The sequence below is a fragment of the Kitasatospora sp. NPDC048239 genome (genome assembly GCF_043202015.1).
In the GTDB taxonomy this organism is placed as follows: Bacteria; Actinomycetota; Actinomycetes; order Streptomycetales; family Streptomycetaceae; genus Kitasatospora.
On the sequence record NZ_JBICZP010000004.1, the window covers coordinates 567,553 to 623,709 of the forward strand.

Consider the following 56,157-nt stretch of genomic DNA (forward strand, 5'->3'; position numbering starts at 1 on the left):
CCTTCGACAGCCTGGATCCCGGCAGCCCGGCCGCCGCAGTTGGCGGCCCCGACCGGCAGGAGAATCCGATGGGACCGCTCGACCTGATCACCACCACCTCGCCCCTGATGGCCCCGGCCTTCCTGGTGAGCGGGACCGCCGCGGTGCTGCGCGCCTGGATCGCGCACCGCACCGCCGTCCGACTGGCCGCCGAGCGGACCAGGCGGGTGGGACTGGCGCTGACCCGGGCGGGCCGGGGGAACTCGGCCGAGGTGGTGCGGGCCTGCGCCGAGTTGGAGGCGGCGGTCGGCCCCGACCCGGCACCCGCGCGTCCGGCCGGGCGCCGGCAGGGTGGGCGCGCCCGGTCCCGGCCCGGGGCGTGACCCCGCCCCGGGCCTCCCCGTCCCCCGACCCTGTCGGCGGCGGGCCTACACCGGGGAGAGGCGCAGGATGCGGTCGTCGCCGGGCTGCGGGTCGCCGCGGCCGTCGGTGTTGTTGGTGACCACCAGCAGGGTGCCGTCCCGGTCCGCGACGACGGTGCGCAGGCGGCCGTAGGCGCCGTTGAGGAACTCCTGTGGTGCGGAGGCCAGATGGTCGCCGTCGAGCGGGATGCGCCAGAGCCGGGTGCCGCGCAGGGCGGCCATCCAGATCGCGCCGTCGGCGTAGGCGATGCCGCTCGGGGAGGCGTCGGCGGTGCGCCACTGCGCCACCGGGTTGAGGTAGTCCGGGTTGGTGGCGATGCCTTCGACCACCGGCCAGCCGTAGTCGCCGCCGGGCTTGATCAGGTTCAGCTCGTCCCAGCTGTCCTGGCCGAACTCGGAGGCCCAGAGCCGGCCTTGGGGGTCCCAGGCGAGCCCCTGGACGTTGCGGTGACCGTAGGAGTAGACCGGCGAGTCGGGGAACGGGTTGCCGGGGGCGGGGGAGCCGTCCGGCGCCAGCCGCAGGATCTTGCCGCCGAGCGAGCCCTTGTCCTGGGCGAGCGCGCTGTTGCTGCTGTCGCCCGTGCCCGCGTAGAGCAGGCCGTCGGGGCCGAAGGCGATCCGGCCGCCGTTGTGCCGGGGTCCGTGTGGAATTCCGGTCAACAGCACCTCGGGAGTGCCGAGTTGCTGGCCGGAAGGCTGCGCCGGGTCGTAGCCGAAGCGGACGATCCGGTTGTCGGTGGCGGTGCTGAAGTACGCGTACACCAGGTGGTCGGTGGCGAACCCGGGCGACAGGGCGATCCCGAGCAGCCCGCCCTCGCCACCTGCGGTCACCCCCGGCACGGTGCCCGCCACGGTCTTGGCGCCGTCCTTCGCCGCGACCCGGACGATCTGTGCGCTGTCCCGCTCGGAGACCAGCAGGTCCCCGTCGGGCAGCACCGCCAGGCCCCAGGGCGCGGCCAGCCCGTCGGTGACGGTCGCCCGTACCGCGACCTCCGGTCCGGAGGCGGCCGACGCGCCTGCGGAGGGCCCGGTCGCAGCCGTCCCGGTGGCGGCCGTCCCGGTGGCGGCGGACGGCGCGGCGGAGGAGCAGCCCACGGCGGCGGCCGGTCCGAGGAGCAGGGCGAGTACGACGGCGGCGGAGCGGCGGAGCACCGGTGGACCCTCCAAGGGGCGACGGACGCGGGCGCGGCGCCCCCAGCAGACCACACCGGCCCGCCCACCGCGCCGCAACCCGCCGCCGACCGGCGATCTCGAGTTGCCGCGATCGAGGACCGCTCAGCCGACGGGGACCGTCTCGCGCAGGAAGCCGGTCAGCAGGTCCGCGACGGCCGCAGGCCGCTCAAGACCGGGGAGATGGCCGGCCCAGGGCAGTTCGAGGTGCCGGGCGTCGGCGAGGAGATTCGGCAGTCGGGCCGCGATCTGCCGGAAGTCCACCAGGTCGCGACCGCCCGAGACGGCGAGACAGGGCGCCTTGATCGCCGACAGGTCGATCTCCACCGCGATCCGCCCGGCGCCCTCAGGGGCGGCCAGTTGCACGTCGAAGGCGTGCCGCTGCATCCCGCGCAGCTCGTCCCGGACCGCCTCCTGCGCGTCCGGCCCCAGCCAGGTGTCCACGTTCAGCTCCACGGCGCCGGCGACATCGCCCGCCTCCAGCAAGGCGTCCTCCCGCTCGCCGAATGCGCGCAGCACATCGGTGGGCTCGTGCCCCGGCAGCCCGGCGCACAACAGGGCCATGGCGGACACCCGGTCCGGATGGCGGGCGGCGATCTCCAGGGCGACACGCCCGCCGAACGAGGAGCCGACCAGCGCCGCCCTGTCGATGCCGAGCGCGTCCATCAAGTCCAGCACGTCCTCGGCATCGTTGTGCCGCCGGTCCGGCAGAGGGGTTTCACCGAAGCCCCGGAAGTCACAACGCACCACCCGGTATCCGGCATCGGCCAGGGCCGACCACTGCGGATCCCACATCCTCCGGTCACACACCCCGGAGTGGAGGAGTACCAGCGCGGGACCGTCTCCGGTCGCATCGTAAGCGAGAGTCATACGCAGACCCTAGGCGGCAAACGATCAAGGCACCACGATTTTCCCTGGTCCGCGCACTGCCCACTCCGCCCCGGACGAGCGGAAGGGCTGCGACCCGGCGGGTTGCAGCCCTTCCGTCGAAGTCGGTGTCAGGGTTCGGGAAGGCGGCTACGGATCAGTTGTTCCCTCCGCCACCGTTGTTGCCGCCGCCGGTGCCGTTGCCGATTCCGACGAGGTTGACGCTGTTGCCGCAGATGTTGATCGGGATGCTGATCGGGATCTGGATCTGGTTGCCGGACAGGACACCGGGCGAGCCGGCGACCACGCCACTCGCATAGGCGCCGCCCTCGTTGATACAGGTGGTACCGCCGCCGCCGCTGAAGGCGTTGGGCATCCCCGAGGTGACGGGCGCGCGGTCGGGACCCTCGCAGCCCGCCAGGGCGGTGCCGGCGGAGGAGAGGGCCAGCACGACGCCGAGGCCTGCGGCTGCCACGAACTTTCTGGTGTTGGTCATGGGCTCATGGGTGCCCATTTGTCATATAAGCCGACTTCCAGACTCGCCAGAAGTCACCCGATCGCAGCCGGGAACCAACCCGACCGCAGCAGGACCCTGGGCCATCCGGGCGGCGGACGGCCGTGACCGCGACCGGGACCGCCCGCCGCCCTGCGGCCGCGCCGGTCAGCACCGGAGGTCGGGGCTGGACCGCCCTCGACCGCCCTGCACACAAGGCCTGCGCGGCCCGTCCCACCCGCTCAGGCGGTTCGCGTCCGCCGGCCCGCCGCTACGGACACGGAGGCCCGCGAGCCGTCCGCGCCGGCTAGCGCGGCACTCCGGCGGCGTCCAGGAAGGTGCGGAACTTCGCGCTGGTCTCGGCGAGTTCGGACTCCGGCCGGGACTCGGCGACCACGCCCGCACCCGCGTAGAGCCGCAGTGTTCGCTCGTCGGCCTCGGCGCAGCGGATGGTGACCACCCACTCGCCGTCGCCGTCCGCGTCACCCCAGCCGACCATGCCGGCGTACAGGCCGCGGTCGAAGGGCTCGATCTCGCCGATCACCGTGCGGGCGAGCGGCGTCGGCGCACCGCACACGGCGGGCGTCGGGTGCATCGCGGTGGCCAGCTCCAGCGCGGACACGGACGGGTCGACCAGCACGCCGGTGATGGTGGTGGCCAGGTGCCACATCGCGGCGGTACGGACCAGGGTCGGCCGCTCGGGCACGTCCAGGTCCCGGCAGTACGGGGCCAGCGCCGTACGAATGGCGTCCACCACGAAGGCGTGCTCGTTCAGGTCCTTGGGCGACTCCAGCAGGGCGGCGGCGCGGCGGACGTCCTCGCCGAGGTCCGCGCTGCGCGGGACCGAGCCGGCCAGCGGGTTGGCCAGCACGGCCGTGCCGTGGCGGGAGAGCAGCAGTTCGGGGCTGGCGCCGATCAGCGTCCGGCCGCCACCGGCGGGTACCGCGAAGGCGTAGCCGCCGGGGTCGCGGCGGGCCAGCCGCTGGAGGATCGCGGGCAGGTCGAGCGGGCCGGCGGCGGACAGCTCCAGCGTCCGGGAGAGCACCACCTTGCTCAACTCGCCGCCTTGGAGGCGCCGGACGGCCTCGGCGACACCGGCGCCGTACTCGGTCGGCTCGGGTATCGGGCGGACCTGCCAGTCCACCCGCTCGGCGGCCGGGGCGGGCAGCGCGATCAGCGGGTCGTCGCGCAGCGCGCCGCACCGGCGGACCTGTGCGGGTACGGCCAGTTCGGCGCGGCTGTCGTGGTCGAACGCCACCGCGCCGATCACCAGCGGGTGCTCGACCCCGTCGCGGCGGGCCCGGGCGAGCGTCTCGGCGACCCGGACCGGCAGCGGGCGGGCGTCCTGCGGGACCCTGGCGCGCACGCCCTCGGCGAGCAGCGTGCGGCTCGGGGAGGCGAAGAACGCCTCGTCGGACCCGGCCCGGTACTGACCCAGCAGCCCGCTGGCCGCGCCGATGACGGTGTGGTCCGTCCCGGCCGGGGCGTGGTGCGCCGTGGCGGGGGCATGGTGCGCCGTGGTCACCTGGATTCTCCCAGTCTGCGAGTGGCCGCCGGGCCGTGGTGGGGCCGGGCGGGGTGCGGGGCGTTGCGGGTGGAGCGGCGGGTGCCAGACGGCGGACGGCCCGGCCGTGCAGAAGCATTAGGCAAGCCTAACCTAACACAATTGTTCGGTTCGGCCGAGAGCCCGAGTGGCCGTCAACTCGTCGATCCGGGCCGCCACTCCGAGTCCGGGACCGGGAGCGCGCCGGATTCGACCCTCAAATGTAGACGCAACGTTGCGTCCAGTGTTACGGTGCGGGAGCTTCAGCCGCAACGCAACGTTGCGTCTATTTTCACCACCAGAGGAGCACCCCTATGCCCTCCGCCACCCGCCCCACACTGGTCGCCCGCGCAGCCGTCGCGCTCGCGCTCTGGGTCACCATGGCCGGCACCACCGTCCCGACCCCGCTCTACCCCCTCTACCAACACGCCTTCGGCTTCACCCCGTTCACCGTCACGGTGGTCTTCGCCGTCTACGCGCTCGGCGTCGTCGCCGGACTGCTCACCCTCGGCCGCCTCTCCGACCGGATCGGGCGCCGCCCGGTCCTGGCCGGTGCGCTACTGCTCGCCGCGGCCGCCGCCGGCCTCTTCGAGGCCGCCGACTCACTGCCCTGGCTGCTCACCGCCCGGGTGGTCTCCGGCCTCTCCGCCGCCCTGATCACCGGCAGCGCCACCGCCGCCCTGCTCGACCTCGCCGCGCCCGACCGCCGCCAACACGCCCAGACCCTCGCCCTCGCCGCGAACATGGGCGGCCTGGCCTGCGGCACCCTGATCGCCGGGGCGCTCGCCCAGTGGGCGGGCTCGCCCCTGCGGCTGCCCTGGACGGTGATGCTCGCCCTGACCGCCGCCGCGCTGCTCGGGCTGCTCGCCGTCCCCGAGACGGTGCCCCGCGGCGGATCCGGTCCGGAGGAGGCGGCCGCAGGGCAGGCGGGCTCCCGGTTCCGGCTGCGCCTCCAGCCGCTGCGCGTCCCCGCCGCCATCCGGCCCGCCTTCCTGCGTGCCGCACTGGCCGGCGGCTCCGGGTTCGCCGTCCTGGGTGTGCTCACCGCCGTCAGCGGACTCTTCCTGGCCACCGTCCTCGACATCCACAACCGCGCACTGACCGGCCTGGTCGTCTGCCTCGCCTTCGCCGCCACCGCCGTCGGCCAACTGCTGGCCCGCGTCCTGCCCGCGCCCCGGGCCCTGCCGACCGCCTGCGCCGGACTGGTCGCGGCCGCCGCCCTCATCGCGACCGCCCTGCTCACCGAGTCCCTGACCCCGCTCCTGCTCGGCGCCTGCGTCAACGGCCTGGCCACCGGCACCGCCGTCGGCACCGGCCTGGGAGCCATCAACACCGGCGTGGCACCACAGCAGCGCGGCGAGGCGGTGTCCACCTTCTTCGCCATCCTGTACACGATGCTCTCGGTGCCGGTGGTCGGCGTCGGCGTGCTGATCCAGCTCGCCGGATTGCGCACGGCCGGACTGGTCTTCAGCGCACTGGTCGCCGCCCTGGCCCTCGGCGCCGCGGCCGGCCTGGCCCGGCGCCCGGCCACCGCCCACCCCCGGGAGGCGTGAGAGGATGGCCCCGACCAGCAGCTCCGGCCGGACGGTCACCCGGCCCGCCCGTAAGGACCTCAGCACCATCGCCGCCCAGCAGCAGCGCCCCGCCCCGACCGGTGGCAGTAGCCGCCGCAGTGAGGCCGCGCGCCTGGCCGTGCTGAACGCGGCCGACGACCTGCTGGTGGAACACGGCTTCGAGGGCCTCACCATCGAGGGCATCGCCGCCGCGGCCGGGGTCGCCAAGCAGACCATCTACCGTTGGTGGAAGTCCAAGGTCGACATCCTCTTCGACAACCTGGCCCTGGACGCCGGACCGGCCCTCGCCTGGCCCGAGGACACCCAGCCCGGCGTGGACCAACTCCGCGCCTACGTCCACCTCTTCGCCCGATTCCTCGGCGAGGAGCCGGCCGGCCGTGTCCTGCTGGCTCTCCTCGGACACGCCCAACTCGACAGCCGTACCGCCGAGTTGCTGCACTCCGGATTCCTGGACGAGCTGCACGCCCGGGACGTCGAACAGACCGGCCGCTGCCTCTCGGTCTCCGCCGCCGAGGCCGAGGCCGTCCTCGACGCCCTGCTCGCCCCGCTCTACCACCGCGCCCTCGTACTGCGCCGCCCGCTCGACCGGGCCTTCGTCGACGCGCTGCTCGACCGGCAGCTCGACCGCTGACGCTTCGTCAGCCCCCCGTGCTGCCCACCCCTTCAGCACTCCCCGTTCCGCGCCCGTGAGTCCCCCGGGCCGCCTCCCTGGAGCCGCCATGTTCCGCCGACCCCGCCCGACCCACGACGTCCGCGTCACCGCGGTCACGCCGCTGACCTCGAACCTTGTCCGGCTCACCCTCTTCGGCCCCACCCTGACCGACCTCGGCATCGAACACCCAACCCAGTGGGTGAAGTTGGCGATTCCGGACGGCCACTCCCGGGCCTACACCATCCGCCACCACCGACCCGTGCACTCCGAGGCGGACATCGACGTCGTCCTGCACGGCAACGGCCCGGTCTCCCGCTGGGCCGCTGTCGCCCGCCCCGGCGACAGCGCCCGTCTCGGCGGCCCCCGCGGGCGGTTCCAAACCCTCGACAGCGCCACCCACGTCGTGCTCGCCGCCGACGAGAGCGCCCTCCCGGCGGCCCTCACCATCCTCGACCGACTCCCCTCCTCCGTCCGGGTGTCCGCCTACTTCGAGATCGCCGATGCCGCCGACACCCTCCCGCTCAACACTCGCGCCGACCTGACAACCAGCTGGCTCCCCCGGCCCGCCGGGCACCCCAAGGGCCGGCTGCTGACCGCCGCCGTCCTCGGCGCCGATCTCCCCTCCTCGGCCTCGGCGTGGCTCGCCGGCGAGGCCTCCTCCGTCACCACGATCCGCCGCCATCTGCTCACCGACCGCGGCTACTCCGGCGAGGACGTCCAGGCCAAGGGCTACTGGAAGCAGGGCGAGTCCGACCACAAGGGCTGAATGCAGGCGGGGCGATGGGCGGGCGGTCACGGCGGGTGCGGTGACCGCCCGCCCATCGCCCCGCAGACACTGACAGAAGGTGTCAGGGATTCTCGCGAGACTGGCAGTCGCGGTCCACACCAGGCCCGTTGACCGCCGGCCGCCGACTCCCGACGAGGATCCTTTGCGCACCAAGCCCGACCGCACCGCCCCCGCCACCGAGCGCCTGCTGATCCCCGCCGCGCTCATCACCGCGTTGGGCAACAACATCCAACTGATCGCGGCGGCGCTGCTGATGGTCGGGGCGGAGGGGACGATGCTCTCGGTCGGCTAGCTGTTCATCGCCGTGGCCGTCCCGCAGGCGGCGCTGTCACCGTTCCTCGGACGGGTGGCGGACCGGTTCGACCGGCGGCGGCTCTGGCTGGGGTGCGACCTGGCCAGCGCCGCCGCGGCGTTGGCGGTCCCGGTCTGGTCGGCCGTGGTCGGACCGGGCAGTGCCGCCGTCTACGCGGGCAACTTCGCACTCGCCGTCGTCAGCGCGCTCTTCGGCCCCGCCAGTGCGGGCCTGGTCAAGGAGCGGGTGCGGCCCGCCGAACTGCGCCGGTTCACCGCCGACTACGAGGTCGCCACCCAGGCCGGGATGCTGCTCTCGGCCTCGGTCGGCGGCTTCGCGCTCCAACTCTTCGGAGCCACCCCGCTCTTCGTGTTCAACGCGGCGACCTTCCTGGTGTCCGCGGTGTGCGTGGCCGCCCTGGGAGACCGCTCGACCGCGCCCTCCTCGGCTCCCTCGGCTCCCTCGACTCCTCCGCCTGCCCCGACCGCCCCGCCTGCCGCGCCCGCCTCGGGGAGTTCGCGGGGCCCGGTGGCGCGTCTGATCGTGCTGTACGCGCAGGGCAGCGTCGTCGTCACCGTCTTCAACGCGCTGCTTCCGGTCCTGGTGATCGGGGAACTGCACCGCGGGGCGGCCGTGTTCGGGGCGGCCGACGCCGCCGGGGGCGCGGGATTCCTCCTCGCCGCCGTGGCCTACCGGGCGCTCGGTCGGCGTATTCGCGATCTGCGGATCGCGGTGGTCGGCTTCCTCGCCGCCAGTCTGGTGATGGTGCTGCAACCACTCTTCGGGGTCACCGGGTTGGTGGTGTTCGTGGCGCTCGGGGCCTTCCTCTTCGGCCAGGCGCGGATCGCCTCGCGCACCCTGCTGATGACCTCGGTCGAGGAGCACCGGATCGGGCGGGTCTTCGGCGTCGCCCAGGCGAGCGGGCTGGCCGCCACGGTGGTGGTGATGCTGGCCGTCTCCGCGATCACCGACCACTCCGACAGCCGGTACGGGTTCGCCGTCCTCGCCTCGATCAGCGCCGTGGCAGCCGTCGCGGCGGCAGGCCGGCGGGCCCTGCGCCGCGAGCCGCTGCCCGCCGAGCTGCCCGCCGAGCCCGTCCACCCCGTCCAGCCGGTCCAGCCCGCCGGGTGCGGCGCGTCGGCGGTCGGCACCGGGTCGGGCTGACCGCACGGGGCAGGCTGGTCACCGGTACAGCCCGGCGAGCGCCCTGGCGGAGGCGGCCATCCGGTCGCGCAGTTCCACGGGCTCCAGGACCTCCAACTCCGCGCCGAGCTTCAGGAACTCGGTGTGCGCATGGTCGACCGACTCGATCGGGACGACCGCACGGCTCCAGCCGTCCCGGTCGGGCCGCACGCCCGCGGCCACGGCCTCGGCGCCTGCCCGGCCCAGCAGCCCGGGCAGGCGTTCGACACCACGTGGGGAGAGCCGGACGAGAGCCTGGTCCTGGTGCAGCCGCGCATGGAAGTCGGCGACGTACTCCCGCCAGTAGGCGCCCAGGTCGAATCCCTCCGCGCGCTCGAAATCCCCCTCCAGCAGCTCGACTTCGAGGATCTGGTCGACCCGGTAGGTGTGTACGGCGGGGCCGCCGCAGGCCACCAGGTACCAGCGGCCGGCCTTGAGCACGAGGCCGTACGGCGCGAGGTGCCGCTCGACCTCGGTCGGCGCCCGCCAGCGGCGGTAGCGGATCCTGATCGGCCGCCGGCTCCACACCGCGTCCGCGACGGCCGGCAGGTGCGGAACCTCCTCGCCCTCGCTGTACCAGCCGGGGGTGTCGAGGTGGAACCGCTCCTGGCTGCGCGCCATGTGCTCGCGGAGCTCCGCGGGCAACGCGGCCCGGACCTTCAGCTGGGCCGCCGCGGCCACCGCCCCGAGGCCGAGTTCGGCGGCTGGACCGGGCAGCGCACCGAGGAAGAGCGCCCGGGCCTCGTCGGCGCTGAGGCCGGTCAGCCGGGTGCGGTAGCCGTCGAGGAGCCGGTAGCCGCCGGCCGGGCCGGCGTCGCCGTACAGCGGGATGCCCGCCGCGTGCAGGGACTCCACATCCCGGTAGATGGTGCGGACCGACACCTCCAACTCCTCCGCCAGCTGCTGCGCGGTCATCCTGCCGCGGGTCTGGAGGAGCAGGAGTAGGGACACCAGTCGGCTCGCACGCATGGCTGCAGTATCCGCGCCCCCACTGACAGGTCCGCTGTCCACCGACCGGTCGCACGGTGCCGCCATGTCCTCGGATGGCGGCCGCGCACACCGCGGGAGGTGCGGGAGCGGCCGGGGGTACAGGAGGTGCGGCCGGTACAGGAGGTGCGGGCGGTCAGTGCGCGGCGGGGGCGGGGGCCAGGCCGGTGCAGCCCCGGAGGCCGTCTCGTCGCTTCAGGGCGGCCTCGGCGGCGGCGCCGCTCTGCGGGACGGGGACGCCCTGGTCGTCGACCGTCGCCGGGGTGAACGCCTCGCCGGTCACCTTGCCGGCGGCGTTCAGGGTGAGGGTGGTAACACCGGTCTCGTTGGAGAAGGCGTAGTTGGAGGTGCCGTACCAGAGGAAGTTGCCGAAGCCGTACCCGACGTAGGTGTTGCCGAGCATCCCCGAGCCGAGCATGGTGTGCGCGTGGGTGCCGACGACGGCCGTCGCCCCGACGCCCGCGAGCTTCTTCGCGATGGCGGTCTGGGCGCTGGTCGGACAGGCCTTGCCCTCGTCGCCCCAGTGCAGGTAGACGAGCACCACCGGCGCCTGCTGCTTGGCCGCCTCGACCGCCTTCACCAGCGCCGCCGCGTCCAGGGCCGACGCGATTCCCGGCTTGGTCGCGCTCGCGCGCCACTTCTGGTTGGTGAGGTCCTCGACCTGGCTCGCCGCCACCACCGCGACCTTCACCCCGCGCACCGTCGTGACGTACGGGGCGTACGCCTCCTTGGCGTTGCGGCCGAAGCCGACGATCGGGATCGGCGAGGAGTCCTTGGCGGCGAGGGAGTCGGCGAGGCCGTCGGCGCCGAAGTCCACGGCGTGGTTGTTGGCCATCGAGACGACGTCGACGCCGGAGTCGCGCAGCGCGGTGAGCGCCTTGGGCGAGGTCCGGAAGGTGTAGGTCTTCGGCTCGGGGGCGCCGCGGTCGGTGATCGCGGTCTCCAGGTTGAGCACGGCGAGGTCGGCGTCCGAGAGGGTCTTGGAGATCGGCCCGAGCGGCTGCTCCGGCGCCTTCACCCCGAGCCGCGGCTCCGTCCGGCCTTCGAAGTGGACGTCGCCCGCGAACGCCACCGTGATGCTGCCGTCCGGCCGGGGCGCGGCGGGGCTGCCGGACGCCGCTGCGGAGGGGGCGGTGGAGGCGGCGGCGCCCGCCGAGGGCTTGGCGCCGTCCGCGGCGGGCGCGGCCGGAGCCGGCGCGGGGTCGTCCGGTCCGCAGGCGGCCACGGGTATCAGCCCGAGCAACAGTGCGACGGCGGCCGCGACACGGCGCATTGAGATTCCCCCCGGGGGTCGGTCCAAGAGCGGTCAGCCTACGTCACCCCTGGACACGGCCTTCGCCCCGCCTCCACAGAACCCCAGGGCCCGGGCCCGGGTGGCGGCGGGTACCGGACAGGCCCGACCGGCCCAACCCCGCCGCCCGATCCGGCCATCGTGTCCCTGGCGCGGCGGCGGCGCCCGCGCGCAGCGTGGAGGGGGGTGGCAACCGCGCTGGAGGTGGTGGGTCGTGAACGGCATGGATGGCATGGACGGCAAGGACGACACCGGCGGATTCAGTGGTACCGGTGGTGACGGGGGCGGCCCGGGCCCGGGCACCGTCCGCACCAAGGACTGGCAGCTGAACCTGCACGTGGTCGAGGAACGCGACACCACCCGGGTGCACGCCGTGCTGGACGCCGACGGTGCCGTCCTGCAGAGCGATGCCCTGGCCCGCCGCAACCCGCGCGACGATCCGGCTCCGGCGGTCGGGGACGAGTTCGCCGTCGGCCGTGCGCTGGTCGACCTGGGCCACCAGCTCCTGCGCGCGGGTACCCAGAGCGCCACCCGGTCCGCCGAGGGCTGAGATGCTGGTCCCTGACGGTCGGCGGACGGCGGCGCGCAGCGAACGGCGGCGCGCAGCGGACAGCGGACAGCCAACGACCGTCAGAGAACAGACAACAGATGACAGATTTCCTATTCTGTCAGTCACCCCTCCCCGCCAGTCGACCACCGGGACGCCAGGAACCCATGGAAGCCAGCACCGGCACCGCCGCCGACTTCACCGCCCCCGACTTCACCCCCGCCGAGCGCGCCCGCGGCCGGGCGCTGCGCCGCGAGCAACTGCCGTGGGCCCTCGGCGGGCGGGTGCTCGGCCTGGCCCTCACCCTGCTGCTCGGACTGACCCCGCTCGGCGCCGACCTGGTCACCGCGGTCGGCGGCTGGTTCGGCGGCTCCCGGAGCGCCGAGGTGCTCGCCGGCGCGGCCGCCCTCGTCGTCCTCGGCCAGGCCGCGCAGCTGCCCTTCGGGGCGGGCGCACGCACCGTCCGGACCCGGTACGGACTGGTGACCCAGGGCTGGGGCGGCTGGGCAGTGGACGTGCTGCGCGGACTGGCGCTCACGCTGGCGCTGGCACTGCCGGTCGCGTCCGGCCTGTACGCACTGACCGCCTGGTCGCCGGACCGCTGGTGGATTCCGGCGGCGGGCGCGGCGGCGCTGCTCACCGCGGCCCTCTCCTTCCTCTTCCCGCTCGTCGTCGAGCCGGTGTTCAACCGCTTCACGCCGATGCCGCCCGGCCCGCTGCGCGAGGCGCTGCTGGCGCTGGCCGAGCGCGACCGGGTCCGCGTCCGGGACGTCCTGGTGGCCGACGCCTCGCGGCGCACGACGGCGCTGAACGCTTACGTGTCCGGACTCGGCGCGACCCGCCGGATCGTCGCGTACGACACCCTGCTCTCCACGGCCGAGCCGCGCGAGGTGGAGCTGGTGGTGGCGCACGAGCTGGGCCACGTCAAGCACCGGGACGTGCTGACCGGCACCGTGCTGGGCGCGGCGGGCGCAGCCGCGGTGGTGTGCGCGCTCGGCCTGCTCACCGGCTGGGAGCCGCTGCTGTCCGCCGCCGGCGCGACGGACGCGGCCGATCCGCGCTCGCTCCCCCTGATGGCCGCGTGCGCGGCGCTCCTGGGGGCGCTGTCCGGACCGGTACAGTGCGCGGTGAGCCGGCGGATCGAGGCCCGGGCGGACCGCCACGCACTCGAACTCACCTCGGACGCCGAGCAGTTCATCGCAATGCAGCGCAGACTGGCACTGGCCAATGTGTCCGATGTCGACCCGCCCCGGGTGCTTGAGCTACTGTTCGCCACTCACCCGAGTGCGACCCGTCGAATCGCCGCTGCCCGCGCCTGGCAGGCCTCGGCCCGCTGAGCGGACGAGCGGCAGCCGGGCACCGGGGCAAGTTGTTGTATGATGCAACAAATATTCGAGGAGGTAGGTGCGCCGTGCCCGGTCGTGAGACGTCGATCGACACCATCCAGCGCGAGCTGACCGCCTTCGCCCGGCGGGCGCGGCACAAGGCGTCGCAGCTGCACCCGGACCTCTCCCTGGTCACCTACAGCATCCTCGACCTGATCAACGAGCGCGGGGGCTGCCGGGCCGCCGACGTCGCCTCGTACTTCATGCTCGACAAGTCCACCGTCAGCCGCCAGGTCGGCGCCCTGGAGAAGCTGGGGCTGCTGCGCCGCGAGACCGACCCGGAGGACCAGCGCGGCCAGATCCTGCGCGCCACCGAGGCCGGGCTGACCCTGCTGCGCGAAGCCAACGAGCAGCGCCGGATCTCCTTCACCGCACGGTTCACCGACTGGTCGGACGAGGACGTCGCCCGCTTCGCCGACTACCTCGCCCGTTACGGCGCCCAGGACTGAACCGCCCGAGACCGGACCGCCCGAGACCGGACCGCCCGAGACCGGACCTCTCGGCCCGAACCGCGCGGACCTCTCGGCCGAGGCTCCCCCGCGCCCCGGGCCGCCGCCTCTCGGCCCCGCGGGCCTCTCCCGCCGGAATGCGTTCCACCACCCGGACGGTGTACAGAGGAGAGGTGCCACTTCGGCAGCACCCCCGTGACCCGCGCCGGACGTGGCGGCCCGACCGCCGCGCACTGACGGCGCTGCCGCTCGCACTGATCGTCGTGATCGCCGTCGTCGACATCCTGTCGCCACCGGAGATCCACCTCGGCCCGCTGCTCATCGTCGCCCCCGCGATCACCGCCTCCTTCGCCGGCACCCGGGCCACCGTCGCCGTCGCCCTCCTCTCGATCGCCGCCCTCGTCGTCATCGGCGGCGTGCGCGACGGGCTGACCACCGCCAACCACGAGGCGCAGATCGCCGCCCAGATCGTGGTCTCGGCGCTGATCGTCGGCCTGCGCGTGCTGCGCGACCGGCACGAACAGGAGCTGGCCCAGGTCCGCTCGGTCTCCGAGGCGGCCCAACGCGTCCTGCTGCGCCCGCTGCCGGACCGGATCGGGCCGCTGCACCTGGCCTCCGTCTACCTCGCGGCCGAGGCCGAGGCCCAGGTCGGCGGCGACCTGTACGCGGCGGCCAGGACCGCCACCGGTACCCGGCTGCTGGTCGGCGACGTCCGCGGCAAGGGACTCTCCTCGCTCGGCGACGCCGCCCTCCTGCTCGGTGCCTTCCGCGCGGCCGCCCATCTGCACGCCTCACTGCCCGAGCTCGCCGTCTACCTGGACGGCAGCGTCTGCTGGGACCTCGCCCAGCTGGCGGTGCAGGGGCACGACGCCGATCCGGGCGGGGGCGGGCCGAGCGGCGACGGCGGCGAGTCGTTCATCACCGCGGTCATCCTCGACATCCCGGACGACGGTTCGGTGGTCCGGCTGATCGACTGCGGCCATCCGCCCCCGCTCCTGCTGCACACCGGGGGCATCACCGCGCTGGCGGCCCGCAACCCCGCCCCGCCGCTCGGGCTCGGCGACCTCGCGCCGACCGAGTACGAGGTGGAGGAGTACCCGTTCCTCCCCGGCGACCGCCTGTTGGTCTACACCGACGGCGTCATCGAGGCCCGCGACACCCGGCGGCGCTTCTACCCGCTCACCGAGCGGGTCGCCGCCTGGCACGACGAGCGCCCGGCCGCCCTCCTGCAGTGCCTCCGCCGCGACCTGCTCGCCCACGTCGGCGGTCGGCTGGACGACGACGCGGCGATGGTCGCGGTGGAACGGCTACCGGACGGCGGACGGCGGGGCCCGTGATCGATCGCCCGCCCCACCCCGTACCCGCCCACGTCCCCGCGGCCCGCGGCCCGCGGCCCGCCCCCACGGTGCCGACGGTGCCGACGGCCGGGCAGTCCCCGGCTACGGCCGGTACGGCAGTTGCGGCACGTCGAAGCAGGTGGTCGTCATCGACGCCACCTGGGTCACCCAGCCGCCCCTGCCCGACTCGGCGGCGTCCTCCCAGCGGGCGGCGTTCAGACAGGCCCGGGTGAGCCCGGTCGGCGGAGGCTGTGGCACGAAGGCGGCCGGCAGGATCAGCCCGTGCGCGTCGTACGGCTCGGTCCTGTTCATGAAGCGCTCCACACAGGCCCGGGTGAGCTCGGGGCCGCACGGGTCCATCGCGTCGGCGAGCCACTGGGCGCCCGCCCAGCCCTCCAGCTCCCAGGCCGACAGCAGCGGCTCCCGGTCCGGCTGGTAGCGGGCCATCGCCGTCCGGAACTCCCGCACCGCCGGGTACGTCACGTCCTCGTAGTTGAGGCTCGACGCGGTCGCCCACAGCGCGTTGCGGCAGACGGATGAGGCCTGGTAGTCCGTCCCGACGGTCTGGGACCAGTTCTGCACGTTGGTCACCTTCGCCGACACCTGCGCCCCGGCCTCGTCCAGTGCCCGGCAGAGGGCCGCGTTGCCCCGGGTGTCCATGGCGTCGAACAGCAGCTGCGAACCGTCGGCACGCACGGCCGCCGCCACCGCCTGGAAGTTCGGCAGCGCGAAGTCCACCGTCTGCACCAGCACCCGGTAGCCCTCCGCTTCCAGTCCGGCCTTCAGCCGGGCGGCGTAGCGGGCGGAGTCGGCCTGGTTGTACGCGACCACGGCGGCACTGCCCGCGCCCAGCCGCTCCTTGAAGTAACGGAACACCTCGGTGGTCTGGTAGAGCGTGCCGTTCCAGCCGACCGCGTGGCCGTCGCGCGGCGCGCTGCTGCCGTAGATGCCGTAGAGGTGCGGCCAGCGGTCGTACGCCGTGCCGATCGGCTGGCCGCCGACGTCCGGCACGCCCTGGCCGCTCACGTAGGGCGCGCCCGCGTAGTCCAGCACGCTGCCGGAGACGAACGCGAAGACGCGCTCCTGGTCGATCAGCCGGTGCACGCAGTCCTGGTTGCCGATGCCGCTGCCGCCGTCGTCGCAGGCGACCAGACGGACGGTGCGTCCGTGCAGGCCGCCCCGGTCGTTGAGGGCCTGGAAGAAGGCCTGCGCACCGTAGCGCGGCCCGCTGAACACCTCGCTGCCGACGGGGCTGGTCAGCGAGGTGACGATGCCGATCCGGATCTCGGTCGCGGTGACCCCGGTGTCGGAGGCGGGGTTGCCGCCGGAGCCGGGCCCCGGACCGGTCCCGCCGCCGGGGGTCGGGCGCCCGATGAACGCGGAGTCGGGCAGCCGGGTACCGCAGCCCGTCATGAGCAGCAGGAGGAGCGCGACCGCCGGCGCGAGGGCTGCGGCGAGCAGCCGACCGGCCGGCCGGCCCGGGCGCCCCCCGCCGGGGGGGGGGGGGGGCCCCCCCGCGCGGGGGGGGGGGCGCGGGGGGGCCCCCCGCCCGGCCCCCCCCGGGGCGGCGCCCCCGCCCCGCGGGGGGGGGGGGCGCGCCCCCCCCCCCCCGGCCTGCGAGGCCGTCAGCCGCATCCGGGAATCGGCGTCCCGCCGGCACCGCCGGCCTGGGTGAGCAGGCCGCAGAGCGTGGAGCGGGCGACCTTCCACGTCCCGTTCTCCAGCACGGCCTGGCCGCTGGCGGCCGGCTCGACCACGGCGCCCTGGAGGGAGAGCGAATAGGTGACGGTGGCCTGGGTCGCCGAGGTGAACGCCACGTCCGTCACCTTGGCCTGCACCTGGCCGATCCTCGGGTCCTGCGAGAAGCCCTGGAGCACCGGGAGCAGCACGTCCCCGTTCTGGAGCAGCTTGGCCTTGTCGGCGATCGGGGTGGCCGGGTCGAAGAACTTCTCCCAGTTGGCGGTGACCTCCGCCTTGGCGGCCGCCGGATCGGCGGGCGCGGTACCGGTGGCACTTGCCGAGGCCGTGCCCGACGCCGCCGCGGAGGCCGCCGCGGAGGCAAGGCTGGAGACGGCGGCGGAGACCGACGCCGCCGCGGACGCCAGGGCCGAGGACGTGGCCGTGGAGCCGGAGCCGCTGCTGCCGCATCCGGCCGCCGCGCCCGCCAGCAGCACCACGAGCAGCACGCTCGCGGACCGCCGGACCAGGCCGCCGCCGTGACGGGTGCCGCGCTGCGTCACATGCATGGTGTTCCTCTCGCCGGGCGCCGTCACGAGCGCCTTCCCGGGCGCTTCCAGGAGTGCTGCCCCGGGTGCCTTCCCGGATCCGTCCCGGATGCTGTTCCAGGCCGTTCCTGGAAACGTCGCAGGTGACACCATGAAGGCGGATCCATGGACGAATCGCAATCCGAGGACGAGAGCCCTCGTCACGCGGTGAAGCGGACGCCCGGGCCGGAGCTCCGAGCGGCTCGGGAGACACGCGAGTGGCTCGGCTGGGCCCTTGCGGCGGCCGGGGCCGTCCTGTGCGTACTGGGCTGGTACGGGGTCTCCGGCGAGCAGTTCGTCGAGCAGCAGATCCCCTATCTCGCGTCCTCCACCATCCCGGGCGCCGCGCTGGTGGTGGCGGGCACGGTCATGGTCGCCCTGCGCGCCTCCGCCCGCTCCAAGTCCCAGACGCCGCGGGGCGATCCGACGGATCTGCGGATCGAGCAGCTGTACGCCCTGCTGGTCGAACCGGCCGACGCGGGTGCCGCCGCCGGGCCGGACGAGCGGACCGCGCCGGACTCCGACGGCGCCCCCGGCCCGGGCCACCCGGGCCACCCCGCCGCGCCCCCGCTCGCCGCCGACCGACTGGCCCTGCCCGAGGGCACGCTCTACCACCGCCCGGGCTGTCCGCTGATCACCGACAAGCCCCGCGCCGAGCCGGTCGACGCCGACGCCGTCCGGTCCAGGGGGCTGACCGCCTGCCGGATCTGCGAGCCGCCGCTCCCCGACGGACCCACTCCTGCGGGCGAATCCGCCCCGCCGAACTGCTGAGGCGGCCGACCGGATGAACGACACGAACCCGAACGCCACGACCGCGGACGGCACGCGCCCGAACGCCACGAACCCGAACGCCACGAACCCGAACGCCACGAACCCGAGCAGCACGAGCCCGGACGACACCGCCCCGAGCGGGCCGGCGGCGGCGACGGACGGCGCACCCCCATGACCGACATGTCGGCCCTCGGCCTCACCCTAGACCTCGCCCTCGCCGGGCTCACCGTCGGCAGCGCGGCCGCGCTCAGCGGTGTCGGCCTGGTGGTCTGCCACCGCGCGACCGGCGTGCTCAACATCGCCCAGGGCGCCCAGGCCATGGCCGTCGCCTACCTGCTGCGCGACCTGGTCGTGGTGCGCCACTGGCCGGTCTGGCCGGCCGTGGCGGTCTGCCTGCTGCTGGTCGCGCCCGCACTCGGGGTGCTGATGGACGTCCTGGTGTACCGCCCGCTACAGCGCCGCGGCGCCGGTCCGGCCGAGACGATGGTGGCCGGCCTCGGGGTGTTCGTGCTGCTCATCGGCATGGTGGTGCTGCTCTGGGGCGCGGCGCCGGTGAGCGGCGCCCCCTCGCCGTTCGGCGGCGCGCCGATCGCGCTGCCCGGCGGCCACACCCTGCGGCCCGACACCGTGGCGCAGCTCGGCGCGATCCTCGTCCTCTGCCTCGCGGTGGCCGCGATCGGCCGCTTCACCCGCTTCGGCCTGCGGCTGCGCGCGGTGGTGGACGACCGCAGGCTCGCCGTACTCGCCGGAGTGGACGCCGACCGGGTGTCGGCGGCCGGCTGGGCGTTCGGCTCGTTCACCGCCGGACTGGTCGGCATCGCGCTCGCGCCGTACCTGCTGCTCGACCCGTACGGGCTGCCGCTGCTGGTGATGGAGACCATGGCGGTCGCGGTGGCGGCCCGGCTGCGGAGCATTCCGGTGGCGGTGGCGACGGGCCTCGGTCTCGGCATCGCGCAGGCCGAACTGACCCGGCTGCGCCCCGCGGGCCAGCTGCTGCCGCTGGTCCAGGCGGTGCAGGCCAACCTGTTCGTGATCGCGCTGCTCGTCGCCGCCCTGTGGGCGGGGCCCCGGATCCCGGGCGGCGAGCGGAGCGGGGTCGACGGGTGGGGGGCGGGCGGCCGGACGGCGGGCCGGCGCGGGCCGACCGGCGGCGGGCGGGCGGCCCTGGCGGTCGGCCTGGTGCTGCTCCTGCTGCCGCTCGGCTTCCGAGCCGACGACCTGCGCGGCGCGCTGCCGGTACCGGCCCTCGCCCTGATCCTGCTCTCGATCGTGGTGGTGACCGGTTACGGGGGCCAGATCTCGCTCGGCCAGGCCGGGTACGCGGGGATGGGCGCGCTCGGCACGGGGCTGCTGATGTCGGGGCGGATCCCGGGCGTCCCGGCGCTGCCCGCCGCGCCGGCCCTGCTGCTCGCGGTCCTGGCCACCGCCCCGCTCGGGCTGCTGACCGGCTGGCCGGCGATCCGCCGCCGGGGGCCGGCCCTGGCCCTGGTGACCTTCGCGGTCGGCACGGCGATGAGCCGGTTCGTCTTCCAGCAGCCGTACGCGACCTCCGGGCTCAGCCTCGACCGGCCGGCCTTCCTGGCGGGCGACCGCGCCTTCTACCTGGCCGAACTGGTACTGCTGGGGGCGGGCCTGGTCGTGGTGCGCAGGCTGCACCGGGGACGGCTCGGACGGGCGCTGACGGCGATGCGCGACCACGAGCCGGGTGCGGTCGCGGCGGGTGTGGACGTACCGGGGCTGAAGCTGTTCGCCTTCGTGGTGGGCGCCGCGCTGGCCGCGCTCGGGGGCGGGCTGATGGGGTTGGCCGGGCGGGCCTTCGACCCGGCTGCCTTCGACCCGGTGCGCGGGCTGCTCTGGTTCGCGGCCGTGGTGGTGGCCGGCGCGGACAGCGCGCTCGGCGCGGTGCTGGCCGCCGCCCTGCTGATCGGCCTGGACGCGGGCACCCTCGCAGGGGTCTCGGCGGTGGCGGTCGGCGTCCTCGCGGCGGCGATCGGCCGGCTCCCGGGCGGGATCGCGGGTCTGGCCGTGCGACTCCCCCGCCGCTCCCCGCCGCAGCCGCGATCTCTCCCGCCGGTCCGCCTCACCCCCGCCGGCCGCCGCGCCCGGGCCCTGGTCGACGCCCGCCGGCCTGGCCCGTCCGACGGGGGCGGACCGTGAACCGCGTCGGCCCCCGCACCGCCCGGCTGACCGCCCGGGGCGTCGTCCGGCGCTACGGCGGGATCGCCGCGGTGGCCGGGGTGGACCTGAGCGCGCCGCCGGGGCGGATCACCGCCCTGATCGGGCCGAACGGGGCCGGCAAGAGCACCCTGTTCGACTGCCTGGCCGGGACGGTCCGCCCGGACGCCGGCCGGGTGCTGCTCGGCGGCCGGGATGTCACCCGGCTGGCCGCGCACACCCGGGTGCGACTGGGCCTGGCCCGGACGTTCCAGCAGATCGCCGTCTTCCCGACCCTCTCGGTGGCGGACAACGTCCGGATCGGCGCCGAGCAGCGGCACCGGGGGCGGCACCAGGGTCGGGGCCGCGACGTTCGGGCGGAGGACGCGGACACCGCACGCGCCCTGGCGCTGCTCGGCCTGCAGCGGCTGGCGGCGCAGCCCGCCGGCGACCAGCCGACCGGGGTGCTGCGCCTGGTGGAACTGGCCCGGGCACTCGCGGGCCGCCCGCGCGTCCTGCTGCTGGACGAGCCGGCGGCCGGTCTGGACACCGTGCAGACCGGCCGCCTGGCCTCCGTCCTGCGCGGCCTCGCCGACCGGGGCATGGCGCTGCTGCTGGTGGAGCACGACGTCGACCTGGTCGCCGAGCTGGCCGACACGGTCTACGCGATGGCCGACGGCCAGGTGGTGGCGTGCGGCCCGACGGCCGCGGTGCTGGCCGACGCACGGGTCGCCCGGGCCTGGGGCGGGGCGGCTCCGGAGGTGGGTGACACCTGACGGCCGACATCTGACGGCTGACAGCTGACAGCTGACAGCTGACGCATAGCAACTGACGAATGACAACTGACAGATTTCAGATTCCCGATGACGACGAACCGATGACAGTGCCCCGCTAGCAGCCGCCGCCCCACCACCCCGAACCGGAACCCCCGTGCCCATCGAAGCCGCCCTGCTCGACGCCCGTGTCCGCTACGGCCCCCTCGAGGCGCTGCACGGCGTGGACCTGGCCTTCCCGGCCGGCCGCGTCACCCTGCTCCTCGGCCGCAACGGCGCCGGCCGGACCAGCGTGCTGCACGCCCTGGCCGGCGTCGTACGGCTGTCGGCCGGGCGGGTGATGTGGCGGGGGCGGGACGTCACGGCGCTCGGAGCGCGTCAGCGGGTACGGCTCGGGCTGGCCCTCGTCCCGGCGGAACGCGCGGCCTTCGCCTCCCTGACCGTGGCCGAGCACCTCGACCTCGCTGCGGGCGCAGCGGAGGCCGCCGGGAGGACCGGGAGCCGGGGCGGCCACTCCGAGGCCCTGGACCTCTTTCCGGAGCTGACTCCCCTGCTCACCCGCCCGGCCGGCACGCTCTCCGGAGGTCAGCAGCAACTCGTGGCGGTGTCCCGGGCGTTGAGCGCCCGACCGCGCCTCCTCCTGCTCGACGAGCCGGACCGCGGCCTGGCCCCCGCCCTCGCCGCCCGACTGCACGCCCACCTGCTGGCGGAGGCGGACGCCGGGGGCCGGACGGTCGTGGTGACCGCGCAGTCGCTCCCCCGGAGCCTGGCCGGTGCGGCCGTGGTCCACGTGCTACACCGGGGCGAGGTCGGCTTCTCCGGGGAGCCCGCGGAGCTGGGAGGCCGCCCCGCCGCAGCGCCGTGACCGACCCGCCCGGCCCTGCACACCACAAGTCCCGTGCCCCCTATTGCGCCAGGTACCCGCCGTCCACCGGAAGAACCACCCCGGTGATGAACGAGGCCTCGTCCGAGGCCAGGAACAGCACGGCGGCCGCCACCTCGGCCGGCGTGCCCAGCCGCCCCATCGGGTGCAGCTTCTCGATCGCCTCCAGGTACTCGGGCCCGCCCGGCTCGTCCCGCAGGCGGCCCACCCGCTCGGTGGTGATCGTCCCGGGGGCGACGGCGTTGACCCGGATCCCGCGGTCCGCCCACTCCACGGCCAGGTGCTTGGCCAACCCGGAGGCGACGAACTTCGCGGGCCCGTACACCGCCTGACCGCGCTGCCCGGCCTCACCGGAGATGGAGGACAGGCAGACGATCGCACCGCCGGAACCACCGGACCCGCCGGACCCGCCGGAACCACCAGGCCCGCCACTCATCGCCTCGACCGCATACTTGCAGGTCAGGAACATCCCGCGGCCGTCGACGGCCATCACCCGGTCCCAGTCCTCGGCCTCGGCCTCGGTGATCTCCATCAGCGGGATCACGCCCGCGTTGGCCACCAGCACGTCCAGGCGACCGTGGCGTTCGACGGCGGCCCGGATCATCCGGCGGGCGTCGTCCGGTTGCGCGACGTCGCCGACCACCGTGCTGACGGACTGCGGCAGTTGCTCCGCCAGCCGCCGCAGTCCGTCCGCGTCGATGTCCGTCGCGACGACCAGGGCGCCCTCCCGCGCGAAGCGTTCGGCCACCGCCCGGCCGATGCCGCTCGCCGCACCCGTGACCACACACGACTTGCCGGCCAGTCGCCCGGCTCCCACATCGGTTTTCACGGCGCCGACGATACCGAGTACCCGTCAGAATTCCCGGCACGACGCCGAGTTGGACGCCGCACCGGGCCTTCGAATCCCGCCCCCGGGGTCGCTCAGTGCTCGGCGGCCGCCGCCCGGACGTCCGTCGCCACCGCCTCGGCCGGCGGCAGGTTCGGCTGCGGATGCGTGAGCAGGTGCACCCCGGCCGCGAGGGCGCCGCCGACCAGCGGGGCCAGCAGGAACAGCCAGAGCTGCGACAGCGCCCCGCCGCCCGCGAACAGCGCCGGGCCCAGGCTGCGGGCCGGGTTCACGGACGTGCCGGTCAGCGGGATGCCGACCAGGTGCACGACCACCAGCGCCATCCCGATCGGCAGTCCGTCGAAGCCGGTGACGGCCAGCCGGTGGGTGACCGCGAGGACCACGTACACCAGCAGGAAGGTCAGGATCACCTCGGTCAGGAACGCACCGGCCGCGTTGATGTGCACCTGGGAGCGGTCGCCCCACCCGTTGGTGCCGAGCTTCCCGTGGGTCTGCAGGCCGGGTATCTGCCCGGCCAGCACGAGGACCAGCGCCGCGCCCGCGATCCCGCCGAGGAACTGCGCGATCCAGTACGACACCGCCGTCCGCCCGTCGATCCGGCGGGCCAGCAGGAACCCGAGCGTCACCGCCGGGTTGACATGGCAGCCGGAGATCGGCCCGAGTGCGTACGCCAGCGCGAGCAGCACGAAGCCGAAGGCCAGCGCGATGCCCACCGAGCCGATCGCCTCTCCCGCCACCACCGCGGCACCCACCGCCAGCAGTACCAGCAGCAGAGTTCCCAGAAACTCGCCGACCACCGCGCGCCTGTCCATCCAGTCCTCCTGACCGGGTCAGGTGGGCGGCGCCGCGCCGCCCACACCCGGTCAACCCTCCGTAATCGAACGAGGGAGCGCATATCGGCCGAACGGCCCAACCCCGCCAGCACTGGGGATCCACCTCCGGAATTACTCCATTCGGGTGAGGCGGATACCCCTGACGGCTCAGCCCACGACCAGCACGACCTTCCCTCGGACGTGCCCCTGCTCGCTCACCCGGTGCGCCTCCGCCGCCTCCGCCAGCGGGAGCACCCGGTGCAGCGGCAGCCGCAGTGTGCCCGCCGCGTGCAGTTCGAGCGCCGCGTCGAGCGCCGGGCGGCTGTAGTGGACGACCTCCCGGCCCCCGCTGAACCGCACCCCGTACTCGGCGGAGCCCACCCAGTCGGAGATGGTGAGCACGTTCTCCGCGCCACCGGTCAGCTCGATGGACAGCGGGAGGACCCCGCCCTGACCCGCCGCGTCCAGGGCCCGGTCGACCCCCTCGGGAGCGGCGGCCCGCACCCGCTCGGCGAGCCCGTCACCGTACGTCACCGGGATCGCGCCCAGCTCACGCAGCCGGGCGTGGTTGGCCTCGCTCGCCGTGCCGATCACCCGGATCCCCCGCGCGCGGGCGAACTGCAGCAGCACCGTGCCGACCCCGCCCGCCGCGCCGTGCACCAGCAGCGTCTGCCCGCTCTGCACGCCCAGCAGGTCCAGCGCCCGCCAGGCCGTCTCGGCGGCCACCGGTATCGCGGCGGCCTCCTCCCAGCTCAGCGTGGCCGGCCGGCGGGCCAGCTCGGTGGTGCCCAGCAACGCGTGTTCGGCGTACGCGCCGGCGACGGTCCGGCCGAACACCTCCTCGCCCGGCCGCACGTCCGTGACGCCCTCGCCGACCGCCTCGACCACGCCCGCCGCCTCGTACCCCGGCACATAGGGGAACTCCACCGGGATCAGCGCGGTCATCCCACCGCTGCGCACCTTGTGGTCCACCGGGTTGACACCCACCGTGCGGACGGCGATCCGCACCTGGCCGGGGCCGGGGGCGGGCAGGTCGATCACGATCGGGTGCAGCACGTCCGCGCTGCCGTACCCGGTGTAGCCGATGGCCTTCGTCATGAATCCCACAGTCCTTTGCTCGTCGGGGAGTTCGCTTCCTTGACGTCTCCAGCCTGGCGTCCGCACGGCCGGCCACCGGCTGCCCGTTCGGCCGGTTCGACCTGGCCGAACGGCCAGGGCTGCGTGCGAACCGCCCGGCTGGCCTCTCTTTCGGGTCACGTCGGATCAGGGGGCGGCGTTGGCGTGCGTGCATCGGCGGTGCGGAGGAGGGAGTCCATGCGGTGGGGGCACCTCCCGGCCGAAGGCCGGGGGCGTGCGTGCTCCGGCGTCACCACCCGGCGAGGTCCGAAAGAGAGGCCCTAGGCTGAAGGGCATGGCGGATGACCGGGGGGATCGCATGGCGGACGGCACAACGGCAGGGACGGCACCCGGCGCCGGGCTCCCCCTCCCCGGCTGGGCAGGCCCCGAGGACGCGCTGGCGCGGGCGGTGGAGGTGCTGCGGGCGCCGCGGCCCGCCATCATGCGGCGGCTCTCCGAGGTGCTCGCCGACCTCGTCCCGCACACCGCGATCGCCCAGCTCAGCGGCGTCTGCACGCACTCCCCCACGGGCTCGTACGGCCGCGCCGACGCGACCGGGCGGATCACCAGCCTGGAGCTGGGCCGGTTGGCGGAGTCGGTCCGGCCGGGGCGGCCCTGGCAGGGCGAGGCGGTGCTGGCCGGCTCCACCCGCCCGGCCGTCGCCGTCTCGGCGGCGCCCGCGGGTACCAACGGCGCGCTGCTCGTCCTGGTCCGGGCGGCCGACGGGCCGCTGCCCGAGTCGGCGCTCGCCGTCCTCCAGCAGCTGTGGGAGCTGGTCACCGCCCACACTCACCACCGCGCCACCGACGCCGCGCCGCAGCACGCGGTCGCCTCCCGCGCCTCGGCGATGGCCCGGGCCCGGGCGATCGCCGAACTGACGGGCACACACGCCTCGGCGCTGTCCGCGATCCTCGCCACCCTGCGCTCCGCCGCGCTGGACGACGCCGCCGCCCGCAACAGCGCCACCGAGCTCGCCGTCTCGTCCCTGCTGGAGCTGCGGGCCGGCGCCGACCTCGACCGGGAGTTGAGCGAGGAGCCCGTTGACACCGCGTTCGCCCGCCTCGCCGACGAGCTGCGCCCGCTGCTGCGGCACGGCCCCGTCCGGCTCGACCTGCTGCCGCCCGCGGCGGCCGGGACCACCGCAACCGTCGCCGCAACCGCAACCACAACCACGGTCACCAGGACGGGATCCGGCACCCCGCGGATCCCCGCCGACATCGCGCACACCGCCCGGGCGGCCGTCCGCTCCACCGTCCTGGCCATGCTGGAGCAGGACAACCTGAGCCGCCTACACGTGAGTTGGCAGCTGGTGGCGGACACCCTGCGCGCGGTGGTGCGCGACGACGGACCAGGCCTACTCGCCGTCGAGGCGCTCGCCGTGCACCGGACGGCGGACCGGGTCACCGCACTGGAGGGCCGGCTGACCGTGGACGCCGTCCCCGGCTGGGGCACCACCGTCACCGTCGACCTGCCGCTCAACGCGCCGGGCGTACCGGTCTCCGCCGACCCCCTGGACGGTCTTCAGCCAAGGGAGTTGGAGGTCCTCGACCAGCTCGCCCAGGGCCGCCGCAACCGGGAAATCGCCCTCGCCCTGCACATCAGCGAGTCCACGGTGAAGTTCCATGTCGCCAACATCCTGGCCAAGTTGGGCGTCGCCTCACGCGGCGAGGCGGCCGCGCTCGCCCATCGCGCGGGGCTGCCGACCGCCGCCACGCTCTACGCGGCGTCCTGACGCCCGAAGCAGGCACCACCCGGGGAGCCGGGAACCCGCACCCCGCCCCTCGGGCCCGTCCGCCCCCCGCCGACGGGTCAGCCGGTCGGCCGTGACGAGCCGACCGTCCCCGGAGACTCGGCCAGCCGGGCCATCTGGCGGCGGCCCAGCTCGACGGTGCGGCGCATGTGCCGCAGCAGGACGGCGAGGTCGGCCTCGTCGTCCTCCCGGAACATCTCCTCCCAGTCGGCACCCAGATCCCGCCAGACGGCACCGAACCGCTCCAGCGCCTCGGGCACCACCTCGACCAGGACGCGTCGGCGGTCCCGGTCGTCCCGCCGCCGGGTGACCAGGCCGGCCTTCTCCAGCCGGTCGACCAGCCTGGTCGCCGAGCCGCTGGTCAGGCCGGTCATGTCGGCGATCCGCCCGGTGGTGACCGGCCCGCCTTCGAGGCCGAGGAGGTTGAGGCACTGCAGGTCGGTGGGGTGCATGCCGAGGTGGTCGGCGACGGCCTGGTTGAAGAGGACGTACGAGGCGAGGTAGCGGCGGGATTCGGGCCACAGCTGCGCCAGCAGGTCGTCACGTGCCATGGGCGGGGCCTCGCTCCCTCGGTGTCTCCGTTGTACTCACACCCTATACGGTCTCGAATTAAACAGTTGCGCCACGCAGGCAATCCCGTCTACATTTATCTGCATGACGCAGATATCAACGATCTCCCCCGCCCCGGTCGCCGTCACCGGAGCCACCGGCGCCCAGGGCGGCGCCACCGCCCGCGCACTGCTGCGCCTCGGCCTCCCGGTCCGCGCCCTCACCCGCGACCCCGCCGGACCGGCCGCCGCCGCCCTGCACGCGCTCGGCGCCGAGGTCGTCCGGGCGGACTTCGACGACCCCGCCTCGCTGGCCGCCGCCCTCGGCGGCGCCGGAGCACTGTTCGCGATGTCCACGCCGTTCGGCAGCGACCTCGACACCGAGGTCCGCCAGGGCGAGGCCCTGCTCGACGCGGCCGCGGCCGGCGGGGTGCGGCACATCGTCCTCACCTCGGCCACCAACGCCGACCGGTCGACGGGCATCCCGCACTTCGAGACCAAGTGGCGGCTGGAGCAGCACCTGGCCGCCCTCGACGTGCCGTGGACGGTGATCGGCCCCGGCGCCTTCATGGAGAACTACGCCAACGGGTGGACCCTGCGGTCGCTGCGCGAAGGCGTCCTCCACCTGCCGATGCCGGCCGACCGGCCGATGCCGCTCATCGCCGCCGCCGACATCGGCGCCTTCGCCGCCCTTGCGCTGTCCCGCCCCGAGGAGTTCGCCGGACGGCGGATCGACATCGCCTCCCAGTGGCGCACCCCCGAGCAGATCGCGGCCGCCATCTGCGCGGCGAGCGGCCGCGACATCCGCTTCGAGGAGGTGCCGCTGTCCGTCGTCGCCGGCTACTCGGAGGACCTGGCCGCGATGTTCCGCTACTTCCAGGAGACCGGCCTGGACGTGGACGTCGACGCCCTGCACGCGCGGTACCCGGAGACCGGCTGGCACACCGTCGAGGCCTGGGCCGCCGAGCAGTCCTGGGACCTCGGCCCCGCGTAACAGGACCGGGGCGAGGCCCTCGGGCGGGAACCCCGCGCGTGCCCCCCGCCGCTACCGGTCGGCGGACTGCGGAGTGCCGGCGCCCCGCTCATAGGTGAGGAAGACCGCGCCGCCGTCGAGGACGGTGTGGCCGGCGAGCTCCCAGGCGCTGGGCGCGAAGTCCGCGGCCCGCCCGAACAGGGGTATACCCGAACCGATGCTCAGCGGGCTGAACTTGACGATCAGCCGGTCGATCTCGCCGTACAGCGCACCGGCCAGCTCGCCGCCGCCGACCAGCCAGATGTCCTTGCCCTCCTCCTCCTTCAGCGCCCGCACCCGCGCCACCGGGTCGCCGGCCACGAGCTCGACGCCGGCGTCCGGGCTCCCGGCGAGCGTCCGGGAGAAGACCAGGTGCCTGAGGTGGGGGTAGGCGTCGGTCACGCCGGCCGCGAGGCCGACCTCATAGCTCTTGCGGCCTTCGACCACCGTGTCGAAACGGGTGCCTTCGGCGGTGACGCCGAGCGCGGCCCGGGCCGGGCCGGGCAGGGTCTCGGGGTACTCCTCGATCAGGTACTGGATGTAGTCCCCGGAGGGGGACCAGAAGCCGCCGGGGCCGGTGGGGTCGGAGCCGTCCGGCCCGGCGATGAAGCCGTCGAGCGTTGAGGCGATGAAGTAGACCAGCTTGCGCAAGTAATGTCCTTCCGGGGATCGGTCGTCGGACCGTGGTGAGAGGTGTGCGGCCCGGATCCGGGCGCCACCGGGGTGCTACGTGGTGGGTACTACGCGGCGGGTGCTACCTGGCGGGTGCTACTTGGTCGGTGCTACTCGGCGGTGGTGGGGAACGGGCCGACGATGCGCTCCACCGCCTGCGCGACCAGTTCGTCGCGCTCGGCGTCCGTGAGGACGTCCGGCAGGGTGAGCTGCTCGACGACCAGCCAGTTCATGGCCAGGTACATCAACAGGACGGCGGTCGCGCCGCCCGGCAGGCCGGCGGCCTCGTGCCGGGCGACGTTCTCGTCGATGTCGGAGCGGACCCGCTCGGTGAGCAGCGTCCGCAGCTCCGGCCTCCTGGTGGCCTCCAACCGCAGCTCCAGCAGCGCCAGGTACCCGGACCGGAAGGCCGAGACCCTGTCGACGCTCCCCCGCAGCATCGCGCCGTACGAGGCGGCGTCCAGGGCCTGGTCGAACATCTCGGTGATCGCGCCCTCTTCGGGCCTGAGCTGCTCGTAGACGCGGGCGCCGGCCTGGACGAGCAGGTCGTCGCGATTGCGGAAGTAGTTGGACGCGGTGCCGATCGGGACCGCCGCCTCCTTGTCGACGGCGCGCAGGGTCAGACCGCGCGCGCCGTCCCGGGCGAGGACCTCGATGGCGCCGTCGAGCAGCGCGGCCCGCCGGGCCGGATTCTGCCGCATCCCGCTCTCCCTCCTCGTACTGAAGTGCGCCAAGCAAACCACTGCAATCGAAGTACGTCAAGTGCAGTGGTAAGCCAGGCGGCACCCAGCGGAGGCACCGGCCGTCCGCCCCCGCGAGGGGCGGGCGGCCGTCGGTTTCTGCGGCCGGTTGGTCAAAGGATGGCCAGGACGCGCCAAGAGCCCCATACTCGAAGGGAGTTGGCCCTAGCCACCGGGGGGGTGGATGGCGATCCCATCCGGCGGGTCCGACGCGGCCCCGCCGCCGCTCCGGCCTGCGGCCCATCCTCCGCCGCCCACGAGGCCGCCCACGGGTCCGCCCACGGGGCCGCCGACGAGACCTCCCAGCAGGCCGCATGCCGCGTCGGAGGCCACCCGGCTGCTGTGTGCGGGCGTGTATCTCGACCCCGAGTACCGGCGGCGCGTCATCAGCGAGCTGGTGGAGCACGGGAACCGTACGGTTGCGCCGTCCCTCGGGTTCGACCTCGTACCGGTCCTGGCGCACGCGCTGCGGGCACGGGCGGCCGAGATCCGGACGGGAGCGGTGCTCCTGGCCGTCTGGGTGGCGTTCCTGCTCGCCCCCATGCTGCTGCCGCCGGTCCGCCCCGGGTCGACGCCGCTGCAGCAGTTGGAGCGGTCGGTCGCCGAGTCGCTGTCCGTCGACCACCTGCCGGTCTCCTCCTTCGCGTTCCTCTTCGCGCTGGTCTGCCTGCTGTCCTGGTACGGGAAGACGCCCGCCCAACGGGACCGGGCCCTCTACCCGGTCACCGTCGCCGCGCCCGGATCGGACCTGCCCCGGTCGTCGTGGACCGAGGCCTTCGCCGTGCTCGCCGGACTGGCGCAACTCGGCTACCTGTTCCTCGCCCTGACCGCGCTGCCCTCCGGGCACGTCGACGGGGTGGTCTTCCCGGTGCTGCTGAGCATCCCGGTCTGGGTCCACCGCCGCGTGGTCGCCCGGACCATCCGCCACGACCTGGGCCGCACGACGTTCCCGACCAGGCCGCGCGCCGAGCTGCCGGCCTCGCCCCGCTACCGCGCCGTCGGCGCCGCGATCGACCACGAGCAGTTCTCCCAGCTGACGGTGTACGACTCGGCCCACCCGTTCCTCGGCGCGGGCAAGCCGTACCAGCCGTGGTCCTTCGCCCTGGAGCTCAAGCGCGCCCGGGGTGCGCCTGAGTCCGGTCCCAAGCCGGCGCCGGCACCGTCCGCGGCGGACCAGGAGCTCACCGCCCGGGCGGTCCTGGACCTCATCGTGCCGCGGCTGGAGGCGCTGCGGCGCTCGGCGGCCGACACCAGCCGGGACCGGCTGAAGGACCTGGAGATCGAGGAGTTCGTCTACCTGCCCGTCGGCCCGCGCCGCGAGGACGTGCTGCGCGACCCGGCCTCCGTCGCCGCCCACCTGCAGCACGCGGTGAACGAGGGCGCGGAGCGGCGCCGGCACTTCCTGCGGATCAGGGTCGGCGCCTGGGACGAGCACGTCGTGCTGTCGGTCCTGATCCGCGTGCACACCCAGGGCCGGCTGCTGGTCCTGGAGGTCGTGCCGCACGTCCTGAACCCGATCCGGGCCGACTACGCGCGGCTGGCCGACGCCGTCGCCCAGGGCGACCACGCGGGCGTCGCCGGGGCAGGGCGCTCGGCGGTCTCCGCGGCCGTGGCCGGTCCGGCCGCGATCCGGGCGCTGCTGCGGCTCGGCGGCGGGCGGCCGTTCGGGTCGCTCGGGCCGGCCGCCGGCCCCGCCGTCTCGCTGCGGGAGCTCGCCGCCGCCCCGACCGTCTCGCTCTTCCAGGAGCTGGACATCAGCCGGTACGTGAAGACGATCCAGGAGCGGATCATCGACGGCGTGCGCGACTCGCTGCGCAACGAGGGCTACGAGACCGGCCGTTTCGAGCAGTACATCGTGCAGGTCCACGACGGCGGGGTCTACATCGGGGCGATGAGCGGCGGCGCCGTCGCGACCGGGTCGGGAGCCTCGGCCCGGCACAGCTCCTCGCCCCGCCCCCGCGGTACCGCAGGAGGCGGGACGACATGACGACACACCACCAAGGGGGCCCGGTGACCGGGAAAGACGACGACGAGCAGCAGGCGCCGGGCACGCGGAGCGGCACCCCGCAGGTGTCCGGCGGCATCACCGCCAACCACGTCACGGGCGGGGCGATCGCGGTCGGCGACGGAGCCGTCGCGGAGGACCGGTCCCACCGGACCGGCCAGACGCCCCCGCCGCCGGCGCCGGCAGGCTGGCCCGAGGGCCGGACGCCCGCCCCGGTGCCCGGCAGCGTCATCGTCAACACCCTGCGGGACACCCCGGTCGCCGTCGGCCGGAACGCGCGGGCCGTCAACGACTCCGTACAGGTCGGCGCCGAGATGCTGGAGCTGCTGCGCGCGGTCACGACCCTGCGCAGCCACCTGCCGGTGCTCGCCCGGACCGAGGGCGACGACATCGACGAGGTGGACCAGCGGCTCGCCGAGGTGCAGACGGCGATCGAGCAGACCGGCCGGGTGGAACCCGGGCGACTCGACCGGCTGCGGAGCCTGCTGACCGGATCGGTCACGGCGGTGTCCGGCCTCGCCTCGACCCTCACCGTCATCCAGGCGATCACCCAGCTGCTCGGCTGAGGCGCCGACGGGGACACCGGGGGCACACGGACCACACGGACCACACGGGACACAGGAACGCAGGGGACGCAGGGGACGCAGGGGACGCCGGGACACGGGGGACGCAGTGGCGGAATGGGACGCGGAACGCCAGCAGTGGGTGACCGGGCCGCCCGCGCACCCGCCGGGCGCCGCCGCGCCCCCTCCCGGTGGGGCCCGCGCCCGCCCGGCCCTCCTGGCGGCGGCCGCCGTGGCGCTCTGCGCCGCGCTCGCGGGCGGCGGCTGGCTGCTGCTGCACCGCGGCTCCGGGGACGGCCCCGCGACGACCACCCTCTCGGACGGCCCGGCCGCCCCTGCCGTCAGCTCCGCCGCCGGATCGGCCCCGACCCGGCCCGACCCGGTGCCGGCGCAGCCCGCCCCGACACCGGCGCAACCCGCCGCGACGCCGACACCGACGGCCGACCCCACCCCGCCCTTCTCCCTCGTCCGGGACCCCGCCGGATTCACCCTCGCCGTGCCCCAGGGCTGGCAGCGCAGCGGCGAGGGGAAGTCCGTCCTGTACAAGTCCGCCGACGGCGCCCGCCTCGTCCAGGTCATCACCATGGCCGAGCGGACCCCGTACGCGGCCGTCGCCGCCACGGACGCCGACCTGGCCAAGAACACGGTGAGGTACCCGGGTTACCGCAGGATCCGACTGGAGGAGACCGCCGGCGGCGCCGAGCTCGAGTACTCCTACGACTCGGCCGAGTACGGTACCCGCCGCGCCGTCGACCACGCCCTCACCGCCTTCGACGGCACCGTGTACGCGCTGCTGGTGGCGGGGCCGCCCGACGACTGGCCGGCACTCCAGCACGTCCACCGGACGGTGCTGGGCTCGTTCTGCGTCGCCGACCACTGCCCGGCCACCGGCGGTTGATCACGCCGGGAGCCCGGCGGCGCTCACCCGCGCCGCCCTCCCCAGCGGCGCTCGCGGTAGCGGTCGCACGGGCAGGTCCTCCCGTTCGGGGACAGCTCGCCGACGTCGAAGTCCTCCCCGCCGCACGGGCCCGTGCCGTCCTCGTGCTCGGTGCGCTGGTGCTTGCAGTCCCGGCACCAGGTGGTCGGCGCGCCGAGCACGAAGAGGAGGCACACCAGCACGAACGACCCGATGACCAGCACCGGAAGGACCGCCATCGGACCAGCTCCCTCCGGCCGCGCCGCCGTCCCGGGCCGTCCCCCGGGTCGGCGCCGGAACTCCGAGCGCACCGCCGTGCGATGCGGGTGCCGCACTTCTGGCCTACAACGCGCAGGACCAGGCCCGGAGTTCCGCCCCCGGCCCGACGGCCGCGGCCGGTTCACCCGGCCGTCGGCGGCCGCCAGGGCAGGCCCTACCGGTCGACGGCGTCGAGCAGCAGCTCCGCGGCCACCGCCGCCCCGTCGGTGCGGAACGCGCCCGCCACGGCGCTCGCCCGGTCGCGGGTCTCGGGGGTCAGCGCCGCCTTGAGCGCGGCCGACAGGGACTCGACGGTCGGTGTCGGACCGTCGTGGGCCGCGCCGATGCCCAGGTCGGCCACGCGGCCGGCGAAGTACGGCTGGTCCGCCCCCTGGGGGACCACCACCTGGGGCGCGCCGGCCCAGGTGGCCGTCGTCGTGGTGCCCGCGCCGCCGTGGTGCACGACGGCCGCCACCCGGCGGAACAGCGCCTGGTGGTTGACCTCGCCGACGACGAAGCAGTCGTCCTGGTCACCGGCCAGCGCCAGGTCGGCCCAGCCCCGGGAGACGACGGCGCGGCGGCCCTGAGCGCGGATCGCCTCGACGACCACCCGGGCGACCTCCTGCGGATCGCGCATGGGAATGCTGCCGAAGCCCACGTACACCGGGGCCGGACCGGCCTCCAGGAACGCCACCAGGTCGGCAGGGAGCGGGCGTTCGTCCGGCAGGACCCACGCGCCGGTCTGCAGCACGTCGAGCTCCGCCGGCTGCTGCCAGGGGGCCAGCACCGGGTCGGTGGCCAGCCACGGCCGGTCGGTGAACGCGTAGTCGCGGACGTTGTCCACCGGCGGCAGGCCGACCGACGCCCGGTGGGTGTTGACCGCCTCGCCGAACACCTCCTGCGCGTCCCGGACGTCCTGGTCCCACAGCACCCGGTTGTCGGTCACGTCCGGGGCGAGCGGCCGGCCCGGCCGCGGCATCGGCGGGTGGTGCGGCGACGGCAGGCTGACCGGCTGGTAACTCGCGTACACGTAGCGGACTCCCAGCTTCTCGGCGGCCGCCCGCACACCGGCCACGGCCGGCACCAGGCCGGTTGCGAGCAGCACGTCGCACCCCTGGGCCGCCTCGATGGCCTTGTCGTAGAACGCGGCGGTCAACTCGGCCGCGCGCCGGGGCACCCCGCCCGGCGACGGCGGAGTCCGCCCGGTCACCAGGTCGCGCACCGACGCACCGGTCGCCACCATCTCGACGCCGACTCCGGCCAGTCGCTTCGCGAACTCCTCGTCCGGCGGCGCGCACACCCGCACCTCGGCGCCGAGCTCCCGCAGCCGCACCGCGAGTCCGACCAGCGGCTCGACGCCCCCGCGCGAATCATAGGCCGACAGCAACACGCGCATCTTGTACTCCCGTTTCCCCGAACCACAGCTTCGAGCGGTGATTCTGCGCCATCGGCAGGGCCTTGCCGCAAGCCCCCTGGTGGGCTATAAGTTGAGAGTGGAAAGGAGTGGGTACTCCCCCTTTCCCCCTGACGCCCCGGCAGGCGGACCAGCTCCTCACCGGTATCGCGGCGGCCGGAGGATCCGGGCCCGCGCCGCCGCTCGCTAGAACTCCCCCGCCACGCCCAGGTCCTGACGCATCGCGTGCCGCATGACCTTGATCAGCGACCACAGTTCCCGCTGCGCGTCCCCCGCCGAGTGCAGGGTCTCGCCGGGGCCGCGGGTCCCCGCCACGCCGGTCACCGCGATCGCCACCGCCGCCATGTCCATCGGATCATCCTAGAGTCCGACGGACCGTCGGAGCCGCGGACCGGCGGACCGGCGGCCGTCCGCGCGCGGTTCAGTCGTCGGCGGCGACCAGGAGGGTGAGCACGCCCATCCGGCGGTCGATGAGCACCAGTTCGTGGAACTCGGTGTGGATCGGACCGTAGTCATGGCGTGCTTCCTCGGGCAGTTCGCCGAGGAGGTAGCGGCTGGTGGCGTTGCGGATCGGGGTGTAGATGTCCGCGGTCAGCCGCACGTCGAGGCCGGTGGGGGTGGAGGTGCCGTTGGCGACCCAGCCGCGGATGAGTCTGGCGGCCCGCGGGGCGTCGACCGCCTCGTACGCGGCCGGGGTGATGCGGTCGGACCACCACTGGCCGTGGCGCGGCTCGGTCCAGATGCCGGCGCCGTCGTAGGTGTCGCGGAACTCCGGGTGGGCGATCAGGGCCGCCAGCAGGCCCCGGTCGCCGGGCGGGTCTCCCGGGAGGTGGAAGCGCTTGATGTCCACCCAGCGGTAGCCGTGTCCCTCGCCGTCCGGGAAGGCGAAGTCCCGGAAGTTGATGAAGGGGCTGTCCCACAAGGTCAGAACATCTTGACGCCGCATGGGGATCAGCATCGCTGATCACTCTGCGTATTGGCTGCCGGGGACACAAATTGCGCAGGTGCCACGGAGTGGGAAGTCGGACCCGCCGACTTCCCACTCCCGCGGCCTTCCCGCCGAGGCGGTGGCCGCCGGAGAGCTGCCGAATCGTTCCTGCCAGTGCTGCGCGAGTGGCCCACCGGGCGGACACACACTGTTCGCATTCGATCGGGACGGGATTCCTCGGGGCTCCCCTCCTCGCACCCACCCCTTGGAGGAACAGGTGAAACGCACCGGAGCACCCGCCGCAGTGATCACCCTCGTCGCCCTGAGTGGCGGCGGCGCCAGGGCGGTGGCCACTCCCCCGCCTCGGCGGTGACACCCGCCCGGACACACGGCCGCGGCCACACCGGCGCCCCGCAGGAGGACCCGGAGTGCGCGGAGTGGGAAGTCGGCTGGTCCGACTTCCCACTCCGTCTTCAGGGGGCGGGGTCGGGGCGGTGGCGCTGCGGGGGGCGGGCGCCGGCGGGGAGGCGTGGCGGGGGTGGAGAGGGCAGGCCCAGAAGGTGAGAGCGAGCAGAAGGGCGAGCGGGAGGAGGGTGAGCGCTGCGGCGCGGGTCGCGGGGCGGTCAGGCGGCATCGGCGCGCGGGAGGTCCGGTTCGGCCCAGACGGTCTTGGCGTTGGGGTGGCGGGGAATGGTGCCCCAGCGGTCGGCCAGGTGGTCGATGAGGGTGAGGCCGCGCCCGGTCTGGGAGTCGGGGGCACGGGAGGCGGGGAGGGCGGGAGGCGGTCGCCGCGCGCGTCGGAGATCTCGATGCGCAGCACGGTGCCGGTCCCGGGGGTGAGGGCGAGCGCGAGCTCGAAGTTGCGGCCGGGGACCCCACCCTCTGACGCGCCATCATCCTGTACCGGCCGTCCGCCACGAGGTGTGCGGCCGCTGTACGTCCGGCCGCTGTACCGCCCGCGCGCTTCCCGCGTACGGCCGTGTACCGGGCGGGGAAAAACCGGAGGCACCCCGGGTCGGGGGCGTGTTACGGTCCGGGCATCCGTGCTCGACCAGGATGCCGACAGAAGACAGGGAAGTGATTTTGTGCCCGCGGTGATGACCGCTGCTTCGCGCAGCGCCCGGACCGTCCTCATGTCCCGGGCCCTGGTCTGACCGTTTCCACACCCCCCTGAGCCGCCTTCGTGCGGCCGCCGGGTGTGCCCGTGCCGTGCCGGGGCCCCTTTCACCCAGGGGTTCTCCCATGTCGTCCTCGTCTTCCTCGTCCTCCTCCGCTTACACCTCCTCCTGCTGGATCACCCGCGCCGAGACCGCCGCGGACATCCCCGCCGTCCGTGCCATCACCCTCGCGGCCTTCGAGACCTCCTTCGAGCTCGGTGTCCTCGACGCGCTGCGCGCCGACGAGGGCTGGATCGACGGCCTGTCCGTCGTCGCCACCGACATCGCGGGCACCGTGGTCGGCCACGTCGTCCTCACCCGGGCGTACATCGGTGACGTCCCCGCCCTCGCGATGGGGCCCGTCTCCGTCCACCCCGACCACCAGCGGATCGGCGCCGGTTCCGCCGCCGTCCGGGCCGGGCTCGACGCCGCGCGGGAGCGGGGCGAGCGGTTCGTCGTCCTCCTCGGGCACCCGACGTACTACCCGCGGTTCGGCTTCCAGCGGGCATCCGCCCACGGGGTCGAGCTCACCATCGACGCGCCCGACGAGGCGTGGATGGCACTGAGCCTGGACGACCGCCACCCGCTGCCGTCCGGCCCGGTCCGCTGGGCCGCCGGCTTCGGCATCTGACGAGGCGCTACCAGGAGCAGTGCCGGTGGCCCGCCGCCCCGGCCTCACGGTCGGGGCGGCGGGCCGCCGGCGTGCCGGGCTCAGGTCAGGCGCGGCACCGCAGCATCTCCAGCGGGCGGTTGGCGCGGAAGTCCGCCCAGAAGCCCTCGCCGAACTCGCGCACGCCGGCCTCCGAGACGTCCAGCTGGACCCAGGTGAGCTCGCTGAATCCGGCCGCCCGCAGACACTTCTCGTAGACCTCGCGGCTCGGCGGGTTGGCGACGAAGGAGATCGGCGGGTCGAGGAGCGCGGTGATCCTCACCCGCGGCCCGATCTCGGACTCCTCGCCGGCCCGTTCGCAGAGGAAGCCGTACTTGGCCAGGGACGGCCCGTCGAAACGGAAGTCGGGGCTCTGCCCGAAGACGAAGAACTCTGCCCCGTCCACCAGGCTGCGGTGGATGTTGCGGCACATCCGCTCGATGGTGGCGACGTCCTCGGCGTAGTTGAACAGCTGGACCGCGACCCCGATGTCGAAGCGCTCTTCGAAGGTGCGCAGCTCGGCGACGTCGCCGATCTCGTACTCCACGCCCAGCGGGGCGTCGGCCTCCAGGGCCCGGGCCGCGTCGACCATCGCGCCGGAGATGTCGACGCCGAGGACGCGGGATGCGCCGCGACGCTTGAACTCCCGGCTGTAGAAGCCGGTTCCGGACGCCAGGTCGAGGACCGACCTGCCGCTCACGTCGCCGACGAGGGCGAGGAAGCCGGGCACCTCCCCGTAGCGGGTCAGGGGGAGGGTCTTGAAGCCCTCGAACGCCTCGCCGATCTCGTCGTACAGCTCCGTGCTCATCGTGCCGTCCTTCCGTCTGCCTCGTCAGGCCTGGCTCCGGCCCGCGCACTTGGGGCGCCGCGGGCTCTCCTGCTGGCAGTCTCCTTCACCCCGGCGGAGGGTCGTACTGGAAGAAGGCACAGCGGAAGTCCGCCAACTGCGGCGCGCTACTGGCCGTTTCGGTCCCGCCTCACAGGAACCGGCCGGACCGGCTCCCCGGTCGGCTCCCCCGTCGGCTCCCGGCCGACAGCGGCCGACAGCTGCCGGTGCCGGCCTGCGGCACCGACCGGGGCCCGGCCGGGTGCTACCGCGGAGCCGGTCCGGACTGCGCCCGCCCGACGGCGCTCAGCACCGCCCGGACGCCCGCCGCCAGGACCGAGGAGTCCCGCCCGACGCCCCAGACCACCTCGCCGCCGACCCGCGCCTCGACGTACGCGACGGCGTCGCTGTCGCGGCCGGTGCGGACGGCGTGCTCGCTGAACTGCAGGATGTCGACCGCCGTGCCCCCGGCGGCCAGCGCCGCCGTCACCGCGTCCAGCGGGCCGTTGCCCGTGCCCCGGTGGGTCACGCCGCCGAGCTCGACCTCCGCCCAGTGGCCGTCGTCCTCCCCGGTCCGCCAGGCGGCGGGTACCGCCTGGTCCAGGTAGGCGGCCCGGAACAGCGCGTACAGCTCGTCCGCACCGACCTCGCGCCCGCTGTCGTCGGTCGCGTCCTGCACCACCCGGGAGAACTCGATCTGCAGCCGCCGGGGCAGCTCCAGCCCGTGTCCGGTCTGCAGCAGGTAGGCGATGCCGCCCTTGCCGGACTGGCTGTTGACCCGGATCACCGCCTCGTAGTCCCGCCCGAGGTCGGCCGGGTCGATCGGCAGGTAGGGGACGGCCCACGGCGCCTCGGAGGCCGGGACGCCGAGGTCGGCCGCCACCTTGGCGTGGCGGGCGAACCCCTTCTTGATGGCGTCCTGGTGGGTGCCCGAGAAGGCGGTGTGCACGAGGTCCCCGACATAGGGGTGGCGCTCGTGGACGGCCAGGCGGTTGCAGTGCTCGACCGTCCGCCGGATCTCGTCGATGTCGGAGAAGTCGATCATCGGGTCGACGCCCTGGGTGTGCAGGTTGAGGGCGAGGGTCACCAGGTCGACGTTCCCGGTCCGCTCGCCGTTGCCGAACAGGCAGCCCTCGACCCGCTGGGCGCCCGCCAGGACGGCGAGCTCGGCGCAGGCCACGCCCGTGCCGCGGTCGTTGTGCGGGTGGACGGAGAGGATCACCGACCCGCGCCGGTCCAGGTGCCGGTGCATGTACTCGATCTGGTCGGCGTAGACGTTGGGCGTGGCGACCTCGACGGTGGCCGGCAGGTTGTGGATCACCGGCCGGTCGGGGTCGGCGTCCCAGAGCGCGGTGATCCCGTTGCAGACCTCCAGCACGTAGTCCGGCTCGGTCAGGTTGAACACCTCGGGTGAGAACTCGAACCGCACGCCCGGGCGGCCGTCGGCGCGCCGGGCCATGTGCTCGGCCGCCGCGGTGATCAGGGTGCGCACCTCCTCGCGGCCGCGGCCGAGGACGACGTCCCGCCAGGCCGGGGCGGTGGCGGTGTAGAGGTGGATCACGACGTTCGGCAGGCCCTCGACGGACTGGAAGGTCCGGTCGATCAGGTCCTCGCGGGCGGCGGTGAAGACGACGACGGCGACGTCCTCGGGGACGGCGCCCGGCTCGGTGGCCAGCTGGCGGACGAAGTCGAAGTCGGTCCGGCTGGCGGAGGGGTAGCCGACCTCGATCTCCTTGTAGCCCATGGCCAGGAAGAGGTCGAACATCCGCCGCTTGCGTGCCGGGTCCATCGGCTCGGCGAGCGCCTGGTTGCCGTCGCGCAGGTCGACGGGGACCCACAGCGGGGCCTGCTCGATCCGGCGGCCGGGCCACTCCCGCGGCCGGTCGCCGGGGAAGGGCGGCAGCGGGACGCGCTCGTGGGCGGGCCGGTAGCGGTGGTGGGGCATGGCGCTGCCGCGCTGGGGGTTCCAGGCGGGGGCGGCGGCCGGGACGGCGCCGGCGGGGGTGCGCAGGGTGGGGAAGCGTGCGGCGGAGCGGTTGGGCGACTGCATGGTGGCCAGGTCCTTCGTACGGTTCGGCGCAGGACGAACCGGCAGCACGGCGCCCCGCAGCGGGGTGCCGGTTCGGTCAGGCCCCGCTGCGGCGACCAAGAAGGAGGCTCCACGGCTTCATGCCGGGTACAGTAACCACGAGCCAACTCCTCAGACAACCTGGCAGGTGAGCGCGATGCCTCCACTCGGCCCCCTCCGGCCGTCCCCCCTCGTCGACCAGGCGACCCGGCGGATCGAGGAGCAGATCACGGCCGGCCAGTGGCCGGTCGGCGGCAAGCTGCCGGGCGAGGTGGCGCTGGCGAAGGAGCTGGGCGTCGGCCGGTCGACCATCCGGGAGGCCCTGCGCGCGCTGGCGGGGGCCGGGATGGTGCAGAGCCGGCAGGGCGCCGGGGTGTACGTGACGGCGGACCGGCCCAGCGAGGACTGGTCGGCGCGGCTGCGCAGGGCCGAGCTGGCGCACGTCTACGAGGTCCGGACGATCGTCGAGGTGCAGGCGGCCCGGCTGGCGGCGGCCCGGCGCGGCGAGGCGGACCTCGTGGCGCTCGACCGGGCGCTGACCGCCCGTCGGGAGGCGGGCGCGGCCGGGGACACCGTCTTCGTGGAGGCGGACATCGCGCTGCACGCCGCCGTGGTCGACGCCGCGCACAACCCCGTGCTGTCCGACCTCTTCGCGGAGTTCGTCCCGGTGCTGCGGGAGCGCCTGGTCGAACTGGTGGGGCTGCTGGGGCTGCGGGCGGGGGATCCGGACCACGGGTACGAGGCCCACGCGGACCTGGTCGAGGCGGTCCGCCGTGGCGATGTCGAGGGCGCGGGGGAAATTCTCGGGGCAGAGTTGACAGGGACACTGGCCCGTCTGCTGACGGCCTGATCGGGCAGCCCGACCGTCCCGAGCGGTACTCGTTCACCGTCTGAGCACACTCGTCCGTACCCCCGTGCACCCGCCCCCACCTGCACTGACTCCGGGTCACCAAGCGGCGACGCAAACCGCGGGGACGCTTCGATCACCAACCATCAACCGGCGTGTGACGTTGTGTTCAGGCGGTGTGTGTACGCCGTCCAGGCAGCGAACGGATTTTCACTCCCATAACACCGTATGACTAGTATCGCCTCGTCAAAGCCCGTGCCACCGGACGGGTCGACCCGACCAGGCCGACCCGCAGCCCCAAGGAGTCAGCTCTGCGCGCGCGTGCGAATCGGCGGCCCCCGACGCCGAAGGCCCCCCGCAGGCGTCCACGCCTGTCACTGCGGACGGCGCTGCTCGTCCTGGCCGTCGTCCCCAGCCTCGCCCTCGCCGTCCTCTGGGCGGTCACCACGGGCCAGACCTTCATCGACTTCCAACGCCAGGCGGGCCAGGGCCTGCTGGCCCAGAAGGCCGGACAGCCGTCCAACATCGTCTACTACAACCTCCAGGAGGAGCGCCGGCTCAGCGCCGAGTCGCTCGCCCGGCCCGGCAGCGTCACCGAGGCGCTGCGCCGCCAGCGGCAGCTGACCGACGATGCCGTCCGCGCCTTCCAGGCGCTCTCCGGTGCGACCGCCGACAACGCGCCCTCCGAGGTGCGCACCGCCGTCGCCGAGGCACGGCAGGCGATGGGCAGGCTCGCCGAACAGCGCGCCGCGATCGACCGCGGCGCCGTCGACCAGCAGACCGTCTTCACGTACTACACCGATCTGATCGCCGTCGACCTGCGGCTGTTCACCGCGCTCAGCCACGTCGACAACGGCGAGGTCACCTGGATCTCCAAGACCCTGGTGAACGGCTTCTGGGCGAAGGAGATGCTGGCCCGCGAGGACGCCATCCTGGCCCGCGGCTGGCCCTCCGGGCGGCTCGGCACGGCCGACCTCCAGCAGGTCCAGCAGGCCATCGGGGCGCAGGACCACCTGTTCACCGTGCAGGTCGCGCCGTACCTGCCCGGCGCCGAGGCGCCCGCCTGGCAGGAGTTGATGGCCAGCCCCGCCTGGCAGGCCAAGGCCTCCGTCGAGCAGGCGCTGACCCGGCCGATGACACCCGACACCGGCGGCACCGTCAAGCTCCCGCCCGCCCAGGACCAGTGGCGACAGGCCCTCGACCAGCTCAACCCGCAGCTGGTGAAGGTCCTGGAGACCCGCACCGACGGCATCGTCGAGGTCGGCAAGGGCTCGTTCCTCTCGCTGCTCCTCAAGGTCGTGCTGACCAGCGCCATCGGCCTGATCGCCGTCATCGCGGTGGTCCTCACCACCTGGCGCCTGACCCGCTCGCTGCGCCGGCGCATCAACGAGCTGCACACCCAGGCCGAGGAGCTGGAGCGCACCCTGCCCGAGGTGGTCGAGCGCCTCGGCCACGGCGAGAACGTCGACGTCGAGGCCGAGACCAGGGCCATCACCGCCGGACCGCACGGCAACGGCACCGACGAGCTGGCCCGCCTCGGCCAGGCGCTCAACCTGGCCCGGACCTCCGCACTGGAGACCGCCGTCCGGCAGGCCGAACAGCACCGCGGCTTCGAGCGGCTGCTCCAGCGCATCGCCCGCCGCACCCAGCTGCTGATCGGTCAGCAGCTGCGCAAGCTGGACGAGCTGGAGCGCAAGCACGAGGACCCGGAGGTCCTGGAGGGCCTGTTCGACCTCGACCACCTCACCGCCCGGCTGCGGCGCTACGAGGAGAACCTGGTCATCCTGGCCGGCGGCCAGCCGCAGCGGCGCTGGCGCAAGCCCGTCCCGCTGCTGGACGTGCTGCGTGCCGCGCAGGGCGAGGTGCAGGACTACCGGCGGATCATGCTGGACGTCGAGGGCCACCCGTGGCTCTCCGAGCGGGCGGTCGGCCCGGTCGCGCACGTCATCGCCGAGCTGATGGAGAACGCGGCGACCTTCTCCAAGCCGCCGACGCCGGTCGAGGTCCGGGCCGCCATGGTCGGCCGCGGGCTCGCCGTGGAGATCGAGGACCGCGGGCTCGGCATGGACCCGGCCCAGTACGACGCGGCCAACGCCCTGATGAGCAGCCCGCCCCGGATGGACGTGCTGGCCCGGGCGGACGACGTCCGCCTCGGCTTCTACGTGGTCGCCCGGCTGGCGGCCGCCTCCGGGCTGGGCGTCGAGTTCCGGCCGTCGGCCTTCGGGGGGACGAGGGTCGTCGTACTCGTCCCGGACGAGCTGGTGATCGACGGGGACGCCGGGCTGCCCGACGCCCCGGCGGTCGAGCCGATCCCGCTGGCCCGCAGGCCCCGCAAGACGGCGCTGGCGGCGCTGCTGGCCTCGGCCGCGCCCGTCGGCGAGGCGGCGGGCGCGATGGGCGGGATGGGCGAGATGGGCGAGCCGGTCGCGGCGCCCGCCCCGCCGGTCGCCCCCGTGGACGCGTTCCCCTTCGACGGGCCGGGAGCGGCAGGCCTGGCCGGCGACCGCCTCGTGCCTGGCGCGCTCGGTTCTCCCGGCGCGCTCGGATCGCCCGCTTCTCCTGTCGAGGCGTTCGCGCACGTCGAGTACATCCAGCCGCTGGAGGCGGAGCAGGCCGTCGAGCACAGCTCGCCCACGGACGGTACGCCGTACCCGGGCACGGCCCACGGCGGCGGCGGGTTCTTCGGCGGCGCCCCCGTCGGCCGCACCCCGTACCCCGGGCCCGGGACGCCGTACCCGGGCGGCTCGTACGAGGGCGCCCGCTACGAGGGCGACCCGCACGAGAGCGACTTGCACGAGGACGCCCCGCACGAAGGGGCCGGACACCAGCCCGTGCCCTTCGCCGACACCTCGTACGAGGGCTCGCCGTACGGCACCGCACCGCACGAGGCCGCCCCCCAGGGCACCGGGACCGACGCCCCCGCCTACCCGGACATCGCCTACGCCAAGGTCACCCCGGCCGCGTCCCCCTACGCGGACGAGCAGTACCGCCCGGCCGACAACTACCGGCTGGCCGAGCGCCGGGAGCGGCGCGAGTACACCTCCACCGTGCCGGTCAGCACGCCGGAGGGCGGGCAGCAGCCGCTCCCGCAGCGGGTCCGCCAGGCCAGCCTGGCCGCGGAGCTGCGCATCCCGCCGCCGCGCCCGGACGAGCCCGCCGCGGCCACCGGAACGCCCGCCGCGCCGCACCTTCCGGGCACCCCGGTGAGCCCGTTCCAACGCCCGGTCCGCCGCTCCGGCGCGGCGATCGGCGCCTTCCAGCGCCAGTCCCGTGCCGCCCGCAGCCAGGGCGGCGGCCCGGACGGCGGCCACGACCCCGGTGAGCACCGGTCGCGCCCCACCGCGCCCGGCGGCCCCCCGACCCCCGCGTCGGCCCCCTCCCCCTGGGCCCTTCCCGGCGCGGCCCCCCGAACCACTAGGACGGATGACCAGTCATGAACCGTACGATCGCCACCCACCAGGACCTGGACTGGCTGCTGGACGGACTCGTCGACTCGGTGGCCGGGACCAGAAACGCCGTGCTGCTCTCCGACGACGGCCTGGTCGTCAGCCACTCCCGGAGCATCGACCGGGCCGACGCCGAACGCCTGGCGGCCGTCGCCACCGGCCAGCAGAGCCTCGCCCGGGGCGTCGGCCAGCTGTTCGACGGCGGCCCGGTGCACCAGGTGATCGTGGAGCTCGCCGAGGTCTGGCTGTTCATCATCGCCGCCGCCCAGGGCACCCACCTGGCCGTGGTCGCCTCGCAGGAGGTGGACGCCGAGGTGATGTCCGTGGCGATGCACACCCTGGTCCAGCAGGTCGGCCAGAAGCTGACCACCCCGGCGCGCAGCGAGTTCGACGCCTTCGCCGCCCGCAACCGCGGGTGATGCTCCGTTGATCCCCCACTGGAGCGAGCTGCCCGACGAGGACGGGGACGACGGCTCCGGGTCCATGGTGCGCCCCTACACCATCACCCGGGGCCGCACCGCGCCCGAGCGCGACGACCTCACGCTGATCACCCTGCTGACCACCGTCGAGGACGAGGCCCGCGCCGCCCTGGCCCGGGGCACCCGGTCCGGGCCGCGTGCGCTGCAGCCCGAGCACCGGATGATCCTGGAACACTGCCTGCGCCCGGCCGCCGTCGCCGAGGTGGCGGCCGGCCTCGACCTGCCGGTCTCGGTCACCAAGATCCTCTTGGGTGACCTGATCTCCCAGGGCCTGCTGCTGGCCCGGGCCCCGCTCTCGGTGGCCCGGGCCAGCGGGGGCGTGGACCTCGGCCTGCTGACGGCCGTACGCGAAGGACTCCGGAGACTCTGAACCATGGCACCGACTCCCCCTCCCCCCAGTGCCCCCGCCGCCGTCAAGATCCTGATCGCCGGCGGCTTCGGCGTCGGCAAGACCACCCTGGTCGCCTCGGTCAGCGAGGTCGCCCCGCTGCGCACCGAGGAGTACCTGACCCGCGCCAGCGTCGGCGTGGACGACCTCTCCGGGGTGGACAGCAAGGACACCACCACCGTCGCCCTGGACTTCGGCCGGATCACGGTCAGCCCGGAGCTCGTGGTCTACCTGTTCGGCACGCCCGGGCAGGAGCGCTTCTGGTTCATGTGGAACGACCTGGTGAACGGCGCGCTCGGCGGGATCGTCATCGCCGACACCCGCCGGCTGGACACCAGCTTCGCGTCGATCGACTTCTTCGAGAGCCGGGGCATCCCGTTCGTGGTCGCGATCAACTGCTTCCACGGGCACAACACCCGTACCCCGGAGGAGATCCGGGCGGCGCTGGACCTCGACCCGCAGGTCCCGATGCTGCTCGGCGACGTGCGCGAGCGCAATTTCGGCCGGGACCTCCTGCTGGCCCTGGTCGACCACCTGATGGACCTGTCCGACGTGCGGACCGCCACCGTCTGACGCACTCCGCTTCCCTCTCCCCCCGCCTCCTGCCTCTCGCCTTTTGGAGAACCACGTCATGACCCCACCCCTGCGCGTCCTGATCCACGGCGGCGGCATCGGCGGCCTCACCCTGGCCACCGCCCTGGCCCGGAGCGGCCACCAGGTCGATGTCGCCGAACTGCGCGACGAGTTGGAGGCCCTCGGCGTCGGCATCATCCAGCCGTCCAACGCGCTGCACGTGATGCGCGAGATCGGCGTGCTGGACGCCTGCCTGGCGGCCGGCTTCGAGTGGGAGGTGCTGACCATCTGCGACCCGGCCGGCGCCACCCTCGCCAAGATCCCGCAGCCCCGGATGGGTGACGCCCCCTCCAACAACGGCATACCCCGTCCGGCCCTGGCCAAGGTGCTGAGCGCGGCCGCCACCGCCGCCGGTGCGACCGTCCGCTTCGGCACGACGATCGCCGAACTCGCCGACGACGGCGAGGGCGTGGACGTCACGCTGTCCGACGGCCGGCACGGCCGCTACGACCTGGTGGTCGGCTTCGACGGCATCGGATCGCCGCTGCGCGGCCGGCTGTACGGGGACGCCTACACGCCCGAGTACACCGGCTTCGCCAACTGGCGGGTGACCCTGCCGCGGCTGCCCGAGGTGCAGGGCGTGGTGATGTCCGCCGGCAACCTCCAGGCCAAGGCGCTGCTGACCCCGATCACCGACGACCTGATGTACCTCGGCTCGGTGTTCGCCGAGCCCGAGGACTTCCGGCCGGATCCGGAGCGGGCCCACGAGCAGCTCGCCGAGCGGCTGGCCGGCTTCGGCGGCCCGATCGCCGAGGCGCTGGCGCAGGTCACCGACCCGGCCGCGGTGGTCTACTCGCGGATCTCGCAGGTCACGGTGGAGGAGCCGTGGCACGTCGGCCGGGTGGTCCTGGCCGGTGACGCCGCGCACGCGAGTACCCCGCACCTCGCCCAGGGCGCGGCGATGGCCGTCGAGGACGCGCTCGTGCTCGCCCAGAGCCTGGACGCCGCCGAAGACGTCGCCGCCGCCCTCACCGCCTGGGAGGAGCGCCGCCGCCCGCGCGCGATGTGGGTGCAGGCGCTGTCCCGCGCCGTGCTCAAGCAGGAGACCGGCACGCCGACCACCCCGGAGGAGGACGAGCTGCTGAAGGTGGGGATCCCCGGGGCCGCGCACGTGCTGGTGAAGCCGTACTGACGGCCGCCGGCGGGTAGTGGATGACAGCTGACGGGTGACGAATGACGGATATCGATTTCCGTCATCTGTCACCCGTCACCCGTCACCCGTCACCCACCCGGCCCGGGTCCGTGCAGCTCCGCCCGCCGCGCCCAGACCGCCGCCGAGATCCGGGCCAGCAGCCGGGCCGCCGGGTCCGCCTCGTCCTCGCCGGAGGCCAGCGGGCCGGTGTAGCAGACCGCGATCAGGTACGGCGGGCAGTCTCCCGGGTACACCAGGCCCACGCTGTGCCGCGCACCCGGGATCCACCCGTTCTTGAAGGCGATCCGCGTGCCCGGCGGCAGCCCGGCCGCCAGGTCGACCCGGAAGACGTTGCGCTCCAGCAGCGCCAGCAGCTCCGGCTCCCCCGCCAGCGACCGCAGCAGCCGGACGAGGTCCAGCGCGCTCACCCGGTTGTGCACGCCCCGGTCCCGTGCCGGGTAGTCCTCGATCCCCCGCGGGGTGGCACTGTGCGTCGCCCCCGCCCGGCGCCACACCTCGGCCACCGCGCCGTGCCCCACCTGCGCCAGGCAGAGGTTGGTGGCCAGGTTCGACGAGTGCGTGATCATCCGCTCGGCGAGCACGCGCAGCGGCGCCACCCCGCCGAGCAGCGCCCACGGCTGCGGATCGCTGTCCCACGCACGGTCGTTGCCGTACTCCCCGCCGACCGCCGACACGAACCGGTTCACCACCGGCACCTCGGCGTCGAGGTCCGTCCCGCTGCGGTACAGGGCCGCCAGCACGGCCACCTTCATCGTGCTCGCCGCGTCGTGCAACGCGTCCGGGCCTCGTACGAACACCGGCTCGCCGCCCCGCAGGCGGGGGTGTGAAGACGGGCCCCAGGGTGCCACCACCACCGACAACATGCCGGGCACGGTTCCCGCGGCCGGTTCCGGACAAACCTCCGGCCGCCCTCCGCGCTCCCTGTCGGCGGGCGGCCGCCCGCCCCTACACTGCGACACCGATCGGTCACAGGGGACGACCTTCACCAGGGGTGGGACGCATGAGCGCCGAGAGCTTGAGACTTCCGCACGAGTACCGGGTGGCGACCGCGCGGATCGGGGGACTGGCGTTCACCATCCTGCTGTTGTCCTTCGGTGCGCTGCTGCCGCTGTGGTCGGACAAGGAGTTCGCGCCCTCCACCAAGGGGTTCGGCTCCCTGCTGATCCTGGGGCTCTGCCTCCTCGTGGTCGTCGCCGCGGCCCGGGCCGCCACGGTGGTCACCGCCGAGGGCGTCAAGGTCCGCGGGATGGTCCGCCGCCGGCACCTCGCCTGGTCCGAGATCAGGGAGTTCCGCAAGGAGCCCAACCCGAACGCCCACATGGGCAGGGGCGCACCGGAGTTCTTCACCTACGCCCACCGCCACGACGGCCGCAAGGTCCAACTCCCCTACGTCGACGACAAGCACGTCGTGGTGGACCGCGAGGTGGCCCGGCTGCTCGCCCTGCTGGAGGAGCACCGCGGCGCCGCCGGCTGAACAGCGGCCGGGCGGACAGGAGCGGCCCGCGCTCAGCCCAGTCGGGCCACCGGCAGTGCTCCGAGCGGGAGTTGGCCGACCTCCGCCGGGGTGGCGAGTTCCGCGAGGTAGCGGGAGCGCGGGATCGGGGCGGCACCGAGGCTGCGGATGTGCGGGCCGTCCCACTGGGCGTCGAGGAGCAGGCCGCCCGCGGCCCGGAACCTGGCGGCGAGGTCGGCGACGGCCACCCGGGCGGCGTCCGGGCGGCGGTGGAACATGGAGTCGAGGCTCAGTACCGGCCCCACGGCGACGCCGAAGACACCGCCGACCAGTTCCCCGCCCTCCCAGACCTCGACGCTGTGGGCCGCGCCGCGCTCGTGCAGCAGGCCCAGCGACGAGCGCAACCCCTCGGTGAGCCAGGGCGGTTGGCGCCCGGCGGCGCAGGCGGTCAGCACCTCGCCGAACGCCCGGTCCGCGCTGGTCCACCATTCCAGGCGGTTGCGCAGCCGGCGGGCGAGGTGGCGGCCGAGGCGGACGCCGCCCGGGTCGATCACCGGGCGCGGGTCGGGGGACCACCAGGCCAGCGCGTACGGGTCGTCGCCGGACCCGGGCAGCAGGGCCACCTCCCCCGCCGCGACCGCCTCCTCGAACCGGGCCTCGTTGAAGGCGCTGGCGTAGTCGTCGGCGGCCGGCATCGGGAAGAGGCCGCACCGGTACGCGGCCAGCAGGGCGTCCGGCCCGAGGTCGGCCCCGAAGGCCGCCGGGGCGTCGGCGGGTGCCCGGGCGACGTCGACCGCGCCGAAGACCCCGGCAGGGCCGAAGGCTCCAGTACGGCCGACGGCCCCGGCAGGGGCCGCGACCTGGTCGTCCGCCCGGCTCCCGCTCACCGCCGCACCGCCCCGGTGGACGCGGCGAGGAACCCCTCGGTCTCCAGCTGCCCGAGGTAGAGGTCCAGCAACTCGCAGTCCACCGCCGGGAGTTCTATCCCGCTTCCGACCAGCGCCCGTTCGGTGTTGGAGCGGTCGAAGAGCGGGAACGTCGGCCGGAAGTACATCTCGCTGATCGACAGCTCCGTCCCCGGGCAGCGGTCCACGAACAGCGGCACGAACGGGGTCATCGGGTGCGTCGGGTGCCCGGCGGCGAACCGCACCAGCCCCTGCACCCATTCCCCGTAAGGGAGTTCGTCCACCGCGTAGCCGCGCGCCCGCAGCCGCTCCGCCAGGTCGGCCAGCATCGCCGGCCGCGGCGAGGTCACGTGGTACACCTCGCCCATCGCCGGTGCGTGGGCGGCGATATGGGCGATGGCCTGGCTGAACCGGTCCGCCGGGACGAAGTCCAGCAGCAGCCGCACGTCGGGGCAGGTGCCGCTCTCCGCGATGTACTTGATCAGCGCGCACATCTCCGTCCCGGTGTTCATCACCCCGGTCGAGAGGTCTCCGGTCACGTCGTTGGTGCGCAGCACGGTGACCGGCAGTCCGGCGGCGGACGCGTTGCGCAGCAGTTCCTCCGCCACCCACTTGCTCTCCACGTACCCGACGGACAGTTTCTCGGGGTAGGCCAGCGGGGTCCGCTCCGTCACCTCGGTGACGCCGGCCGGGCCGAACCCGGCGAGCACCGCGAGGGTGGAGAGGTAGTGCACGGGGATGCCGCGGGAGTGCCCGGCGAGCCGGACGATCTCGCGGGTCCCGCCGACGTTCGCGGCCCTCAACTGGTGGTACGGGTAGATGAAGTTGACCTGCCCGCCGAGGTGGTGGATGGCGTCCAGGCGGCCGGCCAGGGCCTCGAAGCGCTGCTTGGTCAGCCCGAGCAGCGGCTCGGTGAGGTCTCCCACCAGCGGGACGACCCGGGCGTCCGACAGGTCGTGGCGCAGGAACCGCTGTTGGGCGGCGCGGATCCGCTCCATGGCGTGTTCCTCGTCGGGCGAGCGGACCAGGCAGTGGATGCGTGCCCGGGTGGTGCGCAGCAGGGTGTTCAGCAGGTGGGCGCCGCAGAAGCCGGTGGCGCCGGTGAGCAGGATCTCGTCCGGTTCGGCCCGTGAGGGCGGCGGTCGCCAGGACTGCTGCAGGGGGGTGCCGGGTTCGGCTTCGGCGGCCCAGTCGACGGTGGCCTCGCCGAGGCCGCTGCGGCCGCCGGAGCGTGCGGCGTGGGTGGCGGCGGCGAAGGCGCGCAGGGTGGAGTCGCGCAGCAGGGAGCGGGTGAGGAAGCGGATCCAGGTGACGTCGACGCCGAACATGATCCGGGCCCGGGCGATCATCTCCATGGCGAGCAGCGAGTTGCCGCCGAGGGCGAAGAAGTCGTCGCCGGGGCCGACGTCCTCGATGCCGAGCAGTTCGGACCAGAGGTGTGCGACGCCGCCCTCGACGGCGTTGCCGTTGCCGACGGGGCCGGCCCGGCCCTCCTGGCGCCCGGTGCCGTCGCGCCGCTCGACCAGGGGTTCGGTGCGCGGCAGCCGTCGGCGGTCGATCTTCCCGGCGGCGGTCAGCGGCATGGTGTCGAGCAGGACGAACTCGGCCGGGACCATGAAGTCCGGCAGCCGTTCCGCCAGGTAGTCGCGGATCTTCGAGCGCCGGGCGCGGGCGCCGGAGGCGGCCCGGTCGACGAGTGTGTAGTAGGCGGTGAGGACGTGTGCGCCGTCGCCGCTGCCGTCGGCGGCGACCCGGGCGAGCCGGACGTCGGGGTGGGCGGCGAGTACGGACTCGATCTCGCCGGGGTCGACCCGGTAGCCGCGGACCTTCACCTGGTCGTCGAAGCGCCCGAGGATCTCCAGGTTGCCGTCGGGCCGCCAGCGGCCGGCGTCCCCGGTGCGGTACATCCGTTCGCCGGGTGCGGGCGCGTAGGGGTCGGGCAGGAAGGTTTCCGCGGTGAGCCCGGGCCGGCGCCAGTAGCCGCGGGCCAGGCCCGGGCCGCCGAGGTAGATCTCGCCCTTCTCCTCCGGGCGGACCGGCCTGAGCCGGCGGTCCAGGACGTGCACCCGTACGCCCGGCAGGGGTTTGCCGATCGGCACCGGGGCGGCCGGGCCGGCGGCCGCGCCGCCCAGGACGGCGGGTGTGAGCTCGCAGAGCGTGGAGGTGACGGCGGCCTCGGTGACCCCGTAGGCGTTGACCAGCCGCACCCCGGGCAGCCGGTCCAGGCAGGTGCGGCAGTCGTCGGCGTGCACGGTGTCCCCGCCGACGACGACCAGGCGCAGCCCTTCGGGGGCGGGGCCGCCCTCGGGGAGCAGCGCGAGCACGTGGTGCCAGTACGCGGGCGTGAGGTCGGCGACGGTCAGCCCGAGCTCGGGCATCCGGCGGACCAGTTCGGTCGGAGCCCAGGTCCGGGTGCCGCCGAGGACGAGGGCGGCGCCGCTGACCAGGGTGGCGAAGACCTGTTCCAGCGAGGTGTCGAAGCCCAGGGCGGCGAGTTGCAGGACGCGGTCGTGCGGGGTGAGCCCGTAGGCGTTGATCACCCGGTCCAGGGTGAAGACCAGGGAGCGGTGGGTGACCGGTACGCCTTTGGGTGTGCCGGTGGTGCCCGAGGTGTAGATCAGGTAGGCGAGGTCGTCGGGCGCGGCCGGGTCCGGGTCCGGCTCCTGCGCTGGGTCCGGCTCCTGCGCCGGATCAGGCGAAGGGGAGGCCGGGTCGGCGGCGGCGTCGACCGCCTCCGCCCCGGCGAACCGCCGTCCGCCCGGGGCCACCACCAGGCGGGCCCCGCAGTCCTCGACGAGCTGGGCCAGCCGCCGCTCGGGGTGTGCCGGGTTGAGCGGCAGGAACGCCCCGCCGGCCTTGAGCACGGCGAGCCAGGCCACCACCAGGTCGGTCCCGCGCTCCAGGCAGACCGGTACGACCTGTTCCCGCCCGACGCCGCGGGCCCGGAGTAAGCCCGCCAGGCGGTCACTGCGCCGGTCCAGCTCGCGGTAGCTGAGCTCGCCGTCCTCGGCGAGCACGGCCGACGCCTCGGGGTCGTGGGCGGCCCGGGCCCGGAACAGCCCGTGCACGGTGTCGGCGAACCCGGGCCGGGTGATCGAACCGGCGCCGGACCCGGCCTCGGCGGGCCCCAGTCCGAGCCCGCTCCACCGCCAGGTCCGTTCCACGTAGGCCCGGCACTCGGCGAGCCCGGCTGGCCCGAACTCGGTCCGCCAGCCACCCGGAACGGTGGGCCCGATCGGCCAGATCGCATACTGACCGTAGTTGTTCTGAAGCACGGCGTGACGTCCGGATCTCACATCCGGTCGTGCGCCCTGTGCGCTGTCGGCTGCGTCATCCACCGGCTTGACCTCGTGGTGTGGCGGCAGAATGCTGGGAGGTGCGACATTTCCGACTATACGCACTCATGGCCCATCCCGAGCACCGGACCGGAATCCACCGGACCGGCGCGGGCCCGAGCCCGGCGAACCCGCCAAGAACCGCCCCTCACCCGGAGTCCCCGCCCGACCGGCGTGGTGATGTCGCGGAGGAGGTAGCCTCGTTGACCCGTCGGCGACACCGCCTGATGATCTGTTACCTGTTGTGGATGGTGCTGTTCACCTGCATCTACTACATCAACCCGACCCAGCGGATCATCTGGTGGACCGGCATCGGCCTGGGTGGCGTTGCGGCCATCGTGGTCGGCGTCCGTCTCAACCGCCCGTCACACCCGCTGTTCTGGTACCTGTTGGCGGCCGCCAACTTCTGCTTCACGGCGGGCGAGGTCGTCCAGGTCATCCAGATGCAGTTCCTGCACCTGGGCAACCCCTTCCCCTCGGTGGCCGACGGCTTCTACCTCGCCGAGTACCTGCTGTACGCGGCAGGCGTGTTGGGGTTCATCCGCTGGCGCACGGCGCATCAGGACCGCGCGAGCCTGCTCGACGCGCTCATCCTCACCATGGGCCTGGCGCTGCTGGCCTGGATCTACCTGATCCTCCCGTACGCCCGCAACCCCGACCTCACCTGGTTCCAGCGGGCCGTCTCGATCGCCTACCCGCTCGGCGACGTGGTCGTACTGGCCCTGCTGCTGCGCCTGCTGGTGCCGCGCGGGGGCAGCAGCCGCTCGCTCCAGCTGCTCACCTTCGGCACGATCGGCATCCTGGTCTCCGACGTCCTGTACGGGCTGATCCAGCTGCACGGCAACTGGCACATCGGCACCGCCGTGGACCTCGGCTGGGCCGCCTTCTACACCGCCTGGGGCGCGGCCGCCCTGCACCCCTCGATGGTCGAGCTGACCAGACCCATCCCCAGCCAGCAGCCGGACCTCAGCGCCGGCCGGCTGGCGCTGCTCACGGCGGCCTCGCTGATCGCGCCGGCCATCCTGATCATCGAGTCGGTGAACGGGAACACCAACAACGCCGGGGTGATCGGGGCCTTCTCCGCCCTGCTCTTCCTGCTCGTGCTGGCCCGGCTCGCCCTCGTCGTCAACGCCCGACGGCAGGCCATCGCCCGCGAACGGGCCCTGCGCGAGGCCGGCGCCTCCCTCACCGCGGCCGTCAGCGTCGAGGAGGTCGCCGACGCCGTCCAGGCCGCCGCCTCCACCCTGATGCCCACCGAGCCCGGCCACGTCGCCCTGCTCGCGGTCACCGAAGCCGGCGTCCTGCACGTGCGGCACGCCGAGCGCGGCGCCACCCAGCACGCCCTCGGCGTCACCAACGACTCCGACGAGGCGCTCGCCCTCGCCGCCTACCGGGAGACCCGCTTACTCCCCGTCGAGGAGATCGGCAACGACCTCGCCACCCGGCTCGACGGCATGCCCTCGGCCCTGATCTGCCCGCTCACCCTGGCCGAACGCCCCTCCGGCGACCCGCTGATCGGCGCCCTCATCGTCACCGGCACCGAGCAGGAGCTCACCAGCCTCTGGAGCTCGCTGGAGATCCTCGCCGCCCAGGCCGCGCTGGCCGTCGAACGCGTCATGCTGAGCCAGGAGATCACCCGCCGCAACAGCGAGGCCTACTTCCGCACCCTGGTGCAGAGCGCCAGCGACGTCATCCTGATCCTCAACGCCGACGACGGCGTCCGCTACGCCTCCTCCTCCGCCGAGCGGGTCCTCGGCTACCCCGACCTGGACGGCGCGCTGATCACGGACCTGGTCCCGCCCGAGGACAGCCGGGCGGTGGGCAGTGCGCTGGCCAGGATGCGCAGCCTGGACGGCTCCGCCGACGGCCGGGACCAGCAGCGCGAACACTGGCGGCTGCTGCGCCACGACCGCACCCCGATCGAGGCCGAGGTCCGCTGCAACGACCTGCGCGGCGATCCGACGGTCGGCGGGCTGGTGCTCACCCTGCGCGACGTCACCGAGCAGCGCCAGATGGAGCGCGAGCTCACCCACCGCGCCTTCCACGACTCCCTCACCGGCCTGGCCAACCGCGTCCTGTTCCAGGACCGGGTGGGCCACGCGCTCTCCCGCGGCGAGCGCAGCGGCGCGGTCACCGGCGTACTCTTCCTCGACCTGGACGACTTCAAGGTGGTCAACGACACCCAGGGCCACGCGGTCGGGGACGAGCTGCTGGTCGCCGTCTCGCTGCGGGTCTCCACCGCGCTGCGGACCTCCGACACCGCGGCCCGCCTGGGCGGCGACGAGTTCGCGGTGCTGGTGGAGGACGCGGTGCAGCCGGCGGACGTCGGCGCCATCGCGGACAGCGTGCTGAGCGCCTTCGCGGAGCCGTTCAAGCTGAGCGCGGGCGCGGTCCGGGTGACGGCGAGCATCGGTGTGGCCACGACGGAGGACAGCGTGGACGCGGCGGAGCTGCTCACCCACGCCGACCTGGCCCTGTACTCGGCGAAGTCGGCCGGCAAGCGGCAGTGGTGCCACTACCAGCCGGCCCTGCAGGCCGGGCTGGTGGAGCGGCACGAGCTGAACGAGAACCTGGACGCCGCGATCGCCGAATCCGCCTTCAAGTTGTACTACCAGCCGATCGTCGACCTGGCGACGGGCGGGCTGGTCGCCTTCGAGGCCCTGGTCCGCTGGCCGCACGACCGGCGCGGCATGGTCCTGCCCGACGAGTTCATCGCGCTCGCCGAGGAGAGCGGCCAGATCGTCCCGCTCGGCGCCTGGGTCCTGGAGCGCGCGGCCCAGGAGGCGGCCGAATGGCAGCGGTCGAGCTCCGAGCGCCGCCGGGCCGACGGGCGCCCGCCGCTGCGCGTCAACGTGAACGTCTCGGCACGGCAGTTCCGGGACGCGGGCTTCGTGGACGTGGTGCGCGGCGCGGTGCGGGCCTCCGGGATCGACCCCGACTCGCTGGTGCTGGAGCTGACCGAGTCGGTGCTGATGCGCCGCGACGAGCGCGTGCACACGGACATGCGCACGCTCGGCGAGCTGGGCGTCGGCATCGCCATCGACGACTTCGGGACGGGGTACTCCTCGCTGAGCTACCTGCGGGAGTTCCCGATCTCGATCCTGAAGATCGACAAGTCCTTCATCGACGGCCTGGGGATGTCCCAGCAGCAGTACGCCCTGGTCGAGGGCATCACCCGGATCGCCGACACGCTGGGCGTCCAGGTCATCGCCGAGGGCATCGAGAACATCGACCAGCGGGACCTGCTGGCCGCGATGGGCTGCCCGCTGGGCCAGGGCTACCTGTTCGCCCGCCCCCTGACGCCCGATCAGGCCGGTGCGCTGGTCCAGGAGGACGCCGATCTGCCGACGCCGAGGGCGCAGTGGGCCCACGGCGACTCGGAGCGCTGAGCTCCGCCCGGCCGCCGGTCAGCCACCGCCTCCGTCGCCTCCCCCG

The 56,157-nt window shown here is 74.3% G+C and carries 52 protein-coding genes (1 of these 52 only partly in view); 28 read left to right on the top strand and 24 right to left on the bottom strand.

What is annotated here, in order from left to right; genetic code table 11:
• Positions 1-68 precede the first annotated feature (68 nt).
• Entirely contained in the window at positions 69-362 is a 294-nt protein-coding gene (locus ACGFZP_RS14135; protein WP_392931971.1) for a hypothetical protein, read from the top strand.
• Between the two features lie 45 nt (positions 363-407).
• Here ACGFZP_RS14135 and ACGFZP_RS14140 read toward each other — a convergent pair whose 3' ends face one another.
• The 4 genes from ACGFZP_RS14140 to dhbC all read right to left on the bottom strand — a co-directional run bounded on the left by ACGFZP_RS14140 (position 408) and on the right by dhbC (position 4,456).
• Entirely contained in the window at positions 408-1,553 is a 1,146-nt protein-coding gene (locus ACGFZP_RS14140) for a PQQ-dependent sugar dehydrogenase (RefSeq protein WP_392931973.1), read from the bottom strand.
• 123 nt (positions 1,554-1,676) lie between these two features.
• Positions 1,677-2,441 (bottom strand): alpha/beta fold hydrolase, encoded by a 765-nt coding sequence (locus ACGFZP_RS14145; protein ID WP_392931975.1) that lies wholly within the window; start codon positions 2,439-2,441, stop codon positions 1,677-1,679.
• A 154-nt stretch (positions 2,442-2,595) separates the two neighbouring features.
• A complete protein-coding gene (locus ACGFZP_RS14150; RefSeq protein ID WP_392931977.1) occupies positions 2,596-2,934 on the bottom strand; it encodes a chaplin family protein in 339 nt (112 codons plus the stop codon).
• Positions 2,935-3,238: 304 nt separating this feature from the next.
• On the bottom strand, positions 3,239-4,456 hold the full coding sequence (gene dhbC, locus ACGFZP_RS14155) for an isochorismate synthase DhbC (RefSeq protein WP_392931979.1): 1,218 nt from the start codon (positions 4,454-4,456) through the stop codon (positions 3,239-3,241).
• Between the two features lie 332 nt (positions 4,457-4,788).
• On the opposite strand from dhbC, the gene ACGFZP_RS14160 reads away from it, so the two are divergent.
• From ACGFZP_RS14160 to ACGFZP_RS14180, 5 genes are all read left to right on the top strand, one after another.
• On the top strand, positions 4,789-6,027 hold the full coding sequence (locus ACGFZP_RS14160; RefSeq protein ID WP_392931981.1) for an MFS transporter: 1,239 nt from the start codon (positions 4,789-4,791) through the stop codon (positions 6,025-6,027).
• Between the two features lie 4 nt (positions 6,028-6,031).
• Entirely contained in the window at positions 6,032-6,679 is a 648-nt protein-coding gene (locus ACGFZP_RS14165; RefSeq protein WP_392931983.1) for a TetR/AcrR family transcriptional regulator, read from the top strand.
• An 88-nt stretch (positions 6,680-6,767) separates the two neighbouring features.
• Positions 6,768-7,466, top strand: coding sequence for a siderophore-interacting protein (locus ACGFZP_RS14170; protein ID WP_392931985.1), 699 nt, complete (start codon positions 6,768-6,770; stop codon positions 7,464-7,466).
• Between the two features lie 163 nt (positions 7,467-7,629).
• Positions 7,630-7,779 carry a hypothetical protein gene (locus ACGFZP_RS14175; protein WP_392931987.1) on the top strand — a complete coding sequence of 50 codons (150 nt, stop codon included), beginning with the start codon at positions 7,630-7,632 and terminating at the stop codon, positions 7,777-7,779.
• 12 nt (positions 7,780-7,791) lie between these two features.
• The gene (locus ACGFZP_RS14180) at positions 7,792-8,943 is read left to right on the top strand and encodes an MFS transporter (protein ID WP_392931989.1); all 1,152 of its coding nucleotides are present in this window, start codon (positions 7,792-7,794) and stop codon (positions 8,941-8,943) included.
• 18 nt (positions 8,944-8,961) lie between these two features.
• On the opposite strand, the gene ACGFZP_RS14185 is transcribed toward ACGFZP_RS14180, so the two are convergent.
• Positions 8,962-9,930 carry a helix-turn-helix transcriptional regulator gene (locus tag ACGFZP_RS14185; RefSeq protein WP_392931991.1) on the bottom strand — a complete coding sequence of 323 codons (969 nt, stop codon included), beginning with the start codon at positions 9,928-9,930 and terminating at the stop codon, positions 8,962-8,964.
• A gap of 154 nt (positions 9,931-10,084) precedes the next feature.
• A complete protein-coding gene (locus ACGFZP_RS14190) occupies positions 10,085-11,221 on the bottom strand; it encodes a CapA family protein (RefSeq protein WP_392931992.1) in 1,137 nt (378 codons plus the stop codon).
• A 241-nt stretch (positions 11,222-11,462) separates the two neighbouring features.
• Between ACGFZP_RS14190 and ACGFZP_RS14195 the strand changes: the two genes are divergently transcribed.
• The 4 genes from ACGFZP_RS14195 (at position 11,463) to ACGFZP_RS14210 (ending at position 14,957) form a co-directional block, all read left to right on the top strand.
• On the top strand, positions 11,463-11,789 hold the full coding sequence (locus tag ACGFZP_RS14195; RefSeq protein WP_392932257.1) for a dsRBD fold-containing protein: 327 nt from the start codon (positions 11,463-11,465) through the stop codon (positions 11,787-11,789).
• A 164-nt stretch (positions 11,790-11,953) separates the two neighbouring features.
• Complete coding sequence (locus ACGFZP_RS14200; RefSeq protein WP_392931994.1) at positions 11,954-13,123, top strand: M48 family metalloprotease; 1,170 nt, start codon at positions 11,954-11,956, stop codon at positions 13,121-13,123.
• 74 nt (positions 13,124-13,197) lie between these two features.
• Positions 13,198-13,620, top strand: a complete 423-nt coding sequence (locus tag ACGFZP_RS14205; protein ID WP_392931996.1) for a MarR family winged helix-turn-helix transcriptional regulator — start codon at positions 13,198-13,200, stop codon at positions 13,618-13,620.
• 173 nt (positions 13,621-13,793) lie between these two features.
• The gene (locus ACGFZP_RS14210; protein ID WP_392931998.1) at positions 13,794-14,957 is read left to right on the top strand and encodes a PP2C family protein-serine/threonine phosphatase; all 1,164 of its coding nucleotides are present in this window, start codon (positions 13,794-13,796) and stop codon (positions 14,955-14,957) included.
• Between the two features lie 102 nt (positions 14,958-15,059).
• Here the strand turns inward: ACGFZP_RS14210 and ACGFZP_RS14215 are convergent, their stop codons facing one another.
• Positions 15,060-16,370 (bottom strand): ABC transporter substrate-binding protein, encoded by a 1,311-nt coding sequence (locus tag ACGFZP_RS14215; protein ID WP_392932000.1) that lies wholly within the window; start codon positions 16,368-16,370, stop codon positions 15,060-15,062.
• A gap of 212 nt (positions 16,371-16,582) precedes the next feature.
• Complete coding sequence (locus ACGFZP_RS14220; protein ID WP_392932002.1) at positions 16,583-17,203, bottom strand: hypothetical protein; 621 nt, start codon at positions 17,201-17,203, stop codon at positions 16,583-16,585.
• 144 nt (positions 17,204-17,347) lie between these two features.
• Here ACGFZP_RS14220 and ACGFZP_RS14225 point away from each other — a divergent pair, with 144 nt between their 5' ends.
• The 4 genes from ACGFZP_RS14225 (at position 17,348) to ACGFZP_RS14240 (ending at position 21,784) form a co-directional block, all read left to right on the top strand.
• Entirely contained in the window at positions 17,348-17,992 is a 645-nt protein-coding gene (locus tag ACGFZP_RS14225) for a hypothetical protein (protein ID WP_392932004.1), read from the top strand.
• Between the two features lie 171 nt (positions 17,993-18,163).
• Complete coding sequence (locus ACGFZP_RS14230) at positions 18,164-20,149, top strand: ABC transporter permease (RefSeq protein ID WP_392932006.1); 1,986 nt, start codon at positions 18,164-18,166, stop codon at positions 20,147-20,149.
• Positions 20,146-20,922, top strand: a complete 777-nt coding sequence (locus ACGFZP_RS14235; protein WP_392932008.1) for an ABC transporter ATP-binding protein — start codon at positions 20,146-20,148, stop codon at positions 20,920-20,922. Before ACGFZP_RS14230 ends, ACGFZP_RS14235 begins: the two co-directional genes overlap by 4 nt.
• A 154-nt stretch (positions 20,923-21,076) precedes the next feature.
• Entirely contained in the window at positions 21,077-21,784 is a 708-nt protein-coding gene (locus tag ACGFZP_RS14240; RefSeq protein ID WP_392932010.1) for an ABC transporter ATP-binding protein, read from the top strand.
• A 40-nt stretch (positions 21,785-21,824) separates the two neighbouring features.
• Here ACGFZP_RS14240 and ACGFZP_RS14245 read toward each other — a convergent pair whose 3' ends face one another.
• From ACGFZP_RS14245 to ACGFZP_RS14255, 3 genes are all read right to left on the bottom strand, one after another.
• Positions 21,825-22,631 carry an SDR family NAD(P)-dependent oxidoreductase gene (locus ACGFZP_RS14245; RefSeq protein ID WP_392932012.1) on the bottom strand — a complete coding sequence of 269 codons (807 nt, stop codon included), beginning with the start codon at positions 22,629-22,631 and terminating at the stop codon, positions 21,825-21,827.
• A gap of 92 nt (positions 22,632-22,723) precedes the next feature.
• Positions 22,724-23,461 (bottom strand): MIP family channel protein, encoded by a 738-nt coding sequence (locus ACGFZP_RS14250; protein ID WP_392932014.1) that lies wholly within the window; start codon positions 23,459-23,461, stop codon positions 22,724-22,726.
• Between the two features lie 168 nt (positions 23,462-23,629).
• On the bottom strand, positions 23,630-24,559 hold the full coding sequence (locus ACGFZP_RS14255) for an NADP-dependent oxidoreductase (RefSeq protein WP_392932016.1): 930 nt from the start codon (positions 24,557-24,559) through the stop codon (positions 23,630-23,632).
• Between the two features lie 313 nt (positions 24,560-24,872).
• Between ACGFZP_RS14255 and ACGFZP_RS14260 the strand changes: the two genes are divergently transcribed.
• Complete coding sequence (locus ACGFZP_RS14260; protein WP_392932018.1) at positions 24,873-26,309, top strand: LuxR C-terminal-related transcriptional regulator; 1,437 nt, start codon at positions 24,873-24,875, stop codon at positions 26,307-26,309.
• 77 nt (positions 26,310-26,386) lie between these two features.
• Here the strand turns inward: ACGFZP_RS14260 and ACGFZP_RS14265 are convergent, their stop codons facing one another.
• A complete protein-coding gene (locus ACGFZP_RS14265; RefSeq protein WP_392932020.1) occupies positions 26,387-26,878 on the bottom strand; it encodes a MarR family winged helix-turn-helix transcriptional regulator in 492 nt (163 codons plus the stop codon).
• 103 nt (positions 26,879-26,981) lie between these two features.
• Here ACGFZP_RS14265 and ACGFZP_RS14270 point away from each other — a divergent pair, with 103 nt between their 5' ends.
• A complete protein-coding gene (locus tag ACGFZP_RS14270; protein ID WP_392932022.1) occupies positions 26,982-27,869 on the top strand; it encodes an NmrA family NAD(P)-binding protein in 888 nt (295 codons plus the stop codon).
• A gap of 51 nt (positions 27,870-27,920) precedes the next feature.
• Here ACGFZP_RS14270 and ACGFZP_RS14275 read toward each other — a convergent pair whose 3' ends face one another.
• Positions 27,921-28,538: a dihydrofolate reductase family protein gene (locus ACGFZP_RS14275; protein WP_392932024.1), complete on the bottom strand. Its 618-nt coding sequence runs from the start codon at positions 28,536-28,538 to the stop codon at positions 27,921-27,923.
• 131 nt (positions 28,539-28,669) lie between these two features.
• Positions 28,670-29,260 (bottom strand): TetR/AcrR family transcriptional regulator, encoded by a 591-nt coding sequence (locus ACGFZP_RS14280; RefSeq protein WP_392932025.1) that lies wholly within the window; start codon positions 29,258-29,260, stop codon positions 28,670-28,672.
• Positions 29,261-29,651: 391 nt separating this feature from the next.
• Here ACGFZP_RS14280 and ACGFZP_RS14285 point away from each other — a divergent pair, with 391 nt between their 5' ends.
• The 3 genes from ACGFZP_RS14285 to ACGFZP_RS14295 all read left to right on the top strand — a co-directional run bounded on the left by ACGFZP_RS14285 (position 29,652) and on the right by ACGFZP_RS14295 (position 32,765).
• Complete coding sequence (locus ACGFZP_RS14285; protein WP_392932027.1) at positions 29,652-31,286, top strand: hypothetical protein; 1,635 nt, start codon at positions 29,652-29,654, stop codon at positions 31,284-31,286.
• Between the two features lie 23 nt (positions 31,287-31,309).
• Positions 31,310-31,870 carry a hypothetical protein gene (locus ACGFZP_RS14290; RefSeq protein ID WP_392932029.1) on the top strand — a complete coding sequence of 187 codons (561 nt, stop codon included), beginning with the start codon at positions 31,310-31,312 and terminating at the stop codon, positions 31,868-31,870.
• A 106-nt stretch (positions 31,871-31,976) separates the two neighbouring features.
• Positions 31,977-32,765, top strand: coding sequence for a hypothetical protein (locus ACGFZP_RS14295; protein WP_392932031.1), 789 nt, complete (start codon positions 31,977-31,979; stop codon positions 32,763-32,765).
• Positions 32,766-32,788: 23 nt separating this feature from the next.
• Here the strand turns inward: ACGFZP_RS14295 and ACGFZP_RS14300 are convergent, their stop codons facing one another.
• The 4 genes from ACGFZP_RS14300 to ACGFZP_RS14315 all read right to left on the bottom strand — a co-directional run bounded on the left by ACGFZP_RS14300 (position 32,789) and on the right by ACGFZP_RS14315 (position 35,413).
• A complete protein-coding gene (locus tag ACGFZP_RS14300; protein ID WP_392932033.1) occupies positions 32,789-33,022 on the bottom strand; it encodes a hypothetical protein in 234 nt (77 codons plus the stop codon).
• 194 nt (positions 33,023-33,216) lie between these two features.
• Complete coding sequence (locus tag ACGFZP_RS14305) at positions 33,217-34,437, bottom strand: glycosyltransferase (protein ID WP_392932035.1); 1,221 nt, start codon at positions 34,435-34,437, stop codon at positions 33,217-33,219.
• Between the two features lie 204 nt (positions 34,438-34,641).
• Positions 34,642-34,806, bottom strand: a complete 165-nt coding sequence (locus ACGFZP_RS14310; protein ID WP_392932036.1) for a hypothetical protein — start codon at positions 34,804-34,806, stop codon at positions 34,642-34,644.
• A gap of 70 nt (positions 34,807-34,876) precedes the next feature.
• Positions 34,877-35,413 carry a hypothetical protein gene (locus tag ACGFZP_RS14315; protein ID WP_392932037.1) on the bottom strand — a complete coding sequence of 179 codons (537 nt, stop codon included), beginning with the start codon at positions 35,411-35,413 and terminating at the stop codon, positions 34,877-34,879.
• A 1,212-nt stretch (positions 35,414-36,625) separates the two neighbouring features.
• On the opposite strand from ACGFZP_RS14315, the gene ACGFZP_RS14320 reads away from it, so the two are divergent.
• Positions 36,626-37,171 carry a GNAT family N-acetyltransferase gene (locus ACGFZP_RS14320; protein WP_392932039.1) on the top strand — a complete coding sequence of 182 codons (546 nt, stop codon included), beginning with the start codon at positions 36,626-36,628 and terminating at the stop codon, positions 37,169-37,171.
• Positions 37,172-37,256: 85 nt separating this feature from the next.
• On the opposite strand, the gene ACGFZP_RS14325 is transcribed toward ACGFZP_RS14320, so the two are convergent.
• Both ACGFZP_RS14325 and ACGFZP_RS14330 read right to left on the bottom strand, forming a co-directional pair.
• Entirely contained in the window at positions 37,257-37,997 is a 741-nt protein-coding gene (locus tag ACGFZP_RS14325) for a class I SAM-dependent methyltransferase (protein WP_392932041.1), read from the bottom strand.
• Between the two features lie 283 nt (positions 37,998-38,280).
• Entirely contained in the window at positions 38,281-40,065 is a 1,785-nt protein-coding gene (locus ACGFZP_RS14330) for a 2-isopropylmalate synthase (RefSeq protein ID WP_392932043.1), read from the bottom strand.
• Between the two features lie 175 nt (positions 40,066-40,240).
• On the opposite strand from ACGFZP_RS14330, the gene ACGFZP_RS14335 reads away from it, so the two are divergent.
• The 6 genes from ACGFZP_RS14335 to ACGFZP_RS14360 all read left to right on the top strand — a co-directional run bounded on the left by ACGFZP_RS14335 (position 40,241) and on the right by ACGFZP_RS14360 (position 47,008).
• Entirely contained in the window at positions 40,241-40,933 is a 693-nt protein-coding gene (locus ACGFZP_RS14335; RefSeq protein ID WP_392932045.1) for a FadR/GntR family transcriptional regulator, read from the top strand.
• A gap of 395 nt (positions 40,934-41,328) precedes the next feature.
• Positions 41,329-44,367 (top strand): nitrate- and nitrite sensing domain-containing protein, encoded by a 3,039-nt coding sequence (locus ACGFZP_RS14340; RefSeq protein ID WP_392932258.1) that lies wholly within the window; start codon positions 41,329-41,331, stop codon positions 44,365-44,367.
• The gene (locus ACGFZP_RS14345) at positions 44,364-44,795 is read left to right on the top strand and encodes a roadblock/LC7 domain-containing protein (protein WP_392932047.1); all 432 of its coding nucleotides are present in this window, start codon (positions 44,364-44,366) and stop codon (positions 44,793-44,795) included. The genes ACGFZP_RS14340 and ACGFZP_RS14345 overlap by 4 nt, the downstream gene beginning before the upstream one ends.
• Positions 44,796-44,802: 7 nt before the next feature.
• Positions 44,803-45,225 carry a DUF742 domain-containing protein gene (locus tag ACGFZP_RS14350; protein ID WP_392932049.1) on the top strand — a complete coding sequence of 141 codons (423 nt, stop codon included), beginning with the start codon at positions 44,803-44,805 and terminating at the stop codon, positions 45,223-45,225.
• A gap of 3 nt (positions 45,226-45,228) precedes the next feature.
• Entirely contained in the window at positions 45,229-45,816 is a 588-nt protein-coding gene (locus tag ACGFZP_RS14355) for an ATP/GTP-binding protein (RefSeq protein ID WP_392932051.1), read from the top strand.
• A 58-nt stretch (positions 45,817-45,874) separates the two neighbouring features.
• Entirely contained in the window at positions 45,875-47,008 is a 1,134-nt protein-coding gene (locus ACGFZP_RS14360) for an FAD-dependent monooxygenase (protein WP_392932053.1), read from the top strand.
• 89 nt (positions 47,009-47,097) lie between these two features.
• On the opposite strand, the gene ACGFZP_RS14365 is transcribed toward ACGFZP_RS14360, so the two are convergent.
• On the bottom strand, positions 47,098-47,892 hold the full coding sequence (locus ACGFZP_RS14365) for a serine hydrolase (RefSeq protein ID WP_392932055.1): 795 nt from the start codon (positions 47,890-47,892) through the stop codon (positions 47,098-47,100).
• A gap of 137 nt (positions 47,893-48,029) precedes the next feature.
• Between ACGFZP_RS14365 and ACGFZP_RS14370 the strand changes: the two genes are divergently transcribed.
• On the top strand, positions 48,030-48,503 hold the full coding sequence (locus ACGFZP_RS14370) for a PH domain-containing protein (RefSeq protein ID WP_392932056.1): 474 nt from the start codon (positions 48,030-48,032) through the stop codon (positions 48,501-48,503).
• A 32-nt stretch (positions 48,504-48,535) separates the two neighbouring features.
• Here ACGFZP_RS14370 and ACGFZP_RS14375 read toward each other — a convergent pair whose 3' ends face one another.
• Together ACGFZP_RS14375 and ACGFZP_RS14380 are read right to left on the bottom strand one after the other, a co-directional pair.
• Entirely contained in the window at positions 48,536-49,369 is an 834-nt protein-coding gene (locus ACGFZP_RS14375) for a leucyl/phenylalanyl-tRNA--protein transferase (RefSeq protein ID WP_392932057.1), read from the bottom strand.
• Positions 49,366-52,788, bottom strand: a complete 3,423-nt coding sequence (locus ACGFZP_RS14380; RefSeq protein WP_392932059.1) for an amino acid adenylation domain-containing protein — start codon at positions 52,786-52,788, stop codon at positions 49,366-49,368. Before ACGFZP_RS14380 ends, ACGFZP_RS14375 begins: the two co-directional genes overlap by 4 nt.
• A gap of 137 nt (positions 52,789-52,925) precedes the next feature.
• Here ACGFZP_RS14380 and ACGFZP_RS14385 point away from each other — a divergent pair, with 137 nt between their 5' ends.
• Entirely contained in the window at positions 52,926-56,111 is a 3,186-nt protein-coding gene (locus tag ACGFZP_RS14385; protein ID WP_392932061.1) for a putative bifunctional diguanylate cyclase/phosphodiesterase, read from the top strand.
• A gap of 18 nt (positions 56,112-56,129) precedes the next feature.
• On the opposite strand, the gene ACGFZP_RS14390 is transcribed toward ACGFZP_RS14385, so the two are convergent.
• A protein-coding gene (locus ACGFZP_RS14390; protein ID WP_392932063.1) for a hypothetical protein crosses the window boundary here: on the bottom strand, positions 56,130-56,157 show its 3' portion. 188 nt of this gene lie beyond the right edge of the window; only the last 28 of its 216 coding nucleotides appear in the window; the start codon falls outside the window, past its right edge; its stop codon occupies positions 56,130-56,132.

What these genes read in the sequence shown, in the direction of transcription:
- ACGFZP_RS14325 (WP_392932041.1), bottom strand. Translation starts at nt 37,997, where the DNA reads ATGAGCACGGAGCTGTACGACGAGATCGGCGAGGCGTTCGAGGGCTTC.
- ACGFZP_RS14225 (WP_392932004.1), top strand. Translation starts at nt 17,348, where the DNA reads ATGGACGAATCGCAATCCGAGGACGAGAGCCCTCGTCACGCGGTGAAG.
- ACGFZP_RS14150 (WP_392931977.1), bottom strand. Translation starts at nt 2,934, where the DNA reads ATGACCAACACCAGAAAGTTCGTGGCAGCCGCAGGCCTCGGCGTCGTG.
- ACGFZP_RS14300 (WP_392932033.1), bottom strand. Translation starts at nt 33,022, where the DNA reads ATGGCGGTCCTTCCGGTGCTGGTCATCGGGTCGTTCGTGCTGGTGTGC.
- ACGFZP_RS14305 (WP_392932035.1), bottom strand. Translation starts at nt 34,437, where the DNA reads ATGCGCGTGTTGCTGTCGGCCTATGATTCGCGCGGGGGCGTCGAGCCG.
- ACGFZP_RS14310 (WP_392932036.1), bottom strand. Translation starts at nt 34,806, where the DNA reads ATGGACATGGCGGCGGTGGCGATCGCGGTGACCGGCGTGGCGGGGACC.
- ACGFZP_RS14355 (WP_392932051.1), top strand. Translation starts at nt 45,229, where the DNA reads ATGGCACCGACTCCCCCTCCCCCCAGTGCCCCCGCCGCCGTCAAGATC.
- ACGFZP_RS14360 (WP_392932053.1), top strand. Translation starts at nt 45,875, where the DNA reads ATGACCCCACCCCTGCGCGTCCTGATCCACGGCGGCGGCATCGGCGGC.
- ACGFZP_RS14250 (WP_392932014.1), bottom strand. Translation starts at nt 23,461, where the DNA reads ATGGACAGGCGCGCGGTGGTCGGCGAGTTTCTGGGAACTCTGCTGCTG.
- ACGFZP_RS14255 (WP_392932016.1), bottom strand. Translation starts at nt 24,559, where the DNA reads ATGACGAAGGCCATCGGCTACACCGGGTACGGCAGCGCGGACGTGCTG.
- ACGFZP_RS14265 (WP_392932020.1), bottom strand. Translation starts at nt 26,878, where the DNA reads ATGGCACGTGACGACCTGCTGGCGCAGCTGTGGCCCGAATCCCGCCGC.
- ACGFZP_RS14200 (WP_392931994.1), top strand. Translation starts at nt 11,954, where the DNA reads ATGGAAGCCAGCACCGGCACCGCCGCCGACTTCACCGCCCCCGACTTC.
- ACGFZP_RS14280 (WP_392932025.1), bottom strand. Translation starts at nt 29,260, where the DNA reads ATGCGGCAGAATCCGGCCCGGCGGGCCGCGCTGCTCGACGGCGCCATC.
- ACGFZP_RS14330 (WP_392932043.1), bottom strand. Translation starts at nt 40,065, where the DNA reads ATGCAGTCGCCCAACCGCTCCGCCGCACGCTTCCCCACCCTGCGCACC.
- ACGFZP_RS14165 (WP_392931983.1), top strand. Translation starts at nt 6,032, where the DNA reads ATGGCCCCGACCAGCAGCTCCGGCCGGACGGTCACCCGGCCCGCCCGT.
- ACGFZP_RS14270 (WP_392932022.1), top strand. Translation starts at nt 26,982, where the DNA reads ATGACGCAGATATCAACGATCTCCCCCGCCCCGGTCGCCGTCACCGGA.
- ACGFZP_RS14170 (WP_392931985.1), top strand. Translation starts at nt 6,768, where the DNA reads ATGTTCCGCCGACCCCGCCCGACCCACGACGTCCGCGTCACCGCGGTC.
- ACGFZP_RS14215 (WP_392932000.1), bottom strand. Translation starts at nt 16,370, where the DNA reads ATGACGGGCTGCGGTACCCGGCTGCCCGACTCCGCGTTCATCGGGCGC.
- ACGFZP_RS14190 (WP_392931992.1), bottom strand. Translation starts at nt 11,221, where the DNA reads ATGCGCCGTGTCGCGGCCGCCGTCGCACTGTTGCTCGGGCTGATACCC.
- ACGFZP_RS14135 (WP_392931971.1), top strand. Translation starts at nt 69, where the DNA reads ATGGGACCGCTCGACCTGATCACCACCACCTCGCCCCTGATGGCCCCG.
- ACGFZP_RS14230 (WP_392932006.1), top strand. Translation starts at nt 18,164, where the DNA reads ATGACCGACATGTCGGCCCTCGGCCTCACCCTAGACCTCGCCCTCGCC.
- ACGFZP_RS14145 (WP_392931975.1), bottom strand. Translation starts at nt 2,441, where the DNA reads ATGACTCTCGCTTACGATGCGACCGGAGACGGTCCCGCGCTGGTACTC.
- ACGFZP_RS14370 (WP_392932056.1), top strand. Translation starts at nt 48,030, where the DNA reads ATGAGCGCCGAGAGCTTGAGACTTCCGCACGAGTACCGGGTGGCGACC.
- ACGFZP_RS14185 (WP_392931991.1), bottom strand. Translation starts at nt 9,930, where the DNA reads ATGCGTGCGAGCCGACTGGTGTCCCTACTCCTGCTCCTCCAGACCCGC.
- ACGFZP_RS14160 (WP_392931981.1), top strand. Translation starts at nt 4,789, where the DNA reads ATGCCCTCCGCCACCCGCCCCACACTGGTCGCCCGCGCAGCCGTCGCG.
- ACGFZP_RS14260 (WP_392932018.1), top strand. Translation starts at nt 24,873, where the DNA reads ATGGCGGATGACCGGGGGGATCGCATGGCGGACGGCACAACGGCAGGG.
- ACGFZP_RS14315 (WP_392932037.1), bottom strand. Translation starts at nt 35,413, where the DNA reads ATGCTGATCCCCATGCGGCGTCAAGATGTTCTGACCTTGTGGGACAGC.
- ACGFZP_RS14365 (WP_392932055.1), bottom strand. Translation starts at nt 47,892, where the DNA reads ATGTTGTCGGTGGTGGTGGCACCCTGGGGCCCGTCTTCACACCCCCGC.
- ACGFZP_RS14195 (WP_392932257.1), top strand. Translation starts at nt 11,463, where the DNA reads ATGGATGGCATGGACGGCAAGGACGACACCGGCGGATTCAGTGGTACC.
- ACGFZP_RS14335 (WP_392932045.1), top strand. Translation starts at nt 40,241, where the DNA reads ATGCCTCCACTCGGCCCCCTCCGGCCGTCCCCCCTCGTCGACCAGGCG.
- ACGFZP_RS14220 (WP_392932002.1), bottom strand. Translation starts at nt 17,203, where the DNA reads ATGCATGTGACGCAGCGCGGCACCCGTCACGGCGGCGGCCTGGTCCGG.
- ACGFZP_RS14345 (WP_392932047.1), top strand. Translation starts at nt 44,364, where the DNA reads ATGAACCGTACGATCGCCACCCACCAGGACCTGGACTGGCTGCTGGAC.
- ACGFZP_RS14320 (WP_392932039.1), top strand. Translation starts at nt 36,626, where the DNA reads ATGTCGTCCTCGTCTTCCTCGTCCTCCTCCGCTTACACCTCCTCCTGC.